At 63.9% G+C, this 44,162-nt stretch carries 40 protein-coding genes and 1 riboswitch; of the genes, 17 read left to right on the forward strand and 23 right to left on the reverse strand.

What is annotated here, in order from left to right:
- Positions 1-377: 377 nt before the first annotated feature.
- From HMPREF3162_RS01915 to HMPREF3162_RS01940, 6 genes are all read right to left on the reverse strand, one after another.
- Positions 378-1,586 carry an MFS transporter gene (locus HMPREF3162_RS01915; protein WP_070576345.1) on the reverse strand — a complete coding sequence of 403 codons (1,209 nt, stop codon included), beginning with the start codon at positions 1,584-1,586 and terminating at the stop codon, positions 378-380.
- 97 nt (positions 1,587-1,683) lie between these two features.
- Positions 1,684-3,342, reverse strand: a complete 1,659-nt coding sequence (pgm, locus tag HMPREF3162_RS01920) for a phosphoglucomutase (alpha-D-glucose-1,6-bisphosphate-dependent) (protein ID WP_070575690.1) — start codon at positions 3,340-3,342, stop codon at positions 1,684-1,686.
- A 292-nt stretch (positions 3,343-3,634) separates the two neighbouring features.
- Positions 3,635-3,964 carry a rhodanese-like domain-containing protein gene (locus HMPREF3162_RS01925; protein WP_070575687.1) on the reverse strand — a complete coding sequence of 110 codons (330 nt, stop codon included), beginning with the start codon at positions 3,962-3,964 and terminating at the stop codon, positions 3,635-3,637.
- Between the two features lie 2 nt (positions 3,965-3,966).
- Entirely contained in the window at positions 3,967-5,472 is a 1,506-nt protein-coding gene (locus HMPREF3162_RS01930; protein WP_218079089.1) for an acetyl-CoA hydrolase/transferase family protein, read from the reverse strand.
- Positions 5,473-5,501: 29 nt separating this feature from the next.
- Positions 5,502-6,158: a DUF421 domain-containing protein gene (locus HMPREF3162_RS01935; protein ID WP_070776763.1), complete on the reverse strand. Its 657-nt coding sequence runs from the start codon at positions 6,156-6,158 to the stop codon at positions 5,502-5,504.
- A 9-nt stretch (positions 6,159-6,167) separates the two neighbouring features.
- A complete protein-coding gene (locus tag HMPREF3162_RS01940) occupies positions 6,168-6,812 on the reverse strand; it encodes a TetR/AcrR family transcriptional regulator (protein WP_070776764.1) in 645 nt (214 codons plus the stop codon).
- Positions 6,813-6,923: 111 nt separating this feature from the next.
- On the opposite strand from HMPREF3162_RS01940, the gene HMPREF3162_RS01945 reads away from it, so the two are divergent.
- Both HMPREF3162_RS01945 and HMPREF3162_RS01950 read left to right on the forward strand, forming a co-directional pair.
- On the forward strand, positions 6,924-8,570 hold the full coding sequence (locus tag HMPREF3162_RS01945; protein WP_070776765.1) for a thiamine pyrophosphate-binding protein: 1,647 nt from the start codon (positions 6,924-6,926) through the stop codon (positions 8,568-8,570).
- A 55-nt stretch (positions 8,571-8,625) separates the two neighbouring features.
- Positions 8,626-9,387 carry an SDR family NAD(P)-dependent oxidoreductase gene (locus HMPREF3162_RS01950; RefSeq protein ID WP_070776766.1) on the forward strand — a complete coding sequence of 254 codons (762 nt, stop codon included), beginning with the start codon at positions 8,626-8,628 and terminating at the stop codon, positions 9,385-9,387.
- 148 nt (positions 9,388-9,535) lie between these two features.
- On the opposite strand, the gene HMPREF3162_RS01955 is transcribed toward HMPREF3162_RS01950, so the two are convergent.
- Both HMPREF3162_RS01955 and HMPREF3162_RS01960 read right to left on the reverse strand, forming a co-directional pair.
- Positions 9,536-12,064: an excinuclease ABC subunit UvrA gene (locus HMPREF3162_RS01955; protein WP_176747327.1), complete on the reverse strand. Its 2,529-nt coding sequence runs from the start codon at positions 12,062-12,064 to the stop codon at positions 9,536-9,538.
- Positions 12,065-12,217: 153 nt separating this feature from the next.
- The gene (locus HMPREF3162_RS01960; RefSeq protein WP_256282571.1) at positions 12,218-12,829 is read right to left on the reverse strand and encodes a hypothetical protein; all 612 of its coding nucleotides are present in this window, start codon (positions 12,827-12,829) and stop codon (positions 12,218-12,220) included.
- Positions 12,830-12,923: 94 nt separating this feature from the next.
- Here HMPREF3162_RS01960 and HMPREF3162_RS01965 point away from each other — a divergent pair, with 94 nt between their 5' ends.
- The 6 genes from HMPREF3162_RS01965 (at position 12,924) to HMPREF3162_RS01990 (ending at position 18,992) form a co-directional block, all read left to right on the forward strand.
- Complete coding sequence (locus tag HMPREF3162_RS01965; protein WP_070776769.1) at positions 12,924-14,189, forward strand: sensor histidine kinase; 1,266 nt, start codon at positions 12,924-12,926, stop codon at positions 14,187-14,189.
- Entirely contained in the window at positions 14,177-14,821 is a 645-nt protein-coding gene (locus HMPREF3162_RS01970; RefSeq protein ID WP_070575658.1) for a response regulator transcription factor, read from the forward strand. The genes HMPREF3162_RS01965 and HMPREF3162_RS01970 overlap by 13 nt, the downstream gene beginning before the upstream one ends.
- Position 14,822: 1 nt before the next feature.
- Entirely contained in the window at positions 14,823-16,073 is a 1,251-nt protein-coding gene (locus tag HMPREF3162_RS11760; protein ID WP_070776770.1) for a hypothetical protein, read from the forward strand.
- A gap of 26 nt (positions 16,074-16,099) precedes the next feature.
- Complete coding sequence (locus tag HMPREF3162_RS01980; protein ID WP_083318870.1) at positions 16,100-17,587, forward strand: amino acid permease; 1,488 nt, start codon at positions 16,100-16,102, stop codon at positions 17,585-17,587.
- A gap of 156 nt (positions 17,588-17,743) precedes the next feature.
- The gene (gene idi / locus HMPREF3162_RS01985; protein WP_070776772.1) at positions 17,744-18,256 is read left to right on the forward strand and encodes an isopentenyl-diphosphate Delta-isomerase; all 513 of its coding nucleotides are present in this window, start codon (positions 17,744-17,746) and stop codon (positions 18,254-18,256) included.
- Positions 18,249-18,992 carry a ribonuclease FAU-1 family protein gene (locus HMPREF3162_RS01990; protein WP_256282574.1) on the forward strand — a complete coding sequence of 248 codons (744 nt, stop codon included), beginning with the start codon at positions 18,249-18,251 and terminating at the stop codon, positions 18,990-18,992. Before idi ends, HMPREF3162_RS01990 begins: the two co-directional genes overlap by 8 nt.
- Positions 18,993-19,314: 322 nt before the next feature.
- Here HMPREF3162_RS01990 and HMPREF3162_RS01995 read toward each other — a convergent pair whose 3' ends face one another.
- Positions 19,315-19,728, reverse strand: a complete 414-nt coding sequence (locus tag HMPREF3162_RS01995; RefSeq protein ID WP_226829385.1) for a hypothetical protein — start codon at positions 19,726-19,728, stop codon at positions 19,315-19,317.
- 407 nt (positions 19,729-20,135) lie between these two features.
- On the opposite strand from HMPREF3162_RS01995, the gene HMPREF3162_RS02000 reads away from it, so the two are divergent.
- On the forward strand, positions 20,136-20,444 hold the full coding sequence (locus HMPREF3162_RS02000; protein ID WP_070776773.1) for an Lsr2 dimerization domain-containing protein: 309 nt from the start codon (positions 20,136-20,138) through the stop codon (positions 20,442-20,444).
- Here HMPREF3162_RS02000 and HMPREF3162_RS02005 read toward each other — a convergent pair.
- The 11 genes from HMPREF3162_RS02005 to ribD all read right to left on the reverse strand — a co-directional run bounded on the left by HMPREF3162_RS02005 (position 20,441) and on the right by ribD (position 30,855).
- Positions 20,441-21,628 carry an asparaginase gene (locus HMPREF3162_RS02005; protein WP_070776774.1) on the reverse strand — a complete coding sequence of 396 codons (1,188 nt, stop codon included), beginning with the start codon at positions 21,626-21,628 and terminating at the stop codon, positions 20,441-20,443. The two genes, HMPREF3162_RS02000 and HMPREF3162_RS02005, sit on opposite strands and share 4 nt — an antisense overlap.
- 103 nt (positions 21,629-21,731) lie before the next feature.
- Positions 21,732-22,634 (reverse strand): prenyltransferase, encoded by a 903-nt coding sequence (locus HMPREF3162_RS02010; protein ID WP_070776775.1) that lies wholly within the window; start codon positions 22,632-22,634, stop codon positions 21,732-21,734.
- Positions 22,628-23,002 carry a lycopene cyclase domain-containing protein gene (locus tag HMPREF3162_RS02015; protein ID WP_070776776.1) on the reverse strand — a complete coding sequence of 125 codons (375 nt, stop codon included), beginning with the start codon at positions 23,000-23,002 and terminating at the stop codon, positions 22,628-22,630. Before HMPREF3162_RS02015 ends, HMPREF3162_RS02010 begins: the two co-directional genes overlap by 7 nt.
- Positions 22,999-23,436, reverse strand: coding sequence for a lycopene cyclase domain-containing protein (locus tag HMPREF3162_RS02020; protein WP_070776777.1), 438 nt, complete (start codon positions 23,434-23,436; stop codon positions 22,999-23,001). Before HMPREF3162_RS02020 ends, HMPREF3162_RS02015 begins: the two co-directional genes overlap by 4 nt.
- Complete coding sequence (gene crtI, locus HMPREF3162_RS02025) at positions 23,433-25,019, reverse strand: phytoene desaturase family protein (protein WP_070776778.1); 1,587 nt, start codon at positions 25,017-25,019, stop codon at positions 23,433-23,435. The genes HMPREF3162_RS02020 and crtI overlap by 4 nt, the downstream gene beginning before the upstream one ends.
- Positions 25,019-25,930 (reverse strand): phytoene/squalene synthase family protein, encoded by a 912-nt coding sequence (locus HMPREF3162_RS02030; RefSeq protein WP_070575629.1) that lies wholly within the window; start codon positions 25,928-25,930, stop codon positions 25,019-25,021. Before HMPREF3162_RS02030 ends, crtI begins: the two co-directional genes overlap by 1 nt.
- Complete coding sequence (locus HMPREF3162_RS02035) at positions 25,931-27,166, reverse strand: amidase (RefSeq protein ID WP_083318871.1); 1,236 nt, start codon at positions 27,164-27,166, stop codon at positions 25,931-25,933.
- Between the two features lie 159 nt (positions 27,167-27,325).
- Positions 27,326-27,802 (reverse strand): 6,7-dimethyl-8-ribityllumazine synthase, encoded by a 477-nt coding sequence (gene ribH / locus HMPREF3162_RS02040; RefSeq protein ID WP_070776779.1) that lies wholly within the window; start codon positions 27,800-27,802, stop codon positions 27,326-27,328.
- Positions 27,802-29,100, reverse strand: coding sequence for a bifunctional 3,4-dihydroxy-2-butanone-4-phosphate synthase/GTP cyclohydrolase II (locus HMPREF3162_RS02045; RefSeq protein ID WP_070776780.1), 1,299 nt, complete (start codon positions 29,098-29,100; stop codon positions 27,802-27,804). The genes ribH and HMPREF3162_RS02045 overlap by 1 nt, the downstream gene beginning before the upstream one ends.
- Entirely contained in the window at positions 29,097-29,777 is a 681-nt protein-coding gene (locus tag HMPREF3162_RS02050) for a riboflavin synthase (RefSeq protein WP_070575621.1), read from the reverse strand. The genes HMPREF3162_RS02045 and HMPREF3162_RS02050 overlap by 4 nt, the downstream gene beginning before the upstream one ends.
- Positions 29,758-30,855 (reverse strand): bifunctional diaminohydroxyphosphoribosylaminopyrimidine deaminase/5-amino-6-(5-phosphoribosylamino)uracil reductase RibD, encoded by a 1,098-nt coding sequence (ribD, locus tag HMPREF3162_RS02055; RefSeq protein WP_070776798.1) that lies wholly within the window; start codon positions 30,853-30,855, stop codon positions 29,758-29,760. Before ribD ends, HMPREF3162_RS02050 begins: the two co-directional genes overlap by 20 nt.
- A gap of 96 nt (positions 30,856-30,951) precedes the next feature.
- Positions 30,952-31,095, reverse strand: a riboswitch (FMN riboswitch).
- A 95-nt stretch (positions 31,096-31,190) separates the two neighbouring features.
- Here ribD and HMPREF3162_RS02060 point away from each other — a divergent pair.
- Together HMPREF3162_RS02060 and HMPREF3162_RS02065 are read left to right on the forward strand one after the other, a co-directional pair.
- Complete coding sequence (locus tag HMPREF3162_RS02060; protein ID WP_070776781.1) at positions 31,191-31,622, forward strand: MarR family winged helix-turn-helix transcriptional regulator; 432 nt, start codon at positions 31,191-31,193, stop codon at positions 31,620-31,622.
- Positions 31,623-31,631: 9 nt separating this feature from the next.
- Complete coding sequence (locus HMPREF3162_RS02065) at positions 31,632-32,420, forward strand: DUF3800 domain-containing protein (RefSeq protein ID WP_070776782.1); 789 nt, start codon at positions 31,632-31,634, stop codon at positions 32,418-32,420.
- Between the two features lie 196 nt (positions 32,421-32,616).
- Here the strand turns inward: HMPREF3162_RS02065 and mgtE are convergent, their stop codons facing one another.
- Positions 32,617-33,960: a magnesium transporter gene (mgtE, locus tag HMPREF3162_RS02070; RefSeq protein ID WP_070776783.1), complete on the reverse strand. Its 1,344-nt coding sequence runs from the start codon at positions 33,958-33,960 to the stop codon at positions 32,617-32,619.
- A gap of 105 nt (positions 33,961-34,065) precedes the next feature.
- Here mgtE and HMPREF3162_RS02075 point away from each other — a divergent pair, with 105 nt between their 5' ends.
- Positions 34,066-36,162: a RecQ family ATP-dependent DNA helicase gene (locus HMPREF3162_RS02075; protein WP_070776784.1), complete on the forward strand. Its 2,097-nt coding sequence runs from the start codon at positions 34,066-34,068 to the stop codon at positions 36,160-36,162.
- A gap of 56 nt (positions 36,163-36,218) precedes the next feature.
- Here the strand turns inward: HMPREF3162_RS02075 and HMPREF3162_RS02080 are convergent, their stop codons facing one another.
- Positions 36,219-37,022, reverse strand: a complete 804-nt coding sequence (locus HMPREF3162_RS02080) for a DedA family protein (protein WP_070776785.1) — start codon at positions 37,020-37,022, stop codon at positions 36,219-36,221.
- Between the two features lie 54 nt (positions 37,023-37,076).
- Here HMPREF3162_RS02080 and HMPREF3162_RS02085 point away from each other — a divergent pair, with 54 nt between their 5' ends.
- Positions 37,077-38,039 carry an alcohol dehydrogenase catalytic domain-containing protein gene (locus HMPREF3162_RS02085; RefSeq protein WP_070776786.1) on the forward strand — a complete coding sequence of 321 codons (963 nt, stop codon included), beginning with the start codon at positions 37,077-37,079 and terminating at the stop codon, positions 38,037-38,039.
- 103 nt (positions 38,040-38,142) lie between these two features.
- Here HMPREF3162_RS02085 and HMPREF3162_RS02090 read toward each other — a convergent pair whose 3' ends face one another.
- On the reverse strand, positions 38,143-39,678 hold the full coding sequence (locus HMPREF3162_RS02090) for a carboxylesterase/lipase family protein (RefSeq protein ID WP_070776787.1): 1,536 nt from the start codon (positions 39,676-39,678) through the stop codon (positions 38,143-38,145).
- Between the two features lie 272 nt (positions 39,679-39,950).
- On the opposite strand from HMPREF3162_RS02090, the gene dnaK reads away from it, so the two are divergent.
- The 4 genes from dnaK to HMPREF3162_RS02110 all read left to right on the forward strand — a co-directional run bounded on the left by dnaK (position 39,951) and on the right by HMPREF3162_RS02110 (position 44,082).
- Positions 39,951-41,801 carry a molecular chaperone DnaK gene (gene dnaK, locus HMPREF3162_RS02095; protein ID WP_070776788.1) on the forward strand — a complete coding sequence of 617 codons (1,851 nt, stop codon included), beginning with the start codon at positions 39,951-39,953 and terminating at the stop codon, positions 41,799-41,801.
- Positions 41,801-42,472 carry a nucleotide exchange factor GrpE gene (locus HMPREF3162_RS02100; RefSeq protein WP_070776789.1) on the forward strand — a complete coding sequence of 224 codons (672 nt, stop codon included), beginning with the start codon at positions 41,801-41,803 and terminating at the stop codon, positions 42,470-42,472. The genes dnaK and HMPREF3162_RS02100 overlap by 1 nt, the downstream gene beginning before the upstream one ends.
- Before the next feature lie 138 nt (positions 42,473-42,610).
- Positions 42,611-43,627, forward strand: a complete 1,017-nt coding sequence (locus HMPREF3162_RS02105; protein ID WP_070776790.1) for a DnaJ C-terminal domain-containing protein — start codon at positions 42,611-42,613, stop codon at positions 43,625-43,627.
- Positions 43,627-44,082 (forward strand): heat shock protein transcriptional repressor HspR, encoded by a 456-nt coding sequence (locus tag HMPREF3162_RS02110; protein WP_070575592.1) that lies wholly within the window; start codon positions 43,627-43,629, stop codon positions 44,080-44,082. Before HMPREF3162_RS02105 ends, HMPREF3162_RS02110 begins: the two co-directional genes overlap by 1 nt.
- The last annotated feature ends 80 nt before the right edge of the window (positions 44,083-44,162 follow it).

Genomic DNA, 44,162 nt, shown 5'->3' on the forward strand with positions numbered 1-44,162 from the left:
ACCTCCATTCGCGGTGAAGCACCCTCCAGACGCGCGTTAGCAACGGAAACTCCCGTTAGCAGTGGTTGCTAAAGCGTGGATCTGCGGCTAACGGGAGTGTGCTTGCGGCTAACGGGTGGATCCGTGGCTAACAGGAGTTGTGTCTGGGACGGCGGCCCGCAAGTGGGCAAAATTAATCCGCGATGGCCAGACGTTTTGCAGCCGGACCACCGCGGTATTCCAATAATACGCTGAGAATACGCGTAAAGAACAGTCACATTGTGTGATTTTCGTCAATAAATCTAACGCGGCGCCGACATGGGCGTGTCGACGGGTGCCTTCATTGATTTTCGGGGGAAGCGCTCGTCAAGCGAATGGCAGGTGAAAATGCGCCTTGGTCAGCTGAGAACGACTCGCTGCTGTTTCTGCGGTTCGAAGGCGCGGTTGGCGGCGAGGATGATGATGGCGCCGACCGTCATAGACACTGCGGCCACCAGATAGCCCTCGTGCGCGCCGTAGCGGTCGATGAAGACTCCCGACACTGCAGAGCCGATCGCAATGCCGAAGCCGATGGCCGTGGAAATCCATGCCAGGGCCTCTGTCATCCGCTTGGGTGGGGCCAGGGACTGCACGACTGAGCTTCCGGTGATGATCGTGGGGGAAACGGTCAAGCCCACAAGGAGCATGAACACTGCCAGCACGGGAATGTTCGGGGCGAACATCAGCGGCCACGACAGCAGTGCAAGGGCGCCCGCCGCGGCGGCGTAGCGCAGACGAACCGGTGCGCGGAAGTTCACTGCACCGTAGGCTATGCCCGCAATGAGCGAACCGAAAGCGTGGGCGGCCAGGGCGATTCCGGCAGCACTCTTCATGCCGTGTTCTTCGGCGCTGGCGATTGTTGACACATCGATTGCGCCGAAGTTGACGCCGAGGAAGAAGTGCCCGAAGACGGCAAGAAGGATTCCGGGATTCCCCAGCACTTTGCCGCGCGTAGCGCGCGGTTCTCGCTTGCTGGTGGGCGGCTCCGTCGCCTTCTGCGGGTAGAGCAGCAGCGAGCCGATCGTGACGGCGACAACGGAGAGGACGATGCCGGACGGGGCCCACAGTGCGGTGGCCAGCGCGGTGACAATCGCTGGGCCGGATACGAACATGAGCTCATCGGCAACCGCCTCCCACGAGAATGCGGTATCGAGTTCTTTCTGGGTCTTTGTCACCGCGGCCCACCGAGCGCGCACGAGCGCTCCCACCGAACCGACCGTCCCGCCTGCAATTGCGGCTGAGGCAAACACAAGGCCCGGCCACAGTCGCAGATAGACCACCAGCAGCAGGCACATGAGTGCTGTGACGTGGATGATGGTCGCGGGAACCATGATCTTGGCCTGGCCGTGCCGGTCGATCTGCTTGCCCAGAAGAGGGTTCGAAATCGCCTGAGCGGTCATGAAGGTGGCAGCAACGACTCCCGCCTGAGCGTAGGAACCCGTTTCTTCCTGGATGAAGAGAACCAGGCCCAAGCCCAGCAGGGCGATCGGCAGACGGGCGATAAGACCAGCCGCGGAGAACTTCAGGGTGCCGGGAATTCTGAAGATATCGCGGTAGGCAGAGAACATGGTCATATCCTAGACCGCGGAACAGTAGGCTGATGGCCTCCGTCTCACGGTGCGAACCGGGCCCAGCGCAGCTCCGGTCAGCAGTACCGAATCACCATCAGTCCGCCAGAACGGAATCGACGAGAGCCTGCGCTTCGTCAATGACGCGCTGCAGGTGTTCCCCGCCCCTCGACGATTCAGCGTAGATCTTGTAGATGTCCTCTGTTCCCGAAGGACGGGCGGCAAACCACGCGGATTCGGTTTCCACTTTCAGCCCGCCGATCGCAGCCTCATTGCCGGGTGCGTGCGAGCGCACCGCCGTAATCGGCTCGCCGGCCAAAGAGTCAGCCGTGACGCTGTCAGCCGAGATCGACTTGAGCTTGGCCTTCTGCTTGCGGTCGGCAGCCGCTTCCACCCTGCGGTAGGTGAAATCGCCGTGCTGTTGCGTCAGCTCGGCACAGCGCTGTGTGGGCGTCTGCCCCGTGACCGCGAGCATTTCTGCCGCCAGCAGGCTCATGATGATGCCGTCCTTGTCAGTGCTCCAAGGGCGACCCTGCTTGTCGAGGAACGAAGCCCCAGCGGACTCTTCGCCGCCGAAGAGCAAAGACGAGTCCAGAAGTCCCGGAACAAACCACTTGAACCCGACAGGCACCTCGTACACGGTCCTGCCGTGAGATGTGATGACCGAGTCGATCAGCCGCGAGCTCACGAGAGTCTTGCCCACTCCGGCCGCACCCAGCGCGCTGCCGCCGGCAGTCCAGGCGGGCCGGTGGGTGAGCAGGTAGTCAATTGCGGTGGCCAAGTAGTGGTTGGGGTTCATCAGCCCGGCATCCGGGGTGACGATGCCGTGGCGGTCGGCGTCAGGGTCGTTGCCGAGTGCGATGTCGAAGTTCGACCGTGCGCTGATCAGACCGGCCATGGCGTATTCGGATGAGCAGTCCATGCGGATCTTGCCGTCCCAGTCCAAGTGCATAAACGACCACGTGGGGTCGATTGTCGGATTGATGACGGTCAGGTCGAGGTCGTAGGCGTCGGCAATGGCCGCCCACACGTCGACCGCGGCGCCGCCGAGCGGATCGGCGCCGATCCGCAGGCCCGCCGACTGCAGCGCCGGTAGGTCGACGACATCGCCGAGTGCGCTGACATAGGCGCCGATGAAGTCGAAGTTCTGCGTGTTCTCCAGGTGGAAGGCCCGCTGGAACTGGGTGCGCGGAATGTCCTGCCAGGAGGAAAGAAGCTCATTGGCCCGGTCTTCAATCCACGCGGTCTCCTCCGCTCCAGCCGGCCCGCCGTGGGGCGGGTTGTATTTGATGCCGCCGTCGGTCGGCGGGTTGTGGCTGGGAGTCAAGATGATGCCGTCAGCCTGGCCGAAATGGGTGGCTGAGTCCCGATTGTGGCGCAGAACCGCAAAGCTCAGCACCGGGGTGGGAGTGTATCCGTCGCGGTCGTCGATGAACGTGGGGATATTCGATGCCGCCAGGACTTCGTTGACCGTGAGAAAAGCCGGTTCGGACAGTGCGTGCGTGTCACGGGCGAGGAACACCGGACCGGTGATGCCCTGGGCTCGCCGGTACTCCACGATCGCCTGGGTGATGGCGACGATGTGGGCCTCGTTGAACGAGCCTGCGCTGCTGGTGCCCCGGTGGCCCGAGGTGCCGAAGGACACCCGCTGGGCCGGGTCGTCTGGATTGGGGACGATGTCGTGGTAGTCGTCCAGCAGCTGCGGGATGTCGGTGAGGTCGCTTTCGGAAGCGGGATGTCCAGCACGGTCGTTCATATAGCAGAGTGTGCCGAAGTTATCGCTTCAGTTCCACCGTGAGGCGGTGAAATCTTGAATAGCGGATTCCGGTTACCCGGAATCGACTCACCGAGGTGCTCGGGGAATTTCGAAAATGGGACTGAGTCGTGCATTATGGGCAAAGCTCCAAAAACTCTCGGACCGGCTGTCGGCACGCCGGAAGCACCGCCGACAGCCCTGGTCAAGGCGGTGGTCCACGACTGCGCGCTTTGCCCAAAAAGAGCGGGCCGGAAAGGTTTTCCTTCCGGCCCGCTCGCTGTTTGTGCGAATCCTATTTCACATACGGCTGTCCGTCGCCTTCGGCCACAATCGGCAGTTCGGCTTCGTGATGCCACTGGTCCATGCCGCCGACAACCATGATGCAGTCGTGCCCGGCCATATTGAGGAACTGTGTTGCGTGTGCCGAACGGCGTCCGGTGCGGCAGATGACGTACACGTCAACGTCAAACGGCACCTCGTCCTGCCGTTCCTGCAGTTCGTCAAGGGGCACGTTGATGGCGTCTTTGATGTGACCGGCGGCGAACTCATCGCGGCCGCGGACGTCAAGGACGATCGCGTCGTCGGGGACTTCGGTGACTGAGCAGGTGGGTTCTTCGAACATGATCACATCTTTCCGTGCTCGCGCAGATTGATATGCCAGCTGAGCGCTTCGTCGAGAATGTGCGGTGTGTGCTGGCCGCCGGGATCGGCGGCTATGGCCCGGTCGAGGTAATCGGTGAGCCGGTCCCGGAACTGGGGATGAGCGCAGTTGTCGATGATGCGGCGGGCGCGCTTGATGGGCGACAGTCCGCGCAGGTCTGCGATTCCCTGTTCCGTGACGAGAACGTGGGTGTCGTGTTCCGTGTGGTCGACGTGGCTGGCAAACGGGACGATAGACGAAATCGCGTCGTCTTTGGCCGTTGAGGGCGAAACGAAGAAGTTGAGGAACGCATTGCGCGCGAAGTCACCAGAACCGCCGATGCCGTTGACGATCTTCGTGCCGGTGATGTGGGTCGAGTTGACGTTGCCGTAGATGTCGGCTTCGACCATGCCGTTGATGCCGATGACGCCCAGGCGGCGGACGATTTCGGGGTGGTTCGACATTTCCTGCGGGCGCAGAAGCAGACGGCCCTTGAACTTCTCGACATTGTCGTTGAAGTACTGGGCCTTTTCGCGCGTCAGCGACAGGGCGGTGGCAGACACCGAGGTGAAAGTGCCCTCTTCCAGCAGGCTCAGCAGGTTGTCCTGCACCACCTCGGTGAAGGATGTGAGGTTGCGGAATTCAGATTCCTGCAGCCCGGCGAGCACTGCGTTGGCGACGTTGCCGATGCCCGACTGCAGCGGCAGAAGGTTCTTCGGCAGGCGGTCGTTCTTGACTTCCGAGCGGAGGAAGTCGATGAGGTAGTTCGCCATCGCCTCGGATTTTTCGTCAACCGGGTTGAACTTGTTGTCGCGGTCCGGGGAGTTGGTTTTGACGACCGCGACGACTTTCGATTCGTCAACCCGCAGGTAGGGATCGCCGATTCGCTGGGCCGGGTCCAGAATCTGGATTGGGTTGCGGTGCGGCGGAATGTGCGTGCCGTAGTAGATGTCGTGGAAGCCTTCGATTTCGTTCGGCAGCCATTCGTTGACCTCCAGGATGACCTTGTCGGCCAGGTCGAGCCAGGTTTTGTTGTTGCCGACCGAAGCGCCGGGAACCAGCAGGCCATTGGGCAGGACTGCAGCGACTTCGATCACGGCGACGTTGAGCTTGCCGTAGAAGCCGAACCACACCTGCTGTGCCAGGTGGCTCAGGTGGGCGTCAAGGTAGTCGACTTCGCCCTTGTTGATGGCCGCACGCATGTCCGGGTCGGTGTTGAACGGGGTGCGAAAGCGCACGCCTTTCGCGTTTGCGAGTGCGCCGTCGAGTTCGTCCGAGGTTGATGCTCCGGTGAACAGGCCGATCGAAAAGTCTTCGCCCGCATCGTGTGCTGCTTCTATCCGGTGAGCGAGTGCCGTGGGGACGGCCTTGGGGTAACCGCTTCCGGTGAAGCCGGACATTCCGACGTTGTCGCCGGGGTTGATGAAACGAGCAGCGTCCTCAGCAGACATCACCTTGTCGGCGAGGACTGTATTCACAATGCGAGCCATGGCCACATTGTTCCAAATTGCGAAACGGCTCATTTCGCCGGGTCGGCACCCTCCGTGCCGTCCGGTGCAGCTTCGTCTTCATCTTCCGAGGTGCCGGTCGTCTTTCCTGCTTTAATCGCCTTGTGTAGGTCCTCCAGTGCCGCGTAGAACTCAGCCCGCGTGATCGGCTCGCGCCCGTCTTTGAGGTCCACGACGAGGGAACCTCCGGGTTCGAGGTCGACGGTGTCGACAGCGTCTAAGCCCATGCCGCCCTGGTGGCGCACGGCAGATTCGAGTTCGGCGCGGGTGATGCCGGCCCTGTGCATTTCCGGCCAGCGGATGTGCCCGTCGTCGATGAGTCTGCGCGAGCGTCCGCGCAGGCCGCGGCTGAGCCACGGCCAGTGCAGGGTCAGCCGTTCCAAGCCAGCGTTGGCGGCCACGAAGATTGCAGCGCCGAGCAGACCGCCGATGAGCGAAAAGTCCGGTCCGATGATGGCGTTCTGCACGACGTTTGACAGCAACAGGACGACCACCAGGTCCAGTGAGTTCATCTGCGCGAGAAAGCGGGCGCCGGCTAAGCGGATGAGCACGGCGATGAACAGGTAGACCGCGACTGTGCGCAGCGCCTTGCCTAGAACGGACACGTCGAGTGTCCACATGCCCGTCAGCTCTGCCGGGTTGAAACCCAGCCATCCGAGGAACTCCACGGTCGGCTCTTAGGCGTCGGAGGGAATCGGCGGCAGAACGGTGGCGGTCAGGCGAGGGCCCCGCTCGCTGCAGCCGAGAATCCGCAGGCTCTGCTCAAGGTATTCGCGTTCGAGGTCTTCGACCTTCAGCGGGCCGTCCGGGCGCCACCACTGGGGGAGGACATTGCTGATGGCAAGCACGGACCGGGCAGCGAGGTCGGGGTTGTCGATGTCGAAAACGCCCTGCTCTTTGCCAAGGCGAACCTGTTCGTACAGCTGACCGCGGGTGAACACGCGCAGCTCGTCTATTTCGGGGCGGTATTTCTCTGACAGGCGCTCTGTTTCCAGAAGCAGAAGCCTGGAGCTTGCGAGGTTTGCAGCTCGGTAGCGCACAAGAACGCGCACAAACACCGCAACACGGCAGACGGGGTCCGGTTCGGCGGCCTTGAGGGCTTCGTCGATAGCGCTGTTGAACTCTTGGTAGCTGGTGCGGATGAGTTCGAAAAGAGCTGCCTGTTTGGAATCGAAGTAGTAGTAGAGCGCAGAGAGGTTCAGCCCCGCCGTGTTCGCGATGTCGCGGATGGACGCACCGTCGAATCCCTTTGCCGCGAATGTTTCTCGCGCGGCGCGCAGAATGGCGTCGCGGCCCTTGAGCTGCTTCCCTGAACGTTCCATAAAAGTCAGGCTATCGCAGGTTCAAACGATCGTTCTGCATACAAGAAGCGCGCTGCCGGGGTACAGTGCAGCCGTGCACCATGCGCAGCCGCTGTTACAAAGGAGTCCGCAGTGAAGAACTACGAAGCGATCAGCCGCTTCCTTGCTCACGAACGTTCTGGCAAACCGCTGTTCGGCCTTATGGGCGACGCCAACCTCGCGTATCTGGGTCATTTCATCGAACAGACCGACGGCCGCTACGTCGGCATGTCGATTGAAGATGCCGTCGTCCTCGCGGCTGACGGCTATGCGCGCTTCTCCGGCGAAGTCGGGATGGCAACCGTCACCTTCGGCCCCGCGATCACCAACGCTTTGACCGCGTTGACGGAAGCTGTGCGCGCCCGCACGCCGCTCGTGCTGCTCACCGGCGACACCCCGGATGTCAACGAGCACTATCAGCGCATCGACATCGCCGCCGTTGCGGCAGTCGCGGGTGCTGCCTATGAGCGCTCCCACACCGGCGCGGACGCTGTGAAGACAATCCACAAGGCGGTCGCGCGCGCCCGCGCTCGTCAGCAGCCGGTCATCGTCAACATCCCGTACGCGCAGATGAACGACGAGGTTGACCTGCCTGATCTGCCCGATCTGAGTAAGCCCCTGTCCGTGCTCGGCCCGGACCCCGAACGGATCGAGGAGGCACTGGGCTACCTCATGTCGGCCCGCCGCCCGCTGGTCCTGGCAGGTCGAGGTGCCATTGCCGCGGGTGCGCGGGATGGCGTGCTGCGCTTTGCCCGCATGATCGGTGCGCCCGTCATGACCTCGCTGATTGCCAAGGACCTCTTCCGCGGTGAACCGGAGAACCTCGGCATCCACGGCACACTGTCCAACGAAGTGGGCGTCGAATACATGGGGGAGGCCGATGTCGTCATCTCCTTCGGAGCCTCGCTGAACAACTGGCAGACCGACCACTACCATCTGCTCGAAGGCAAAAAAGTCATCCAGGTAGACATCTGCGCTGAGGCGCTCGGCAAATACGGGCCAGCCGACGTTGCCATCCAGGCCGATGCTGCGGCAGCTGTTGACGCGCTCGCCGCAACCCTGCTGGAAGCCGACCCGGACGCCGACGGTCGGCCCGCACCCAAGTACGTTGCGGCACTAGAGGACCGCCCCCAGCGAGAGGCCCTCGATGACTACCGCTCCACCTCGCGCGAAGACCACATTGATGTGCGTGATGCGGCCCGGCTGATCAGCACCGCCGTCAGCAATGACGGCAAGAAGCAGGTCAACCAGGTGTCCGACATCGGCATGTACTTCCCGTCGATCGTCCGGCACTTCGTGGTCGACCCAGGCAAGTGGGACTTCGGCGGCTACTTCGGGGCGATCGGCCTGGCCATCCCGCTGGGACTCGGTGCGGCCTACGCGGACTCTTCATGCCCGACGGTCGTGTGGGTGGGCGACGGGGCGGCAATGCATTCGCTCATGGAGGTCTCCACGGCCGTGCGCGATCGTCTTCCGCTGGTGGTGGTCGTGCTCAATGACTCCTGCTATGGCGCGGAGTTCTACAAGCTGGAGAACTTCGGTGCCAAGGGCGAAACCTCGTTCGTCGAATGGCCGTCCTTTGCCGCCATGGCCCGCGGAATGGGCGCGGTCGGACACACTGTGAGCTCCCTGGGAGAGCTCAACGGGGTGCTGGAAGAACTCGGCGAAGTCACCGCGCCGACCGTCATCGAAGTGGTCACCGATCCGCTGGAGCGCTTCCGCCCGACTCCGCGATCGTAAGGGGCACGGCTTCGGGTTAAAGTGAGCTGTGCAACACCACAGTGAGGAGATTGCTATGGAAATTCAGGGAGTATCCGCCCTCGTCACCGGCGGCGTGTCCGGTCTTGGCCGTGCGACAACCGAGCGTCTGCTCGCGGCCGGTGCCAATGTCGTCATGATCGACCTCAACGAAGAAGCCGGTGCGAAGGCCGCAGAAGAACTCGGCGAACGCGCGCACTTCGTCAAGGCCGACGTGCAGAGCGAAGAGCAGGTCCAGGCCGCTGTCGACAAGGCAGTTGAACTCGGTCCCCTGCGGATCGTCGTCAACTGCGCCGGTGTGGGAACACCCGGCAAGCTCGTGTCACGCCGTGGGCCGCTGGAACTCGATGCCTTCAAGAAGGTCGTCGGCATCAACCTGGTCGGCACCGTCAACGTGGCACGCCTGGCAGCTGCGGCAATGCAGCAGGGCGAAGCCGACGGCGAAGAGCGCGGCGTCATCATCAACACCGCTTCGGTTGCGGCTTTTGACGGTCAGATCGGCCAGATTGCGTACTCGGCATCCAAGGGCGGTGTGGCTGCTGTCACCCTGCCGATGGCCCGCGAACTCGCCGAATCGCTCATCCGCGTGGTCACCATCGCACCGGGCATCTTCGAAACCCCGATGATGGCAGGCCTTCCGCAGGAAGCACAGGACTCGCTCGGCAAGATGGTTCCGCACCCGGCACGCCTGGGCAAGCCCGCCGAATATGCGCAGCTGGTCGAATCGATCGTGCGCAACCCCATGCTCAACGGCGACACCATCCGCCTGGACGGCGCCATCCGCATGCAGCCGAAATGATCGGTGCGCGCTGAGGCGGTTGGTGTGACCAATCCAGCTGCGACCGGTCGAGGTGCCGTCCCCGCGCGAAAGGGGGCGGCACCTCGTCTGTTTTGGTGGGCGCCCCTTCACGTGGGCACATCCGCTCCCGCCAGCCGGATTGTGCGGCTCAGATCAAGCCGGCTCGTTCGGCTAACACCTGGGCCGTCACCGAGCGCGAATCCGGATGCGTGCCCTGCTGAGCGACCGCCGCAGGCGTCCCGGTGGCCAGGATCTGGCCGCCCTCGTCTCCGGCTCCCGGACCTACGTCGATGACGTGGTCTGCCTGCGCGACCACCCGAAGGTCGTGCTCGATGACGACCACCGTCGCGCCGTCGTCGACCAGACGACGCAGTTGGGTGAGCAGCAGGTCCACATCCGCCGGATGCAGCCCCGTCGTCGGCTCGTCCAGGAGGTACAGGCTGTGCTTGCGTCCGGAGCCGCGCTGCATTTCGGAGGCCAGCTTGATGCGCTGCGCCTCCCCACCCGAAAGCTCCGGAGAGCCCTGTCCCAGGCGCAGATAGCCCAGGCCGAGTGCGTGCAGGAATTCGACAGAGCGCAGAATCCTGGGCTCATCGGCGAAGACTCCCAGCGCCTCGTCCACAGTAAGCGCCAAGATATCCGCGATGCTGCGGCCGTTCCACTGCAGGTCAAGGATCTCCTGTTTATAGCGCTTGCCGTGGCAGGCCGGGCAGGTGGTGTACGTGCCGGGCAGGAACACCAGCTCAACCTCGATGCTGCCAGCGCCATCGCACTCCAGGCAGCGGCCCTTTTTCGTGTTGTAGGAAAAGTCCGACACCGACATGCCCCGCCGCTTGGCCTCCGGGGTGTTGGCAAACAGCCTGCGGACATGATCGAACAGGCCCGTGTAGGTCGCGACGGTCGAACGCACCGTTCGCCCAATCGGCTTCTGAGTGATGTGAACCAACCGGCGGATCTTATCGACCCCCGCCAGGCTGTCCACCCGGAAATCTCGGGAGTCGTCGGAACCTGCCGTGGAATCAGCATCCGGGTCCTCGTCCGAAGTCTCTTCGGCGCCGATCACCTGCCTGGCCGAGCGGGACGCCACATCGGCCAGCACCCCGATGACCAGGGTGGATTTGCCGGAACCGGATACTCCCGTGACTGCGGTGAGCGTCCCCAGCGGGAAGTCCACGTCGGCCCCGTCGAAGGCGCGCGCGTACACGCCGGTCAGGCTGATGGATTCGCCGGTGCCTGCCGGGGTGTCCGTCAGTTCGGGAAAGTCCTCGTTCAGAGCGGCAGCAGTGGGCGAGCCCAGCTGCTCAGCTTTGGCGCGGAACTGCTCGGTAGGGCCGGAGAACACCAGCTCCCCGCCGCGCTCACCGGCGCGAGGGCCGATATCCACGATCCAATCGCATCCCGCCACCAGGGACATATCGTGCTCCACCAGAAGCACCGAATTGCCGGAAGCGATGAAGCGCTGCAGCAGCTCGGAGACTGCCTTCCGCTCCACGACGTGCAGGCCGGCCGAAGGCTCATCCAGCACATAGACTGTGCCGAACAGGTTCGAGTTCAGCTGGGAAGCCAGCCGCAAACGCTGGTTCTCGCCCGCAGACAAGCTCCGTGCCGGGCGGGAGAGGCTCAGGTGCCCCAACGCCAGCTCGATCGCCGCGCGCACCGTGGGCAGCACCTGATCCAACAGCAGCTCTTCGGCCTCGTCGTGCTCGTTCCACTGCTGCTTCGCGATCCCTGCCAAGTGCTGGAGGCGGTCCTCCAGCACAGCCAGCACGTCCTTCAACGCCAAATCGTTGAATTCGTCGATGGGGTAACCGGCGTAGGTGACCTGCAGGGTATCCGGTTGGAACCCGCGGCCCTGGCAGGTTGGGCATGTCGATGAATGCATGAAGGAGAGCACCCGGCGGCGGGTCTTATCCGACTCTGTTTCCGCCAGGGAGTCGGTGAGGTAGGCGGCAACCGAGCGCCATTTGCCTTTATACGATCCTTGCATGGCGTTTTCGTCGCGCACTGGGTGGACGGTGACCACCGGCTGCTCGTCCGTGAACAGGATCCAGTCGCGGTCCTCTTGCGGAATATCCCGCCACGGGACGTCGAGCGGGTAGCCGAGGGTGCCCAGGATGTCCCGGAAGTTCTTACCCAGCCACGCTCCCGGCCACGCGGCGATCGCGCCGTCCCAGATGGACAGACTGGGGTCCGGCACCATCGACTCTTCCGTCGGCCGGTGCACGGTGCGGGTTCCCTGGCACTCGGGGCACATCCCCGCGGTGGTGTTGGGGGAGAAGGCGTCGGAGTCGAGCCTGCCGTATTCCAGCCGCTCGCGTATGCCGGCCGGGTAGCTGCCGGAGCGGGAAAAGAGCAGCCGAATACTATTCGAGATATTCGAGATCGTGCCCACGGAGGAGCGTGCCCCACCCAGGGTGGTGGACTGCTGCAGAGCCACCGTCGGCGGCAGTCCTGTGACCGATCCGACGCGCGGGTTGACCGCGCCGCCGATGAGACGTCGCGCGAAGGGGGAGACAGACTCCAAGTAGCGACGCTGCGCCTCCCCATGAATGGTGCCGAAGGCCAGGCTGGACTTGCCCGAACCCGACACCCCGGTGACCGCCACGAGGGTATCCCGGGGCAGGTCGACGTCGATGTGTTTCAGGTTGTGAAGGTGTGCATCACGCACCTGGATCATTGGATCGTGATCCGCACCCGCCGCAGCGTGCGGAGTCGGGAACTCGGACGTGGCGTGAGTCATGGGGGCTACGTTACCTCGCAGACTGCGCCCTTATCGGCGGTGAAGGCTGTCCACGTGACCAGGCTAGAAGCCCCCGGCTGGTCTTGGAGCTCACCCGGGCTGGGTCTGTTCGGTCGGCTGGTCCGACTGCGACTGGCGCATCTGCTTTGCCCGCTGAGCCTGCCTGCGCAGAATGAGCCCGCGGACGGATCCCATGGCGATGAGCATGAGAGTGAGAACAAAGGACCCGAGGACGGTTGTCCAGGAGATATCCGGCTGAGCGGGGCTGTGGGTCAGCTGGTAGACGAGGGCTGACATGAGCGAAGCGCACACAGCCGGCGCTGTCCAGTTCAGCGACAGTCGTGCTGACAGTGAGATGAGCACAATGGCCCCAGCAGGTGCGGCCAACAGCGACACCATCCAGACCGACAGGATGACCAGGGAGGCCACCAGCGCTGACGGTGGGCCTACATAGCCGTATTCGACTTCCATGGGGTCGTGGCGGATAGCTGACGGCAGGAGCGCCAGCGCGAGAACGCCCAGGGCGATGTCAACACCGAATGCCACTGTGCCGATCGAGTCACCGAACGGAGGCGGTGGAGCTATGAAACCCAGTGCTTCGAACACGTGGTAGAGAGCGAACATCGTGACGCCGGCGCTGGCCGCCAGGAAGAAGAGAATCTGCGTGCGGGCCTTTGAGCGCACCGGGGATTGCTGATTCATGCGGTTTACTGTAGAGCGACAAGTAGGGAAAACCCTCAGTGTTCCTCTGGCTTCCATCATGGGAATCGGGTTGGCCGCCCGCGAGGATTGAAGCATGAAATCACAAACACAGAACGGCAGCTGGATCAAACCAGCCGGACATCCGGGGATCATAGGCACAGCAAACCTGCTGGCCTCCGGTTTTGTCTGGTGGACGATCTCCTGCCTGTCAATCTTCTTGTTCTTCAGCGGCATTTCGGCACTGCCGGCTGCCGGTTCCGGCCTGGTCATACTGCTGGCGTGGTTCTTCTTTCAGTGGGGCGTCAACATTGCTGAGCGTCACCGTGCTGAATCGATCTACCGCCTGGGCTATCCGAAACCGCAGATGCCGCGGCGTCAGCCCGGATTCACCGAGTGGCTCAAATGGTTGGGCCGGTGCCTGATATCGCCCGTATTCTGGCGTGGAACAGGCCACCATTTCCTCAAGTCCTTCGCGGGTGCGCTTCTGGGAGCACTGACTTTCCTCGCGCTTGCGGTTTCCATGGTGTTCGTCAACAACACTGTGTCAGAGGCAATCGGCGAGCGCTTCGAAGTGGGTCTTGGAAGCGCACCGATGCGGTTTGTCCTCGCGGTAGTTCTGGTGGTCTTCACCGTGGCGATCCTGTGGTACTCGGCGATTCTGGACCGCGCAATCGACAAACTGCTGTTGGCGCCGCCGAAAGCTGATGCCCTGACAAAAGAAGTGACGGCCCTCGACGACGCTCGCCAGGGAGCGGTCGGCGCTGCGGAAACCGAACGCGCCCGCCTGGAGCGTGATCTCCACGACGGCGTGCAGCCCATGCTGGTTGCCCAGTCGATGAAGATCGGCATGGCGAAGACGAAACTCGAGACCGACCCCGAGGGTGCCCGCGCCCTCATCACCGAAGCGCACGAAGACTCCAAGCAGGCGGTTGCCGAACTGCGTCGCCTGGTGCGCGGACTGCAGCCTGCAGTGCTGGGCGACCGCGGCCTCGACGCTGCCCTGTCCGGTCTTGCCGCCCAGTCGGTCGTCCCGGTTGACCTCACCGTGAATCTTTCCGGGCGCATCGACCGCGATATCGAATCCGTTGCCTACTTCGTTGTGGCCGAAGCCCTCACCAACATCAACAAGCACGCTCAGGCCAGCCGCGCACAGGTGAAGGTCGGCATGAGTGCCGACGCTTCCCGACTGCAGATCGAGGTTTCTGACAACGGACGAGGCGGAGCCCACCTCCCGATCCACGGAAACTCCGGTCTTGCGGGACTGCAGGACCGGGTGCGGGCCGTGCGGGGCACCTGGGAATTCTCATCGCCCAATGGCGGACCAACCGAACTGAAAGTGGAGGTGCCATGCGCATTGTGATCGCCGAAGACTCCGTTCTCCTGCGGGAAGGACTGGTTCGTCTGCTCTCAGATGCGGGCCACACCATCGTCCACACAACGGGTGATGCCGCAAATCTGCTGGGAGCAATCAGCGCCCACAAACCAGACTTGGCCGTCATCGACGTGCGAATGCCGCCGACGTTCACGGACGAGGGCATCCGGGCGGCTGTGCTCATCCGCGCGCAGAACCCTGACGTTGGAGTCCTTGTCCTGTCCCAGTACGTCGAAGAGCGCTACGCATCTGACCTCATTGCAAATAACAGCGGAGGTTTCGGCTACCTGCTGAAAGACCGTGTGGCAGATGTCAGCGATTTCCTCGAAGCGGTCGACAAGGTCGCCTCCGGAGGCACTGTCCTCGACCCGGAAGTCGTCAGCCAGATTATGGTGCGCTCCCGCCGGGACACCGGAATTGAGCAGCTCTCCGCCCGTGAACGCGAAGTGCTGGCACTCATGGCCGAAGGCAAATCGAACTCTGCCATCGCATCCGCGCTGTTCTTAAGCGCCGGAGCAGTCGAAAAGCACATTTCGTCGGTGTTCACCAAACTCGGCCTGTCAGCCGACGCCGACGACAACCGCCGCATTCTTGCGGTCCTGAAGTTTTTGGGAGCCTGACATGAATACCAAGATCATGCCCACACCTCGTGACAACAATCAGCCCACGCCGGAGCCGAGCCAGCAGTCCACCCCACAGCCCACTCCGGAGCCGGAGCCGCAGCCGGAGGAAAACAAGCTCCCGCGGTCCGCATCGGGCACCGCGTGGAAGACCGGGGTCGTCATAGCGGCGGTTCTTTCCCTGGTCGTGCCGCTCGGCGCAGTCGCATCGGCGATGGTGGTTGCAGCCAAATTCGGGGTCGAAACCCAGAACGGTGCGATTCCCGAAGGCATCGACAAGCTCGAAGTCAGAACGGGCCGCGCGGCTGTGACGCTCGTGGATTCGGCACAGTTCGGCGACCGTGACGTGCCACCGGATGCCCAGGCCACCGGATGGTTTGACGCCAGCTATCGCCAGCTCAAGGGCGACAGTGAGGGCAAAGCGCCCGTCACGGTGCAGACGAACGGTTCGACAGCGGTTCTGGACGTCAAATCTCAGGACAGCCAGGGTGTTGACGTGACCATCGGTCTGCCGGAAGCAGTGGCACAAAACCTCAACGTCGACGTGAAGGTCAGCGGCGGCGTACTTCAGGTTTTCGGCAACTACAAAGACATCGCCGCCTCAATGACCGGCGGTGCCGTGAACGTCGGTGGTGGAGCCGAGAAGCTGGCACTCGACGTCAAGGGCGGAAAAGCCGACATCGAGGGAACCTTCGATGAGACCAGCTGGGAAGTCCGCGGTGGTGAGGTCAGATCGCTGCCCGTCGAAGTGCGCAAGAAGATGTCAGTCAACGTCACCGCGGGATCAGCTGACCTGTCGCTGGACCCGAATATCCAGCCTGCCGACGGTGTCGACCTCAGCGTTGCAGCCGGATCCGCCGACCTGGAAGTGCCGGATCCGAAGAATGTAAAGGACGGACGCGGCTACGCCATCGTCGACGACGGAAAGGCCAACCTGGAAGACGACAAGATCGAAATCGAAGCCAGGCGAGTCGCTGACATGAAAGAAGTCGGCGAGGACATTCCGCTGAATCTCAACGCCGGTGCGGGGGATATTGAACTCGGGTATTCGGAGGTCGATGAAGAGGACGAGTCCTCAGACGAAGAAGACGAGTACTCCGATGAAGGGGACGAGTACTCAGACGAGGAAGACGAGTCCTTAGACGATGTCGAGAATGAGGCCCTTGATGAAGGCTTCTACGAAGACGGGCTAGAAGACGACGAGCCTGGCATGGGGCCACTTGACTATCTCCTCTGGTGGGCGAATAGTTAATAGCCCACTAACCGGAGGCCCCAGCAATGTCGCGTCATGACAAAAACCGTCTCAGCAGCGCTCGTGAGGAAGAGCCGATTCCCAAGGGTGCGCGCGGGCATAAGCGGCAGGCGCTCAAAAGAAGCATCAAGAGTCGCCACATGTTCATGATTGCGCTTGCTGGGGTCATCGGCACGGGCCTGTTCCTGGGCACGGGCGACGTCATCAGTCGGGCTGGCCCCGGCGGGACGATCGCGGCGTATGTGGTCGGCGGTTTTCTCCTGTGGCTGACCATGTCGTGCCTGGGCGAAACCTCGTCCGTGATGCCGGCCTCCGGGTCGTTCCAAGCCCATGCAACAAAGCTCCTGGGGCCCGGGACGGGGTTCACAATCGGCTGGATCTACTGGCTGTCGTGGGCAAGCTTCATCGGCCTGGAGTTCTTAGCCGCCGGTATTGTCATGAAGTTCTGGTTCCCTGACGTTCCCACGGCGGTGTGGTCCGGTGTCTTCATTGTGGTCCTGTTCGTCATCAACCTGTTCAGCGTTCGCGGCTTTGCAGAAGTCGAATCCGGTTTGGCTTTCGTCAAGGTCGCTGCTGTCGCCGCGTTCATCATCATCGGCGGACTGGTGCTTTTCGGGGTGGTCGGCATGGATGGCCAGGCCCAGCCGCGCTGGGAGAACTTCTACGCTGACGGCGGTTTCTTCCCCACGGGGATCGGCGCGGTTCTTGCCGCCATGATGACGGTGATCTACACGTTCATGGGCTCGGAGGTCATGGGAGTTGCCGCAGGCGAGGCGGAAAACCCGGCCAAGGCTGTGCCCAGGGCAGTGCGGACGATCGTGTTCCGCCTGGTGTTCTTGTACCTGGGCGCTGTCGTCATTCTCATAGCTCTCATTCCCTGGCGCCAGGCGGGACTGTCGGAAAGCCCGTTCGTCACGGTGTTCGAAGCCATCGGCATCCCCTTTGCTGCGGACATTATGAACTTCGTGGTGCTGGTGTCCATCCTGTCGGTGGGCAATACGGGGCTGTACATGTGTTCGCGCATCATGTGGTCGCTCGGCCACGATGGACATGCGCCGAAGTTCTTCACCCGCACACTCAAGAACGGTTCGCCCTACGGCGGTCTGATCTTCACGATGGCCTTCGGCCTGCTGTCGCTTCTGTCGAGCTTCGTTGCAGAAGACACGCTTTTTGTCTTCCTCATGTCGGTCTCCGGCATAGGCGGTGCGCTGTCGTGGATCACGATCGCACTGACCCAATACGCTTTCCGCACCAAGTTCGTGAAGTCCGGTGGGGACGTCAAACAGCTTCCCTACAGGGTGCCCCTATTCCCGGCTGTGCCGATCCTCGTGGTGCTGCTGAATCTGGCGGTGTTCGTCGGTATGGCTCTGGACCCCACCCAGAGGCTGTCATTGGTGATAGGCCTGGGCGTGGTTCCTGTCTGCTACGGCGTGCATTGGCTGTTCATCCGACCGCGGGAGAAAGATGTCGCGTCGGCTGAAATGGAAGTGCGGCTGCCGGCAATGCAAGGCTGAAGCCGCCCGGCGCCGGAAGATACCGAGGTACCTGCCCGGATCAGTTCGGCACAGCAGCTGTGCTGCACGGTTGGCTGGGAGTTTGTTTCGGCGGCAGCGGCTAGGGTGAGAACACCCCGCCAGTCACAGTGTCAGCCAGCCGCAAGGAGGGTCCCCATGACGGAGTACGTTGTTCTTCTCGATGAGGCAGGCAAGCCCATCGGCGAGGCTGACAAGGCGGCAGTGCATACGGCCGATACCCCGCTTCACCTGGCCTTTTCCTGTTTTCTCCACAACGATGCGGGCCAGGTGCTCATGACCCGCCGAGCGCTGGGCAAGGCCACGTGGCCGGGCGTGTGGACCAACTCCTTCTGCGGGCACCCTGCGCCGGGGGAGTCATTCACCGCCGCGATCGAAAGGCGCGCCGCACAGGAACTGGGCACCAAGGTTGTTGACATCACCGAGATCCTGCCGGACTTCCGCTACCGAGCAATTGACGCATCGGGAGTTGTCGAAAACGAAATCTGTCCCGTGTTCTCCGCCAAGATCGACGGTGAGCTCCTGCCGGTGACCGACGAAGTCATGGACTTCGCCTGGATCGAGCCCGACGCGCTGACAGACGTACTGCGCCAAGCGCCGTTTGTCTTCAGCCCGTGGGTGGTCGAGGAATGGACGCAGCTGCGTGGCTGAGATTCTCAACTCTGTTCGGGCTCGCGAACATTCTGGTCCGCTCGACCCGCAGGGGCCCTTTGACGTGCACCACCCGGAGGGGCGGGGAGTGGGCGACGCGCCGTTCTTTGCTCACGGTTCGCTTCTGAATTGGCGTTTCCGTCGGCACGATTTCGCCGCCCACGGCAGTGAGGTGATCCAGCCGGTGCGCGTTGTCCAGCACACTGAGCGCGGCCTGGTTGTGTGGCTTGCCGGGGACACGCCCACGGTCGACAGCCGCTTTGCGGGCCGGGAGGACGTCAATCCGCACGAACTGGGCTACGCCGAACGCTTTTCGCCCCAATCCACTGACCGCGTCAGCTATCGTCGGCACTGGCGCGGCACGGGTGTGCTGCGCATTGTGCCGACGGGCATGCCGTTTTCTGTGTGGCTTTTCTGGGCCGAAACGGGGCAGTTCCGCTGTTGGTACATCAACTTGGAGCACCCGCACACAATTGCTGGTGACTCCCTGTACACCGCGGACCATGTGCTCGACATTCTGGTGCGACCTGACGGGAGCGTGGAGGAAAAAGACCGCGACGAACTCGAAGCTGCTGTCCGCTTCGGTCAGTGGGATGAGGGCATTGCCGCAGCGATCGAGGCGGAGAAGCGCTTGGCCCTTGACCAGATGCGTGCCGGTCACTGGGCTTTTGACGATGCGTGGAAGCGCTTCCACCCCGACCCCTCGTGGACCCTGCCGCCGGCCCCGCGGCTGTAAACCGCACTGGGTGCTGACGCCGTCGGGCTGGTTTTGTCCGCCTGCAACCGCAGAATCACGCTTTAATGCAGAGTCACGCGTTGTTGCGCCGCATTTGCGCGCAAGTCTGCATTACCGCGTGAATCCGGCCCGGAAGGGAGCGAGAGCCATCGCCACACCCGAAGGGTTCTCCGGCCTGTACAGGGTGCTGACCGGCGAGGATGCGAAGACGATGGGGCAGGAGATCGCCCGCGCGGCTGGCCGACCGGAGGCCCAGAGCGCCGGCCTCCGACCCGGCCGCACACAGCCGAGCGACAGACCCTCCACCAGCCCTCGCCGCGGGTCAGCCGCTGAACGAGTCGTCGACCAGGGCCTGCGCCGCCGTCGCGACCTCCGGGAGGCGTCCCTCTCGGATCGCGTTCACCGGAGTGTCGTACCCCAGCCAGGGGTTCGCTCCGATGAACCACACCCGGGCGGTGTGCTCACCTTCGGCCTCGGAGACCTTCTGCCACTGCTCGTAGGCGAAGTAGAGGCGCTTGACGGTCTCCGGGCGCGGGTTGGGGCCGGTGGACTTCGCCCACTTGTGCGAGGACTTCGTGTCCGAGGCGCCGGCGAGAGCCGAGACCAGGGTCCCTCCGAGCGAGGCGTTCAGACGCCGGGTGATCTCACGGACGTCGAGGGCGATTGCACGTCGGTAGGCCTGGTTCTGGGTCGCTCGAGCATCTGCCGAGGTGGCGGAGGATGTCGTGGAAACCATGGGTGCCTCCCTTCCGAAGGTGTCGCCCCATCGTACCGTTTATTTCCCCGGCATAGCTACCGTCATGCCACTGTTATTACACCCGTTTATCCGTCTGGTGTGACAGCCCGGGCCGCCACGCGCGACAAGTTGGTGCTGTGCGGTCACACGGCCCCCGGGCCGACATCTGCACGGTCCTACAGCAGTGGGCTCGCGGAGCGGTACACCCAGGACGCCGCGGGGGAAGCAGGCCAGCAGGGCCACCCCCACCGAGCTCCAGCAGGACTTCCACACGATGCTCGTGCTGGCGGACGGCCGCGCCGGTGCGGCCGTCGGCCACAGTGGCGAGATCTCGGCGGTGTGGCCGACGGCAGCAGCCGCGGTGCGGCACACGCACTGCTGACCAGACCACCACCTACCCGGACTTCGTGACCGACGACCTCGACGGCTCCGCAGCCACCTCGACGGTCGAGTTCGCCCTCGACGACGTCACCTACGAGATCGATCTCAACGACAAGAACGCGCAGAAGCTCCGCGACGAGTTCGCGGCATGGGCGGAGCATGTACGGCGCGTCGAGGGCCGCGCCCGACGAGGCGCCTCCCGCGGGCGCAGCGACGAGACGAAGCGGATCCGCGAGTGGGCGCAGGCCAGGCCCGCATTTGCGCGCAAGTCTGCATTACCGCGTGAGTCTGGTGCGGGTTGGGTGGAGTCTGGCGTTGTTGGTGCGCTGCATTAGCGCGTGAATCCGGCCCGGAAGGGGGCGAAAGCTACCTCCACACCAGCCCGAACATCCGCGCTCGCCTCACCAATAGCGGCAAGCGCAAGCCGCAGCTGGAGTCGCGCCTTATAGGGATCGAGCACACCGGCGGGCACGAGCCCCATCTTCTGCAGGCCGATTTCGCCACCGGGGTAGCCGTAGGTGCTTTCTAGTGCAGAGCCCGATCCGGTCCGGGATGCATACACAACCGGCATCCGCTGAGCCAGCCGCTCAATCGCAGGCAGCGCTGACTGCGGCACGTGCCCGCCGCCCACACCGGCAAGAACACAGCCGGCATAACCGGCATCGGCAACAGCGTCGAGAATGCTGAGCGAATCGCCCAGCCCCACGGCAATGACCGCCACCTGGGGGACAGTGTGCGCGCTGGTCAGCCCGGGATACTGGGGACGAGGTGCCGCCCCGGAAACCCCTGCCTCTTCGGCTGAACTCGACTCACCGGCCGCACCCACAGCACCAGCCGGACGGGCTCCCGTCAGCCCGGCAGGAACATGGGGCAGAACGACGCAATCTTCGCTCACCCAGCCCAGCGGCCCGGCTGTGGGGCCGGAGGAAAAGGCGTGTGTGAAGCTCGTGTGGTTTTTGCGCACAAATACGGGGTCGTGGATTTCATCGGCCATCACCAGCACGCTCGGCAGGCCGCGCACCTGCGGGGACAGTGCAGTGATGACGGCGGCGCGCACATTGGCCGGGCCGTCGGCGCCGGGCAGGGACGGGTTGCGCATAGCCCCGGTGACGACGATCGGAATGCCCGAATCGTTGATCCGGGACAGGACAAACGCGGTCTCTTCCAGCGTGTCAGTTCCCTGTGTCAGCACAACGCCGACGGCGCCTTCGCGTGCTGCGGTGCGGGCTGATTCCACCACACCCAGCAGGTGTTCGACGGTGATGGACCCCGAGCCGACCTGCGCCACCTGCTCGTATGTCAGCTGCAGACTGGATGACCGGCTGCCTGCACCTGCTGTTCCTTCTTCGCCCGCCTGCCCTGCTGGTGGGTTCGCGTGTCCAAGCACCGCGCTTAGGTCAATCGTGTTGAGGTTGGCGGCGCGGGCGATGTCTTCACCGGAGACGCTGGGAGCAACCCCTCCGGATGAATCGGGAACAGACGCAATGGTTCCGCCCAGGGCGGCAATGTGGATCCTCATGTCTCCACAATAGGGCCCGAAGCGCTCACCGGAACGCCGACCGACGTGCTCGGTGGAACCAACCGTCACGCAGCAGGGGACCGGCAGTGCGCCGCGCAAACCCTCAAAGCAGCGCGTCAGCCAGCAGAACCATGGTCAGGACAAAACCCGCCGCGTAGTTCAGCCACAAAAACACTTGCCAGCCGGTGCGCGTGCGTTCGGCGGATGCATCGTCAATGCTCAAAAAGCGCACCGTGTTGGCGGTATAGGCCAGCCCTACGACCGCCATGATGTCCAGCGGGAACGAAGTGAGGCCCATGAGCACGGCCGCCGCCGCGTACAACCCCACCGCCACAGCCACTGTTCCGCGCGCGCCGAGTGCCGTGGCGATCGACTTGAGGCCGGCTTCGCGGTCAGGGCCGATGTCCTGCACCGCGCCGAATGCCTGGCTGGCCATGCCCCACAGGAAGAACGCGATGAGCCCCAAGGCTCCCGCTGCACTCACACCGGAGCCCAAAACCCCAACGTCAGCACCCGCCGCATCACCGCCAGCATCCCCAGCCAACAGCGCCACGGCGAACCATGCCGGTGTGGAGAAGTGCAGTGAGCTGGTCACGGAGTCCAGTACGGGAATCTCTTTGAACCGCAGGCCCTTGGCTGAGTAGGCCACGACCGCAAACAGGCTGAAAAGCAGCGTCGCTTTTGCTGCCCACGGGGCACTCACCAGGAAATACAGTGCGAATGGCAGGCAGCTGATGACTGCGGCCAGCAGGGTCGGCCGGTGCAGGGCGGGATCGAGCACACTGCCTTCGACACCGCCCTTGCGGGGGTTGCGCATATCGGATTCGTAGTCGAAGACGTCGTTGATCCCGTACATGGCCAGGTTGTACGGCACTAAAAAGAACAGGCTCCCCAACCAGAAGTCGAGGCTCAGGCCGCCGCCCATCAGCAGATATGCCGCACCGAACGGGTACGCCGTGTTGACCCAGCTGAGTGGGCGGGATGACAGGATCAGGTGCTTCAGCACTGCCTGTCACCACCGTCGAGGCGGTCTGCACCACCACTGCCGAGGCGCCTGTCACCGCTGCTGCACTCTGCGGCTTGCACTGGACGGGGCTGGAGCAGATGGGTCCAGAGTGCTGGTAGGACGAGCACCGCAAAGACGGTGTAGGACAGGTCTTCGATCGGCATCAGCCCAATAGTGATGCCCGACGATGTTTCCGGCGAATAGTAGAACAGCCCAACGCCGATCATGATGTTGTCGAAGATGATCGTCAGAACGATGAGCACTGCGGCAGTCAGCAGCCACGGGCGTGTGGGAATGCGCTTGCGGGCACTCCAGGCAAGGAGGGCCGCGGGTATGAGGAAGCAGGCGTTGAGCAGCGTGTACGTCATGGCTGGCCAGCCTCACGGCCAGCTCGGTGCCCCGCTGCTTTCCGGGTTGCCCCACGTAGGGCACCTCGCCGGGTTGCCGACCCGGCACCTCGTCCGGCTCGCCATTCAGCGAGTGCGGCTGTCCCGGCAAACACGTTGATGGTCAGCCACACCAGGAAGAACAGGAACAGCAGCTCTTCAACCGGCAGGTGCGGGGCCACGTCAATGCCCGTCATATATGGCGAATCGCCGCGAAAGAACACGCCCAGCCCAATGCCGAGGACATCCCACAGCAGGAACACGCCCCACACCCCGAAGTGCACTGCGGCTGTCCGGGCCCACGTGCGGGCTGACTTGCTGCGCAGCGCGGCACCCCAGAACAGGCCGTGGCGGAAATCGAGAATCGCCATGCCCAGCAGTGAAAATCCAAGTGCTGCCGCATAGGCCCAGTTCATGTGCGTCCCAACAGGTTGACGGCGTTCTCAGCGCTGATGAGGCACATGGGCAGCCCCACGCCCGGTGCCGTATAGGCGCCCGCATGGACGAGGCCGCGTGCGCGAGCCTGCTGCGGGAAACGGAACATGGCTGACTGGGCCAGAACATTGGCCGGGCCGAGAGCCGATCCGCGCCGCGGGTCGATATCGCCGGGACCAAAAGCCCGGCGCACTCGCAGATGCGAGACCAAATCAATACCGATGCTCGCGCCCAAAGACTCGATGATCCGATCGGCGTACTTCTCAAGCTGCGGTGAACCGGCACGCAGCTGCGGGTCAGCCGGGGCAGGCACCAGCACAAACAGGTTCTCCGAGCCCGCCGGAGCCACTGCCGCATCGGTGCGCGACGGGGCGCAGACATAGGCCGAGGCAGGCTGGGGCGGGCGTTTGTCTTCCCCGAAGATCTGCGTGAAGTTGCTGTCCCAGTCTGCAGTGAAGAACAGGTTGTGGTGGTGCAGCTGTGGGAGCGTGCGGTCAATGCCGAGCAGCAGTGTGACCGCGCCTATGCCGTAGTCGCGCCGAGCCCACCACGATTGACTCCGCGTCCTCAGTCGTGTGGGCAGCAGGGCTTCGAACGCTTCGAGATCGCAGGCCGCAGCAACCGCGTCACTGTCGAAGTCGACAACAGCACCCTCGCCACCTCGGGAGCTGCCCCGCGCGCCCACTGAGCCATCCCGTGAACCGGCCTTCGCCTCGTCAGTCGGTGAACCTCCCCGGCGGGCGGTGACGCCGACAACCCGCCGCCCGTGCGTGCGCACAGCCGTCACGGTGCAGTCGGTGCGGATGTCCACGCCCAGGCGCACTGCCGCCTGGGCCATGGAGGTGATGATGGTGTGCATTCCGCCCATGGGGTAGCGGACACCGTCGACAACATCGAGGTTCGTCATCAGGTGGTACATGCTCGGCGCGGTTTTCGGCTCCGTGCCCAGAAACACCGCCGGATAGCCCAGAATCTTCTGCAGCACGGGGTCGGTGACCGTCTGCTCAATCCGCCGCTGCATGGACTGTCCGAAAAGCCGCGGCAGCTGGGGCAGCCGGGCGAGCACGTCAGGGTGGGCAAACCGGCTGCACTCGCGCGCGGTGAAGTTCGTGTAGAGGAAGTGCTCAAGCGCCAGGCGATACGTGTCCGAGGCCGATTCCAGGTACCGGCGCACCCGCTCGACCGCACCGGGCTCGCGTGCACTGACCAGGGAGAGGAAGGCTTCGGTTTCACGGGGAACATCAACTGCCGAGGCGTCGCCTCCGCCCCCGCCGCCGCTGTCGTCCAGAAGTCCCGCTGGCCACACCCGGAAGCCGGGATCGAGTTCGTGCAGCCGCAGCGGATTGTCCTGGCCGAGCAGGTGGAAGAAGCGGTCGAACACCTCGGGCATGAGGTACCAGGACGGCCCCGTGTCGAAGACAAAACCGGCTTCTGTGTGCATGCCGGCCCGTCCGCCGAGTTCGCTGCGGGCTTCCAGCAGAGTCACCTTCCAGCCCCGCGCGGCGGCCAATGCGGCTGTGCCCAGACCGGCAATGCCGCCGCCGATGACGGTGAGTGAGCGCATCAGCCCTCCGGGGTGTCCACGCAGGTGCGGCTGCGGGCAGTGGCGGCACGGGCTGCGAAAACAGCTTTGCGCGGTGCGGGAATCCGCAGTCGCGTCTGCTGGAGTTCGCTGGCCGGTGTGGCGGCTATTCGCTCAGCGAGCTCTTCGAAGATGCCCAGTGCTGTGCCGACAGCGGTGCGGACACGCCACGGCAGCAGCGGCATCGCCTGACGGGCGGCGGCGAAATCGGTCTGGACGATGTTCAGCTGGCGGGATTTCTCTTCTTCCGTGAACGTGCCCGTGCTGCCCAGCAGATAGGTCCTGCCGAGTTCAGACGTGTCGGCGCCGAGGTCGCGCAGAAAGTTCACGCGCTGGAATGCCGCCCCCAAACCGCGTGCGCCGTTTTCCAGGATTCTCTGCTCTTCTGCGGTCGGGTTTTCGTCTTCCATGAAGATTGCCAGGCACATCAGCCCGATTACTTCAGCCGAACCGTGAATATAGGACTCCAGCGAACCCGGCGAATGGTGTTCCGGTCGGATGTCGCGGTACATAGACGAAAAGAACGGGTTCCACAGTTTCGGCCCTATTCCCGTGCGCCGGGCGGTGTCTGCGAAAGCGTGCGCAATGAGGTCAGGGGAGAACCCCGTTCGGCACGCTTCGGCTATGCGCTGTCGGAAATCATCGAGGGCTTCCGCCTGCGCGGCAGGGCCTGCGGGGTAGGCGCCGTCGACGATCTCGTCGGCAATGCGCACCACCGCGTAGAGGCTGGCAATGCTGCGTTCCATGCGTCTGGGCAGGAGTGACGCGGCAAAGGAAAACGAGGTCGAATAGGAGCGGATGACCGCCCCGGCCGCACGGTAGGCAGTCCGGGTGTAGCGCTGGGTGGGCGGCAGCAGGTCGAGACTCCTGCCCCGGGAAAAGGGCAGAGTCATTCAGTCGGCGTCCGCCTGCAGTCGGCGTTCGAGCTCAGCGGCGACAGCCAACACAGTGGCGTCCTCGCCGGGCTTTCCTGCCAAGTGCAGGCAAGCGGGGGCTCCGTTGGGGTACCTGCGACCGGTGGGGATGGTGATGGCCGGCCAGCCGAGCACGTTGAACAGCTGGGAGTAGCGGACAAAGGCCGGGCGGGCGTCCGGTCCGATGCTTCCCCACGGGACCGTTCCGCCGTCCAGTGCGGGCGACACGATGATGTCCACGTGCTCAAATGCGGACAGGGCCCGCTCACGCAGAATGTCCACATCGGCCAGTGCCTTCTGGTACTGGGATTCAGACACATCCGCCGACTGCTGCACCCGGTCGAGAACACCGGGGGTGAAGGCGCCCGCCTGGTCCTCGGCCAGCGGGCCCAGAATCCGGTAGGACTCGTATTTGCGGACCGTGTCATACAGGGGACTCGACACATCGATGAACGGCCCGAGATCAACCTCTTCTGTCGAGTCGAGGTAGTCCGCGCCGTCCTCAATCCAGTGCGGCCTGTTCAGTTCGAAAGTGCCGACGGTGACCGATGACGGAGCACCGGCTGAGAAGTCCACGACAGCTGAGAACACTCGGGTCGCCTCTGCGACGGTGCGGGCAAAGAAGCCGAGAGTGTCAAACGATGGCGCCAGGGGGAACACGCCGTCTGTGCTGATTGCCCCGAGGGTGGGTTTGAAGCCGACAACCCCCTGGCAGCCGGCGGGAACGCGCACCGACCCGGCGGTGTCAGAGCCGACGGCGAAGGGAACCGCTCCGGCGGCCACAAGTGCGGCCGATCCCGAAGACGAACCCCCGCTGCACAGCTGAAGTCCGGCTGGGTTCATCACCGTGCCGAAAGCGGAGTGCTCGCCGAAGATGCCGTGGGAGAATTCCTGGCAGTTGGTCTTGGCAACAGGGATGGCGCCTGCCGCCATGAGCCGTTCGATGACATCGGCGGTGCCTGTCGTCGCATCGGGGTGGTCGGCCACCTTGACGCGCGAACCCATCGACGTGGGGCAGCCGGCAATGAACACGACGTCCTTGACGGCGAAAGCCTGGCCTTCGAGGGCGCGCGGCGGCAGTCCCGCTTCTGCTCGTTCGGTCGCTTCGAGTGCGCACTCGCGGGCGAGTTCCGGCAGCATTTCGGTGACGGCGTTGAACTTGCCTCCGGCATTTGTCACTTCGCGGAGGATGCGTTCAATCTCGGCAACGGTCACTTCTACTCCCTATCCGGTCGGGCCACTCCAGTCCTGCTAAGGATAGCGGCCCGGTCCGGCGGAATTTCGGCGTGTGGGAAGCGCGTCGCCCAGGCGCGTGCGGGGACGACGCACTTCGCAGACCCCTGCATCGGGCAGTTCGGCACTTAAGCTGAGAGATCAGCGCAGTCGGCGCAGGACATCGGCGGTTGCCAAAGCCGCGGTTGCCGCCTCGTACCCCTTGTCTTCTTTCGAGCCTTCCAGCCCGGCTCGGTCGAGGGCCTGCTCTTCCGTGTCGCACGTGAGCAGGCCGAAGCCCACGGGCGTACTGGAATCGAGTGCCACGCGCCCCAAACCGTCGGTGGCGGCAGTGCACACGTAGTCGAAGTGCGGGGTGCCGCCGCGAATGACAACCCCGAGAGCGACAACGCAGTCATACTGTTTCGCCGCCGCCTGGGCGGCGATAGGCAGCTCAAACGAGCCCGGCACCCAGTGCACGGGCGCATCGATGCCGGCTTCTGCTGCGGCGCGCTGGGCACCGGCCACAAGACCGCCCATCACCTGGTCATGCCAGCGCGAGGCGATGATCGCCATGCTCAGCGGGCCCGCCTGAACTGCCGTGCGGGGTGAGATTTCGGGTGCTCCGTGTCCTGCCATCAGAGTGTCCTTTCCAGAAGGTGCGACATCCTGTCGCGCTTGGTTGCCAGGTAGGCGATGTTCTCCGGCCGCGGGGCGACTTCGGCATCCACGCGGGTCACGTCAATGTCCATGTGCTGCAGCGCGGTGATTTTGGTCGGATTGTTGGTCATGAGCCGCACCGAGCGCAGCCCCATGTCGGCGAGAATCGCTGCGACGGCGTCGTACTTGCGCGCATCAGCGGCAAAGCCCAGGCGCGTGTTGGCGTCCACGGTGTCCACGCCGGTGTCCTGCAGGGAATAGGCGGCGATTTTGGCGGCCAGCCCAATGCCGCGGCCTTCGTGTCCGCGCACGTAGATCACGTGCCCGCCGACTGTCGCGATGGTGCGCAGCGCCTGGGCCAGCTGTTCGCCGCAGTCGCAGCGGTGTGAACCGAAGACATCGCCTGTAAGGCACTCTGAATGGATCCGCACGAGCGGTGTGGAATCGGCGTTCGGCGGGCCGCTGAGCACCAGGTGGTCAGTTCCGTCGAAGGTGTACGCGGTTGCCGTGAGTGTCCCGAAGTCGGTGGGCAGGGGAACCGTCTCTCCGCGTACGAGGCGCCGCCCGGCTGTGTTTCCGCCTGCGGCTGCCGACTGGGCTGCGGTGGGGCCTGTTGACTGGTTTTTGCCCGAGGTGGTGGGCACTGGGGTCATTGGGGCGTCCGGATTGGCCTTGCGGTAGGCAATGAGGTCGGCGATCGTGACCATTGCCAGGCCGTGTTCGCGAGCGAACTCGGCAAGTGCCGCAAAGCGCATCATGGAGCCGTCGTCGTGGACGATTTCGGCGATGACCGCCGCTGGGCTGCGGCCTGCCAGGCGGGCGAAGTCGAGGCCTGCTTCGGTGTGGCCGTCCCGGGCGAGCACACCGTCATCCTGTGCGATGAGCGGGAACAGGTGGCCGGGCCGGGTGAGGTCTTCCGTGCGGGTATCGGGGTCTGCCAGGAGGCGCGCGGTGAGGCTGCGATCAGCTGCACTGATGCCGGTTGTCACGCCTGCTTTGGCGTCAACGCTCACGGTGTAGGCGGTGCCCTTGGGGTCTTCGTTGTCAGCCGTCATGGGCGGCAGCGCCAGCCGCTGGGCGGTTTGGGCGGGAATGGGTGCGCACACAACACCCGATGAGTACCGGATGATGAAGCCCATCCATTCGGCCGTCACGGCGTCTGCGGCCATGATGAGGTCGCCTTCGTTTTCACGGTCTTCGTCGTCGACCACGACAATCGGACGGCCTGCCGCAATCTGCTGTATCGCGTCTTCAATAGAGGCCAAGGTGGTGGTCATGGCTGGTCCTTTCGGGGTGTGAGGGCTGTGAATTCGGCGCGGCGTTCGGCGTATTTCGCAAGAATGTCGACCTCGATGTTGATGGGATGACCGGGTTTGACCTGGCCGAAGACTGTGCGTTCAAGCGTTGCTTCGATCAGCCCGACTTCCACCCAGTGCTCATCAGCACTGGCGGGGCTGACCGCGGTCAGGGTGAGGCTGGTGCCGGACAGGCTGATGGAGCCCTTCTCCACGGTGTAGGGGGCAAGGTCTGCGGGAATGTTCACGCGCACTGTGCGCCACAGGCCGTTGTCTTCGACGGAAGCCACGTGCCCCACGCCGTCCACATGCCCTTGGACAATGTGTCCGTCAAAGCGACCACCCGCAGGCATGCACCGTTCGAGGTTCACCGGATCACCCGGATGCAGGGCCCCAAGAGCTGAGCGGCGCAGCGTTTCGCCCATGAGCAGGGCACGGAAGGTGCCTTCGGACTGGGGCCCGGCTGGCGCCTCGTCATCTTCTTCTGCCTGTGCGGCAACCAGGGGTGCCGAGGTGAGGCACACCCCGTTGACCGCGAGCGAACCGCCCGGCGGGAGGTCGGCCACGAGCGGCCCGGCTTCCAGGGTCAGATAGGCGCTGTCGTCAGCCTGTTCAAGTGAGACGACGGTTCCGACGTGCTCAATGATTCCGGTGAACATGGTGTCCTTTCTCATCCGGGACCAGGCGCAGCAGAACATCCGCGCCGAGAACCTGTGGGTTGGGGTGGGCCGTGAGGTGCGCTGCTCCGGCAGTATCGAGGGTGAAGCCGTGCGCTTCACGCAAGGTGGTGACATTCAGTCCGGCCGTGCTGGGTAAGCCCTCACCTAAAAGCACGGGCGCTTGGTAGATCAGGAGCTCGTCGGCCAGATCGCGGCCTATGAAGCTGCTCACCAGCCGGGGACCGCCTTCGACAAGCAGGTGCTCAACACCGGCGGCTGTCAGCTTGGTCAGCGCCTGGTCGATTGTTTCGGCGGTGACAGTCCGCGGGTTGTTCGCCAGGTGGCTCTCCGGTGGCAGTGGGCGGCGGCCGATGACCACCGGGATCGGCTGGGAAGTGACCGCGGGGGTGCCGGGGCGGGCACTCAGCCGGGGGTTGTCGGCAAGCGCGGTGCCTGTGCCCACCGCAATCGCATCGACGCGGGCGCGAATCCCGTGCGCGTGAGCGCGGGCTTGTTCCCCCGTAATCCACTGGCTTGTGCCATCGGCCGCGGCAGAACACCCGTCGAGGCTCTGGGCGATCTTGCACGTGATGAACGGCCTGTTTTCGTGCACTGCACGCAGCCAGCGCGCATTGAGCGCCTGGCTTTCAGCGGCCAGCACTCCGGTCGTCACAGCAATTCCAGCCGCACGCAGAACATCCGCCCCGCCGCGGGCTGCCGGGTTCGGATCGGCTGTGGCAATGACGGTGTGCGCGATCCCGGCGTCCATGATCCGTTGGGTGCACGGGCCGGTCCGGCCGGTGTGCGAACACGGCTCCAAGGTCACGACCATCGTCGCGCCGAGAGTGTCAATACCGTGGGCCCGGGCGAAGTCGAGAGCGGCAGCCTCAGCGTGCGCGGTTCCTGCCCCGGCGTGAAATCCCACGACCGGACCGGAGTGCAGCGGCAGCAGAACAGCGCCGACCAGGGGAGTGGCACCTCGCGAACCGTATGCGGCGTGATCGAGGGCAGCCCGCATGGCCTGCTCGTGAGTCAGGCCGGTGCTCTCAGGCAGAAGAAAAGCCGCCTGGACTTCCATAAGAACCTCCCGGTACAGCCGGGAGATGGGAGTCCACAGCGGCGCTGTGGGTTCGCAAAGACATGCCGGGTACACCGACAGTGCCTGCGCGAGCAGACCGTGTTCCTCCCATCCAGACTCTTACTGTCGGTCTCGGAATTGCACCGAGTCGGCCGGGTGTTCGCACGGCGTGTGCCGTGGAGCAGCCGGGTCGCGGACTGTCACCGCCGGTACGGAATTTCACCGTCCCCGGAACATCTGAAGCACATAGTAGCTCCTTGCTGTGACATGTGCGACACGGGGTCGGGTGCGCGCTTGCCTTTGCGGCGTGCATAGCCAGGTTATATAAATGAGGTATGGAAAATGAGCGCCTTGTCACTGACCTTGTTGCCGCGGCCGGGAGGTTCACCCGCGCTGTTCGCCGGGGCACTCACGGTGACGAAGGCTGGTCGGCCTGGCGTGCGCTGGCGGTCATCGACCAAAGCGAACGCACCACGGTCGGGCTGCTGGGGCAGCTGTACGGATGTTCGCAGCCAGCGGCCACGAAAATCGCGGCGCGCCTGACCGCGGACGGTTTCATTACACGCCGACCAGACCCCGATGATGCGCGCGCTTCCCTTCTGGAAATCACCGACAAGGGCCGACAGTGGCTCATCTCTGAGCGCACCGCGGCGGTGAAGAAAATGGGTTCGGCGGTCGATGACCTCACGGCCGATGACGTCGCTGCGCTGACCCGCTCGGTCGACTTGCTCAACAGCATGGCGGCAGCCCTCGTCGACGACGAATAGAGGACTGTGATGCCTGAGAAATACTTCGCCTACGTTGACGAGACTGGTGACCTTGGTGACTTGAGCGTGAGCCCCAAAGCAAGCCCGCACTTCGGGATGGCCGCTATTGTTTTTCCTGCCAGCGCAGCTGGCGATGTTCGCCAATTGATCACAGACCTTAAGGGCGAATTCAAAGTTCCCCACGACAAGCCGTTTTCGTGGAAGGAGTACGTGCGAGATCACGACCGGCGCCTCCATGTTGCCGACCATCTCAGCATGTTGGACAAGGTGCAGGCCATCTACGTCTACACCGATAAGGCCGCCGTGACTGAGGGTACTTACACCACGGAACGTGGCGCGCTTTATAACTATGTTGCCGGAAAAATGTTGAAGAACATTCTCTGGGCGGCCCGGAACTCCGGCGTCAAGAAGGGTGATTTGACGATCCGCTTTTCACACGTCAAAGGCTTTGACCACGATGCCGTCAGTCGGCCCTACCTTGAAACGACTTTGCCGACTCAGAAAAGCCTCCCGATGGAGCTGCTTGACTCCCTCCAGTGGGTGGCTGCAACGAAGTACCGCGAGTCCGATGTCGCCGATCTCTTTGCAGGCTGCTTGAATGAGGCTCTGCGCCCTGGGCGGTACGGGCACGTGGAAGGACGCTACCTCCGCACGGTCTGGCCGCGTGTACGCGGCACGGAAAACTGCACAAACGCCAGCAACTACTGTGCCGTTCCCCTCGGACTTATGGCAATGCCGAATTACAAGGTGATCTCACCCGAGTGGTTCCCTTGTCCCGATTGCCCCAAGATTAAGTGAGGAGCGGGTTAGCACTCCCCGGAGTCGATCCACTTAAGGAGTGCGGCGTTGTGCGCCGCCGAGCATCCGGGCGAGTGCTAACCCGCTCCTCCAGATAAACACCTCTAATATCGTGGTGTTTTCTACCCATAGGATACAGGGCCCCTTGTGCACGTATCAATAGCGCACGAGCTGTGGGCTCGCCGGTTCAACCGCTTCAGCTGAGCAGAATTGCCGTGGCGATCGAAAAGTAGATGATGAGGCCCGTTGCGTCGGCAAACGTGGAGATGAACGGGTTGGAGAACACCGCCGGGTCGGCACCGACCTTCTTGGCGACAAGCGGCATGACCCCGCCGATTGTTGCGGCCATTGTGCAGATCGACAGAAGCGTAAGACCTATGACGGTGCCGATCCCCACATCGAAGGCCAGAGATGCTGCGAGGAAGCCCAGAACACCCAAGGTAAGCCCCAGAGTGAAGCCCACGCGGGCTTCGCGCCAGATGATCTTGGGCATGTCGCGCACACGAACTTCGCCCATTGCCAGGGCGCGGGTAACTGTAGTGGCCGCCTGGTTGCCGGTGTTTCCGCCGGTGCCGGTCAGCAGCGGAATGAACAGCGCCAGTGCTGTCAGCTGTGCCAGCCGGTCTTCGAACACATTGAGCACCTGCACTGTCAGGACAGCTGACACCGCAAGCATCGTCAGCCACACAACGCGGGAGCGGAAGATGCTGAAGATCGACGCCGACAGATAGGACTGCGCCAGGGGCTCTGAACCACCCGAGCGGGCGGTGTCTTCGGTGTCTTCTTCTTCGACGATGTCGATGACGTCGTCAATCGTCAGGATTCCCACCAGGCGCTGTTCGCGGTCGACAATCGGCATTGCAATGAGCTTGTCGCTTAAGAAGCGGCGCGCGGTCTCTTCGCGGTCGTCGATTGCGCTGGCGCTCACCGGCTGGTTGGCAATGTCGCGGATGACAACCGAATCGTCTTCGCTCAGCAGTCGGCGAAGGCCGATGACTCCCGTGAGTTTGCGGCTGGAATCGACAACCGGCAGCAGGTAGATGGTTTCGGGGTCGTCAATCCTGCGGCGGACGTAGGCCATGGCTTCGCCCACCGTGAAGTCCTGATTGATGCCGATGACCTCCGGCGACATGTAGCGGCCGATCGCTTCGGGCGGGTAGCCCAGGACCGAGGCGGTCATGTGGCGTTCGGAAGGGCTCAGGCCGGCCATGAGCCGGTCGGCAACTGCGGCCGGCAGTTCGTCGAACACGAGCGCGCGGTCGTCCGGGTCGAGCTCTTCGATGAGTTCCGCGACGTCGGTTGAGCGCAGTCCGCTGATCAGATCAGCCTGGTATGCCGGTGGAAGGTCTTCGAAGATGCCCAGGGCAGTGTCTTTGTCCAGCACCCGGTAGAGCACGGCGGCCTGTTTGGCCGGCATTGATTCGATGAGGTACTGGAGGTCGTCGGGGCTGACATTGCGCGCCGCGTGGGCGAGTTCGGCCAGTTCAGCTTCGCCCTTGGGGCGTGATCGCAGCGCTTCTTCTATAAGTTCGACGGACACTGCCCCTCCTTGCGCTGCATGCGGGGAAGGCAGTGCGGCAGGCGGCGCGGTGCTGAAGGTGATTGGTCAGGCCGCCGTGTCGGTGCTCCCCCATAGACTTCGAATATGTCACGCGAAAACACTCTGCATGCTTCCGCCCAGTCGATCTTAGCCCAACTGACGGGGCGGCCAGACGCGGTTTTTCGCGACGGACAGCTGCAGGCGATCGACACTCTGGTCCGTGATCGGCGCCGGGCTCTTGTCGTCCAGCGCACCGGGTGGGGCAAGTCCGCCGTGTACTTTGTGTCCGCCCGACTGATCCGGCAAGCCGGGGGAGGACCGACGCTCGTCATTTCGCCTCTGCTGGCGCTCATGCGCGATCAGGTTGAGGCGGCCCACCGGGCGGGTGTCAGTGCTGTCACCATCAACTCGTCCAATGTCACCGAATGGGATGACGCCGTCGATGCGCTGCGCCAGGATCGCGTTGATGTTCTGTTTATATCTCCCGAACGGCTGACGAACCCGCGCTTTCGGGATCACGTGCTCGGCGAGGTTCTTAAGCGGGTCGGCATGATCGTCGTCGATGAGGCCCACTGCATTTCAGACTGGGGTCACGACTTCCGGCCGGACTACCGACGGATCGGCGCGCTTGTGCGCTCGCTTCCGGACTCCGTGCCCGTCTTGGCAACAACCGCCACCGCAAACGAAAGGGTGGTTGCCGATGTCGCAGCTCAGCTGGGCGAGGACACGGTGGTTGTCCGCGGTCCGCTCACACGCGATTCGCTGCGCCTGGGCGCTGCCGGTGTGTGGTCGGCTGAGGACCGCATCGCGTGGCTGTGTCAGCACATGGGCGACTTTCCCGGCAGCGGCATCGTCTACACGCTCACGGTGTCAGCGGCCGAAGACCTCGCCCGGGCGCTGAAGCAGGCCGGCTGGAATGTCGAGGCCTACACCGGCGGCACGGATGCCGAAGAGCGCACCCGGCTGGAAGACGCTTTGAAGAACAGCGAACTCAAAGCACTCGTTGCCACCAGCGCACTCGGCATGGGCTTTGACAAGCCGGACCTGGGGTTCGTTGTGCACTTCGGTGCTCCCGCATCGCCCGTGGCCTACTACCAGCAGGTCGGCCGTGCAGGCCGCGCAGTTGAGCACGCAGATGTCCTCCTGCTGCCCGGCCGTGAAGACCGCGCAATCTGGGACTATTTCGCAACCGCATCCATGCCGGACCCTGAAGCAGCCGAGCGCGTCCTGCAGGTTCTTGCCTCAGACGATGGTCCCATGTCCGTGCCCGCTTTGGAGCCGCTTGTCGACATCAAGCGCTCGGCACTGGAACTGCTGCTGAAGACACTGCAGGCCGACGGCGCTGTTGAGCGGGTGCAGGGCGGCTATGTGTCCACCGGGGTCGGCTGGACATACGATGCTGAGCGCTACGCCGGTGTTGCCGCGGCCCGCGAACGCGAAGCGCGGGCAATGGAACAGTACTTGGCTACGGGCGACTGCCGCATGGTGTTCCTCGCCCGCCAGCTGGACGACACCACGGCCGAGCCGTGCGGACGCTGTGACAACTGTGCGGGCACGTGGTGGTCAGAGAACATCGATCAGGGTCTGCGCGACAGCGCGCAGTCGCTCCTGTCCGCTGTCGGTCTGCCGGTCGCGCCGCGCGCCCAGTGGCCCACCGGAATGCCAAAGGCGGGCATTGACATCAAGGGCAAGATCCCAGAAGGCGAAAGAGCCGAAACCGGCCGGGTCATTGCCCGGCTGACCGACCTCGGGGCGGGGCAGACGCTGCGGCAGTTCCTGGCTCCGGCAGCTGACGATGAGCAGATTCCAAAGCCCATTGGCGATCTTGCGGTTTCGGTGCTGGCCGACTGGGACTGGGCAGTGCGTCCCGACTGTGTTGTCGGCATTCCCAGCACACACCGCCCGAACTCGGCTCAGTCGCTTGCCCAAGGGCTCGCAGCAGTGGGCCGCATGGAGTACTTGGGTCAACTGGAGCTTCTTCACGATCCCGGCAGCCCAGATGTCAACAGCGCCTACCGGGTCAAGAACCTGTGGGATGCGCTCAGGGCCAGTCCACAGCTGGAGGATGCAGTGGCAGGGCGAACCGTTCTGCTGACGGACCTTGAAATCGCTTCGCGCTGGACCATGACCATTGCAGCGCGCCTTCTGCGGCAGGCCGGGGCGGCCGCGGTTCTGCCGTTTGCGCTCGCCCAGCGAGGGTGAGCCCGCCCAGCCGGGGCGCGAACCGAGCGCGAGAGGACGCGCTCGGCGCGTGTAGATCAGGACTCTGAGTTCTTTTTGCGGGCCGCTCGATCGCGCTCTTTTTTCGACGTCCAGATGACGGTGCCGATGATCAGCGCAAATGTGATCCAGATGGCGTATTTGTCAATGAGTTTGAGCAGGTCAACCGCCGGTTGGCCTATGAACCAGCCCAAACAGGCACTGATCGTGGACACCAGCAGGGCACACGCGATGTTGGCGCTGATGAACGTGCGGAACCGCATTCCAGACCATCCGGCCACCAGCCACACCAGGGAACCGGGCACACCGGGGAAGCGGCCGAACACCACGAGGGTCACCAGCAGCCACTGCGGCAGATTGCGGATTCTGGTTGCCTTCCGGTAGGCCGAAGGGGTGTTGGCCACCATGCGCACCACGTTTTCACCCCAGTGGCGGCCTGCCAGCCACCACAGCCAGTCGAACTTCACCGCACCGATGAAACCGGCCAGAATCGCCAAGGACAGCGGGTAGCCTTCAACATTCGCGAACGCACCGGCTCCGGCAATGACGGTTTTTGCGCCCGTGATGACAGACAACAGCACCGGCATTTTGGCAATGAGAAAGGGCCGGAAGGGAAAGAGCACAAGGAAGAACAGCGGCAGGCCGATGATGAAGCCCAACAGCACCTTGTCGGCTTTGGTGGGGGTGCGCTCGCCCCACGGCCAGGGGATCTGATTTGGGTTCTCTGCGCCGTCGTCCGAAGCGCCGTCGGCACGAGTGCTGTCGGCGTTTTCTGAGCTGTCGCCGGAAACGTCACCGGAGACATCGCCGTGCTTGTCGTCCGCTCTTTCTTCGTGTCCCATTCCAGTAGTCTAAAGAACGACCGCTGCCGGCAACGACGCGCGACAGGAGCTCTCATGCGAATCTTCGGCTTCACCGAATACGGCGGCCCGCAGGTGGCCGGTTTTCTCGATGTTCCAGCACCGCAGGCTGAGGGCGATGGCGTCCTCATCGACGTTGAAGCGACCACCGTCAATCCCGGTGATATCAAAGTTCGCTCCGGGCAGCGGCAGAAGTCTTTTCCGGTGCGCTTCCCCATGGCCATGGGCCGGGAAGCCGCGGGGACCATCCGAGCGCTGGGTCCGAACGCACCTGCTGGCCTGGAGGTCGGTCAGCGGGTGTTCGGTTCGGCAGCACCGGGCATCGGCACTTTCGCAGAGCAGACGGTGCTGACCGGCGCCTCGGCCACCCCGGTGCCTGAAGAGCTGAGCGCCGGAAGGGCGGCGAGCATTCCGGTTGCCTTCGGAACCGCGCACGATGCCCTCAATCAGCTCCGCCTGCGACCGGGACAGCCGCTGTTGGTTCTCGGTGCGGGCGGAGGTGTGGGTTCGTCGGCGCTGTCCCTTGCCAAAGCCGCCGGGCTCACAGTGTGGGGAGTGGGTTCGGCAGGGAAGCACGATGTCATCACGCGCCTGGGCGCTCAGCACGTTGAATCCGGTCCCGGGTGGGCTGACCGGGTGCGACAGCTGGGAACTCCCGCGGCTGTTCTCGATCTGGTGGGCGGTGAGGTGCTGCGCGAGGGTGCCCAGCTTCTAGCTGACGAGGCGCCCGGCGGCTGCGCTGGTGACGCTGCGGGCGAGGCTGCGGGCCAGCGGGTGCGGATCGTGTCGGCGGCTGATCCCGCTTTGGCGAAAGAACTTGGGGGATCCGGTATTGTTCGGCACCGCAGACGTGAAGTCTTCGCCCGTATAGCCCAGTTGCTGGCCGCATCTGCGGCACCCACCTGGGTGTCGGCTCGCTACCGCTTTGCCGATGCCGCGCAGGCGGTTGCAGACGTCGAGGACGGCCACGCGGCCGGGAAGATCATCATCCGTATCTGACCGGCCAGTTGACGAAGCTGAGAGCCGACGCCAGCACAGGTGACCGCAAGCGCGAGCCAGCGCAGCCAGCGGAAGCCCGGCGGCGCCTCGTCAGATGAGGCTGTCAGATCAGCCCGTGGGGTGCTGCGGGCTGGCGAACAAAGCACCTCCAGCGCTCCAGCAGCGGGTGCGGGCCGACCCGCTCTTCGTCAGTGTGGGCATCGAAAACCCAGGTGGCTCCGTCGTGGCTGAACTCCGGCCAGTCGGCCCGGCCCGTGCGGGCAAAGCGCAGCCAGGCATCCCGCATGCGGCGGCCGGTGCGGCGTTCGCGCTCCGTGGGGCCCTGTGGGAAGGTCAGCGCACCCATCCCGTCGGTGTAGTTCTCAAACAGCAGCGGAAGGTCGACCGAGTGGGCGGACTGGATTCCGCCGCGGGGGTCAGCCTCCAGCAGATAGGCCCAAGCGCCAGGTATCGCCTGCGCTATATCGAGAGCCGGGACCGTGAACATGAAGTCGGTGTTAACGCGCTCGTAGACAACCGGCGGGCGGGCGGTGCCCTCTGGTGCAGTGACCAGTCGGCCGTACTGGGCTGCCTCCGGCTGGGTGCGTGGGCCGATGGTCGCCAGGGTGCGCTGTGCGACAGCGTCATTGGGCTGGCTGCGCGCCAAGGCTATGAACAAGTTGAACTCTTCTGCGTTGCTGCCCACAAGCACTGGATTGTCCGGCGGTGTGCTGCGCAGCGCCTTCCACGGTCCGCGCGGCAGAACCGTGCCGTCGACCACCGGAGTCAGGGGCGGTTCAAAGGCCGAAGCGGCACCCCACGAACTCAGGCTGCGCTTGGCTGTGGCGGTGAGTTCTTCCAACACTGCGCGGCGTTCGGTGCGGCTGAGTGAACCGAAGAACTCCGGTGTTGCCTGCGCTTCTGGGCGGATCTGGCGTGCAGCCTCGACAGCTGCTTCCGTGACCTGGGCGGCGAGCTCGGCTTCGAGAACCATGGACGGTGGGGACTGCAGAATGGCGCGCTGGAACAGTCCCTGTGCACCGGGCATGGTCAGCAGGCAGTGAATGGCACCGGCTCCGGCGGATTCGCCGAAGACCGTCACCCGCTGCGGATCGCCGCCGAAAGCGGCAATGTTGTCGCGCACCCAGGTCAGTGCGGCAATCTGGTCGAGCAGACCGCGGTTGGCCGGAGCGCCGTCCAACTGCAGGAAGCCCTCGAGGCCCAGCCGGTAGTTGATGGAAACGAAAACGCAGCGCTCGCGGGCGAAAACGGTGCCGTTGTACTCCGGCTCAGCCGAACTGCCCAGAACATAGGCTCCGCCGTGAATCCACACCATGACGGGCAGGGCCTGGCCCTGCGTGCGCTCAGCTGGGGTCCACACGTTGAGGCTCAGCCAGTCATCGCCTTCGCGGTGTTCGTCCAGGCCAATCTCGCCGGCGGGCATGAACTGCGGGCAGGGCGGGCCGAATGCGCTCGCGTCGAACTGCCCGCCGGGCAGGGTCTCCAATGCCCGAGGTGCCTGGAAGGCTGCCGCTTCGGTCATCGGCTGGGCGTACGGGATTCCCAGATAGGACTCGACTTCGCCGTCGCTGAGCCCGCGGACGGTTCCGCAGGGGGCGGTGATTGTCGGCTGGCTGGTTTCGGCTGGTGTGAAAGTCATGGGCTCCGGTGTGTGTCAGTGGGCTGAGGAATCTGCGGTCTGAGAGACCTCTGGTCTGCCCACCACGATAGCGGCCCAGGTGCAGTTGGGGGTGCTGCGAAAAAATTTTCTGCTGCCGGGGAATAAGGTCGCGCCATTCAGGGTTGAGCCTAGTGAACGCAAGTTTGATGATGGGCCTCGACTTAATGAGTTTGACGGTCCAGGCATCCAGTAGCAGACTTGAGTCAGATGCACTCACAGTGCGAAGACTCTTTTGAAAGGAGACACGAACAATGGCTCGTGCAGTAGGTATTGACCTCGGAACCACCAACTCGGTCGTCGCAGTCCTCGAAGGCGGCGAACCGAAGGTCATCGCAAACGCTGAGGGCGGCCGCACCACCCCGTCGGTTGTCGCAGTGAACAAGAACGGCGATTCGCTGGTCGGTGAAATCGCCAAGCGCCAGGCTGTCACCAACGTCGAAAACACCGTGTCCTCGGTGAAGCGCCACATGGGCACCGACTGGACCACCAAGCTCGGCGGCAAGGACCTTACGGCGCCGGAAATCTCAGCCCGCATTCTGCAGAAGCTCAAGCACGACGCTGAAGAGTACCTGCAGGACACCGTGACCGACGCCGTCATCACCGTCCCCGCATACTTCAACGACGCCCAGCGTCAGGCAACCAAGGACGCCGGCCAGATTGCCGGTATGAACGTCCTGCGCATCATCAACGAACCCACCGCAGCGGCTCTGGCCTACGGTCTGGAACGCGGCAAGGAAGACGAACTCATCCTCGTGTTCGACCTCGGCGGCGGAACCTTCGACGTTTCGCTCCTGGAAGTCGGCAAGGACGAAGACGACTTCTCGACCATTCAGGTGCGCGCCACCTCGGGTGACAACGAACTCGGCGGTGACGACTGGGACCAGCGCCTGGTCGACTACCTGGTCGGACAGGTCAAGAACGGCTACGGTGTGGACCTCACCAAGGACCCCACCGCCATGCAGCGCCTGAAGGAAGCTGCTGAGCAGGCCAAGAAGGAACTGTCCAGCGCAAGCAGCACCAATATTTCGCTGCAGTACCTGTCGATGAGCGAATCCGGCCCCATCCACCTGGATGAGAGCATCAGCCGCGCCAAGTTCGAAGAGCTCACCGAGGACCTCCTGGCCCGCACCAAGAAGCCCTTCGAACAGGTCATCGCTGACGCTGGCGTGAGCCTGTCCGACATCGACCACGTGGTCCTCGTCGGCGGTTCCACCCGTATGCCCGCAGTGACCGAAACCGTCAAGAAGCTCACCAACGGCAAGGAGCCCAACAAGGGCGTCAACCCAGATGAAGTCGTCGCAGTCGGCGCTGCCGTCCAGGCCGGTGTGCTGCGCGGTGACCGCAAGGACGTTCTGCTCATTGACGTCACCCCGCTGTCGCTGGGTCTGGAGACCAAGGGCGGCGTGATGACCAAGCTGATCGAGCGCAACTCGCCGATCCCCACCAAGAAGTCCGAAACCTTCACAACGGCCGAAGACAACCAGCCGTCCGTGTCGATTCAGGTCTTCCAGGGTGAGCGCGAGTTCACGCGCGACAACAAGCCGCTGGGCACCTTCGAGCTGACCGGCATTGCACCCGCCCCGCGCGGTGTGCCGCAGATTGAGGTGTCCTTCGACATCGACGCCAACGGCATTGTGCACGTGTCGGCAACCGACAAGGGCACCGGCCAGGAGCAGTCGATGACGATCACCGGCGGTTCGGCCATTCCGCAGGAAGACATCGACCGCATGGTGCGCGAAGCAGAAGAGCACGCTGACGAAGACAAGAAGCGCCGCGAAGCTGCCGACACGCGCAACAACGCCGAAACGGTGGCCTACCAGACGGACAAGCTCATCAAGGACAACGACGACAAGCTGCCCGAAGACGTCAAGAATGAGGTCCAGGCAGATGTCGACGCTCTGAAGGAAGCCCTCAAGGGTGACGATGACGACGCCGTCAAGCAGGCCTACGACAAGCTCCAGCAGTCGCAGACCAAGCTGGGCGAGGCCATCTACTCGGCAGCCCAGGCTGAAGCCGGTGCAGAAGGCGCACAGGCCGACGCAGGTTCTGCTGACGACGATGTCGTTGACGCCGAAGTCGTTGACGAAGACGAGGAGAAGTAATGACCGCCGAGAACCCAGACGGCCGCGACACCGACGACCAGGGCTTCTCGTTCAAGGACAACCGTCGGATTGATCCCGAAACCGGTCAGGCCCGCCCCGCGGGTCAGGCCGACGGCGGGGCCGATACCCCGCAGTCTGAACAGCAGCCGGAGGGCCAGCCGGACGCGGAGCAGCCGGCGGCTGACGCTTCGGATCTCGGTGTCGAGATTCCCGACGACGCTTCGGGCATCGAAGACGCCGAACCGCAGCCGGAATCGGACGAAGCCAAGCGCTACCTTGACGATCTGCAGCGGCTCAACGCCGAATACGCGGCCTACCGTCGCCGTTCGGAACGCGATCAGCAGGCTGCTCGCACAGCCGGTCTGCAGGACGCGGTCGAAGCGCTCATGCCCGTGCTTGACGAAGTGAAGCTGGCCCGCGAAGCCGGTGATGTCACCGGTCCCTATGAAAAGCACGTCGACAGGCTCCTTGAAGCCCTCGGCAAGCTTGAAGTCGTGCAGTACGGCGAAGCCGGTGAGATCTTCGACCCGAACATCCACGACGCTCTCATGCAGCAGCCCTCGGCTGATGTAGAAGAGCCCACGGTGTTCATGGTCATGCAGCCGGGCTACAAGATCGGCGATCGCGTCATTCGGGCAGCTCGGGTGGGGGTTCACCTCCCTGAAGCCTGACACACTCACCAAATGCCGAGGCGGAGCTTCCGACCACCTGGCGGGGCACCTGGGTGCCGTGCTGGGGGAGCGGGGCTCCGCCTCGGCGGCTAGAAGAACACAACAACAGATCAGTTCGGCATTGAAAGGAGGGGCCGGATGAACTCGGGACCGCAGAATGAGTGGTTCGAGAAGGACTACTACAAAACGCTCGGAGTCTCCAAGGACGCCTCCGATGCTGAAATCAAAAAGGCCTACCGCAAACTGGCCCGCAAGTACCACCCGGATGCCAATCCCGGCAACGCGGAAGCAGAAGAGAAGTTCAAGGAGATCTCGGCTGCGAACTCGGTGATCGGCGATCCTGAAACTCGCAAACAGTACGACCAGGTGCGCGCCATGGGCGGCGGCGCCAGGTTCCAGGCGGGCGCCGGCGGCGCCGGTGCTGGCGGCTTTGAGGACATCTTCTCGGGCCTGTTCAACACCGGCGGCACCGGAGCTCGGACTCGTGTCGGCGGGTACCCCGGCGGAGGGCCGGACTTGTCCGACCTGTTCGGCGGCGGCTTCGGCGGCGGTGGTGGTTTCGGCGGTGCTGGCGGCTTCGGCGGCTACCAGCAGGGTCCGCAGAAGGGCGGGGACATCCGCTCGAAAGCACGCCTGAGCTTTACCGAGGCGATTGAAGGCGCCACTGTGAAGCTCAACATGCCCGGCGGAAAGCCGCTGACCGTCCGCACTCCCGCGGGCGTGAAAGATGGGCAGGAAGTCCGCGTGCGCGGTAAGGGCAAGCCCAGCCCCAACGGGGGCCAGCCCGGTGACGTGATTCTCACGGTCGAAGTCGCACCGCACAGTGTTTTCACACGCGATGGCAACAACCTGCGTATGACGCTGCCGGTCACGTTCCCGGAAGCGGCACTTGGAACACAGGTTTCCGTGCCGACTCTGGGCGGGCAGCCGGTCACCATGAAGATTCCAGCCGGAACGCCGTCTGGGCGCACACTGCGCCTGCGCGGCCGCGGCATCGATGCGAAGTCCGGCAAGGGCGACCTGCTGGTGACCGTCGAAGTGACGGTCCCGCGCAATCTCAGTGCCGAAGCGAAAAAGGCGGTTGAAGACTTTGCTGCCGCCACCGCTGGGGAAGATCCTCGTGAAGGCCTGCAGCGGAGGGCGGGTGAAGCCTGATGATTCCCGCAGACCGTCCTGTCTACATGATTTCTGTGGCGGCCGAATTGGCGGGCATGCACCCGCAGACGCTGCGGCAGTATGACCGACTGGGGCTGGTGACGCCTCAGCGGTCAGCTGGGCGCGGTCGACGCTACTCGGCTGACGACATCGAAAAGCTGCAGCTGGTGCAGCGACTGAGTCAGGATGACGGCATCAACCTCGAAGGCATTAAGCGGATTCTGCGGATGCGCGAAGAAATCGAGGCCATGCGCCGCGAACAGGAAGCTATGCGTGCCGAAATGGAGGCTATGCGCCGTCGTTTGGAAACTGCCGGCAGAATCTTTGCCGCAGCTTCGTCTGGCGATGTTGTGTCTCTGTTTGAGGACGGTCAGGGTGTTGGCCGCCGGGCACGCCCGGCCAGGCGCATTGCCGGTGTGCTCATGCCGGGAGCATCCGCTCGCCGCACACGCTAGTGCTGTGTTCCTCCGGCACGCCAGCGCTGAGAACGGCCGGGTTTGGAAACAGTGAAGGGGCGGCCCGTGTGGGCCGCCCC

The sequence above is a fragment of the Brevibacterium sp. HMSC07C04 genome (assembly GCF_001815905.1).
Lineage (GTDB): Bacteria > Actinomycetota > Actinomycetes > Actinomycetales > Brevibacteriaceae > Brevibacterium.

Coding starts and splice junctions, on each gene's coding strand:
- HMPREF3162_RS02065 (WP_070776782.1), top strand. CDS start 31,632: ATGCCTGAGAAATACTTCGCCTACGTTGACGAGACTGGTGACCTTGGT.
- HMPREF3162_RS01930 (WP_218079089.1), bottom strand. CDS start 5,472: ATGGCTCGCATTGTGAATACAGTCCTCGCCGACAAGGTGATGTCTGCT.
- idi (WP_070776772.1), top strand. CDS start 17,744: ATGACGGAGTACGTTGTTCTTCTCGATGAGGCAGGCAAGCCCATCGGC.
- HMPREF3162_RS02110 (WP_070575592.1), top strand. CDS start 43,627: ATGATTCCCGCAGACCGTCCTGTCTACATGATTTCTGTGGCGGCCGAA.
- HMPREF3162_RS01970 (WP_070575658.1), top strand. CDS start 14,177: ATGCGCATTGTGATCGCCGAAGACTCCGTTCTCCTGCGGGAAGGACTG.
- HMPREF3162_RS02030 (WP_070575629.1), bottom strand. CDS start 25,930: ATGACTCTGCCCTTTTCCCGGGGCAGGAGTCTCGACCTGCTGCCGCCC.
- HMPREF3162_RS02020 (WP_070776777.1), bottom strand. CDS start 23,436: ATGAACTGGGCCTATGCGGCAGCACTTGGATTTTCACTGCTGGGCATG.
- HMPREF3162_RS01980 (WP_083318870.1), top strand. CDS start 16,100: ATGTCGCGTCATGACAAAAACCGTCTCAGCAGCGCTCGTGAGGAAGAG.
- ribH (WP_070776779.1), bottom strand. CDS start 27,802: ATGGCAGGACACGGAGCACCCGAAATCTCACCCCGCACGGCAGTTCAG.
- HMPREF3162_RS01955 (WP_176747327.1), bottom strand. CDS start 12,064: ATGATCCAGGTGCGTGATGCACACCTTCACAACCTGAAACACATCGAC.
- HMPREF3162_RS01960 (WP_256282571.1), bottom strand. CDS start 12,829: ATGAATCAGCAATCCCCGGTGCGCTCAAAGGCCCGCACGCAGATTCTC.
- HMPREF3162_RS02005 (WP_070776774.1), bottom strand. CDS start 21,628: ATGAGGATCCACATTGCCGCCCTGGGCGGAACCATTGCGTCTGTTCCC.
- HMPREF3162_RS02045 (WP_070776780.1), bottom strand. CDS start 29,100: ATGACCACCACCTTGGCCTCTATTGAAGACGCGATACAGCAGATTGCG.
- HMPREF3162_RS02105 (WP_070776790.1), top strand. CDS start 42,611: ATGAACTCGGGACCGCAGAATGAGTGGTTCGAGAAGGACTACTACAAA.
- HMPREF3162_RS02080 (WP_070776785.1), bottom strand. CDS start 37,022: ATGGGACACGAAGAAAGAGCGGACGACAAGCACGGCGATGTCTCCGGT.
- HMPREF3162_RS02060 (WP_070776781.1), top strand. CDS start 31,191: ATGGAAAATGAGCGCCTTGTCACTGACCTTGTTGCCGCGGCCGGGAGG.
- HMPREF3162_RS01995 (WP_226829385.1), bottom strand. CDS start 19,728: ATGGTTTCCACGACATCCTCCGCCACCTCGGCAGATGCTCGAGCGACC.
- HMPREF3162_RS02050 (WP_070575621.1), bottom strand. CDS start 29,777: ATGTTCACCGGAATCATTGAGCACGTCGGAACCGTCGTCTCACTTGAA.
- HMPREF3162_RS02075 (WP_070776784.1), top strand. CDS start 34,066: ATGTCACGCGAAAACACTCTGCATGCTTCCGCCCAGTCGATCTTAGCC.
- pgm (WP_070575690.1), bottom strand. CDS start 3,342: ATGAACGACCGTGCTGGACATCCCGCTTCCGAAAGCGACCTCACCGAC.
- HMPREF3162_RS01915 (WP_070576345.1), bottom strand. CDS start 1,586: ATGTTCTCTGCCTACCGCGATATCTTCAGAATTCCCGGCACCCTGAAG.
- HMPREF3162_RS01965 (WP_070776769.1), top strand. CDS start 12,924: ATGAAATCACAAACACAGAACGGCAGCTGGATCAAACCAGCCGGACAT.
- HMPREF3162_RS11760 (WP_070776770.1), top strand. CDS start 14,823: ATGAATACCAAGATCATGCCCACACCTCGTGACAACAATCAGCCCACG.
- HMPREF3162_RS01950 (WP_070776766.1), top strand. CDS start 8,626: ATGGAAATTCAGGGAGTATCCGCCCTCGTCACCGGCGGCGTGTCCGGT.
- HMPREF3162_RS01940 (WP_070776764.1), bottom strand. CDS start 6,812: ATGGAACGTTCAGGGAAGCAGCTCAAGGGCCGCGACGCCATTCTGCGC.
- HMPREF3162_RS02085 (WP_070776786.1), top strand. CDS start 37,077: ATGCGAATCTTCGGCTTCACCGAATACGGCGGCCCGCAGGTGGCCGGT.
- dnaK (WP_070776788.1), top strand. CDS start 39,951: ATGGCTCGTGCAGTAGGTATTGACCTCGGAACCACCAACTCGGTCGTC.
- crtI (WP_070776778.1), bottom strand. CDS start 25,019: ATGCGCTCACTCACCGTCATCGGCGGCGGCATTGCCGGTCTGGGCACA.
- ribD (WP_070776798.1), bottom strand. CDS start 30,855: ATGGAAGTCCAGGCGGCTTTTCTTCTGCCTGAGAGCACCGGCCTGACT.
- HMPREF3162_RS02015 (WP_070776776.1), bottom strand. CDS start 23,002: ATGACGTACACGCTGCTCAACGCCTGCTTCCTCATACCCGCGGCCCTC.
- HMPREF3162_RS02090 (WP_070776787.1), bottom strand. CDS start 39,678: ATGACTTTCACACCAGCCGAAACCAGCCAGCCGACAATCACCGCCCCC.
- HMPREF3162_RS02100 (WP_070776789.1), top strand. CDS start 41,801: ATGACCGCCGAGAACCCAGACGGCCGCGACACCGACGACCAGGGCTTC.
- HMPREF3162_RS01925 (WP_070575687.1), bottom strand. CDS start 3,964: ATGTTCGAAGAACCCACCTGCTCAGTCACCGAAGTCCCCGACGACGCG.